We start from the raw sequence: 57,047 nt of genomic DNA on the forward strand, positions 1-57,047 counted from the left end.
GGGCCCGGCCACCGGGGAATCGACCTGACGGTGCTGGGCGAGGAGGTCGTGCGCGCCCCTGCCGAGGGCGTCGTCGCGTTCTCGGGACAGGTCGCCGGGCGCGGCATCCTGACCATCGATCACGGCGGCGGGCTCGTCTCGACCCTCGAGCCGGTGAACTCCCCCCTTGCCGCCGGCACGCCGATCGCCGCCGGCGGCGAGGTGGGGACCATCTCCACCGGCGGCCACACCTCCACGGGTGCCGTGCATTTCGGCGTGCGCCTGGACGGCGACTACATCAATCCACTCGTGCTTCTAAGTGGCGTCCCGCGAGCGGTGCTGCTGCCCTGCTGCTGACCGCCGGCTCAGGCGCGGGGATGCGCGAGGCGGTAGGACGCGGCCAGGCGCTCGCTCGAGACATGGGTGTAGATCTGGGTCGTGCCGAGGCTGGCATGGCCGAGGATCTCCTGGACCGCGCGAAGGTCTGCCCCGCCGTCGAGCAGGTGCGTCGCGGCCGAGTGGCGCAGCGCGTGCGGCCCGACGTGCGCTCCGAGCTCGGGACCGAGCTCGCGTGAGACGAGGTCGTACACCGCCCGCGGTCCGACGCGCCCGCCGCGGGCGCCGAGGAAGAGCGCCGATGCGACAGGGTCGCCGGCCCGCCGGGCGAGGAGTGCCGATCGGCCGCGCACCAGATAGGCGTCGACGGCGCGCAGCGCCGGGACTCCGAACGGGACGACCCGCTCCTTCGAACCCTTTCCCAGCACACGGGCCGTGCGACGGTCACGATCGAGGTCGTCGACGTCCAGCCCGCACAGCTCCGACACGCGCAGCGCGGCGCCGTACAGCAGCTCGAGCATCGCGTGGTCGCGCAGGGCGAGCGGGTCGCCCTCGGCGGCCGCCGCCTCGAGCCGCTCGAGCACGCCGTCCAGGGCTTCGGCGGTGGCGACCTTCGGCAGCGTCCGGCCCCGCTTGGGGGCGACGAGCCGCAGGCTGGGGTCCGTCGGCACGACGCCGGTCTCGGTCGCCCACGCGAAGAAGCCGCGCACAGCGGCGGTGCGGCGCGCGATGGTGGCGCGGCTGTCACCGCGCTGGACCGCCTGCCACAGCCACTCGCGAAGGTTGTCGAGGTCGACGACCGCGAGATCGATGTCTCCGCAGGCGAGGGCGAGGCCGGCGAGATCGGCGCGATACGCCCGCACCGTGGCCGGCGAAAGCCGGCGCACCTCGCTCAGGTGGCGGAGGTACGCCTCTGCTCCCTCGATGATCTCCACGGCCCCAGCTTGCTCCCGGATGCGCGGTGAACGGCGCTGCGACCCGCCCCGGCACGCACCCCGCCTCAGCCGCCCGCCCGCCGCGCCAGCCTCCAGCCCTCGGTACCCGCCTCGACGGACCCGTCGAGGCGCAGCAGCCCGAGAAGGCCCTCGACGGTGTCCGCCGCCATTCCTGCGCGCCGCGCGATGTCGCCGGACTCGCGCCACCCGCGTGTGCTCAGCGCGTCCATCACGCGCGTCGACTCGCCGGTGTAGGCGGCTTGCACGCCGGCTCGCGCATCGCTCCCGGATCCCAGCCCCAGCAGCTCGCGCACGTCGTCGGCGCCGGTGATGCACTGCGCGCCGTACTCGCGGATGAGGCGATGGGTGCCCGCGGAGGTCGCGGAGGTGATCGGACCTGGGACGGCGCCGAGCGGCCGGGACAGCGCGGCCGCATGGCCTGCAGTGTTGAGCGAGCCGCTCCGCCACCCGGCCTCGACGACCACCGTCGCGGCGGAGAGCGCGGCGATCAGCCGGTTGCGCTGCAGGAAGCGCCACTTCGTCGGAGCGGAGCCGCACGCCACCTCGCTCACGACGACACCCCGCTCTGCGATGTCGTCGATCAGCTGCGTGTGACCGACCGGGTAGGACCGGTCCGCGCCTCCCGCGAGCAGCGCCACCGTGAGCCCACCCGAGGAGAGCGCCGCACGATGCGCGGCGCCGTCGATGCCGTATGCGCCGCCCGACACCACGGCGACGCCGCCACCGGCCAGATCGGAGGCGAGTTCCATCGCCACATGGTCGCCATAGCGCGACGCGGCCCGCGCCCCGACGATCGCGACGGAAGCCTCGAGCCGGCGCAGTGCGGTGACATCGCCGCGCACCCACAGGCACACCGGTGCGTGTGCATCCAGGTCATCCACTTGGCTCGGCCACTGCGGATCGCTCCGTGTCACCAGCGTGACGCTGCGCGCCGCGGCCATCGAGAGGGAGTCGGCGACCGCGCGTGCCGACAGTCGCGGCAGCCAGCGCTTGCGCCCCTCCGCCAGCTCTCGCGGGGTGACGTCGGGCAGCGTCCCCGCGCGCAGGACTGCTTCGAGCGCAGGCGCGGCGCCATGAGCGGCGATGAGGCGACCCGCCACCGAGTCCCCCGGCTCGATCAGCTGGCACCACACCGCTGTCGCATATCGTTCGCGGGCGTCGTCGTCGTCGTATGCACCTGTCGGCGCCAGGGCCCGCCGCGCGGCGCCGGCGCTGAGATCGAAGGAGGTCACAGGGCGATTCCCTTCTTCAGGTAGAGGGCGCGGCCGATGTGCTCGGCGCTGAGCTGCGCGCGTCCCTCGATGTCGGCGATGGACCAGGCGACACGCAGCACGCGGTCATAGCCGCGCAGCGTGAGCGCGCCGCGGTGCAGGGCGGCATCCAGCGGACGTCGAACCGCCGGTGCCGGCGCACCGGGTCCTTCACGCAGCCACGAGCCGGGCACGTCGGCGTTCACCCGCCAGGGCGTGTCGGCCAACCGGTGCCGGGCGCGGGCACGAGCGTCGGCGACGCGGTCGCGCGCGGCGGCGGTCGAGATGGACGGCCCCTTGTCGCGCTGGGCCACGGATACCCGGGTCAGGGTGAGCTCGATGTCCATGCGGTCCAGCAGCGGCCCTGACAGGCGGCCGAGGTAGCGGCGGATCGCGGCGGGCGGACAGGTGCAGGTGCCGCCCCGGATGCCGTAGTCCCCGCAGGGACACGGGTTCGTCGCGAGCACCAGCTGGAAACGCGCCGGGTACTGCGCCTGCGCACCCGCCCGGTGGATCGTGATGGAGCCCGACTCCAGCGGCTGCCGCAGGGCATCGAGGGCGCTGGACGCGAACTCGCCGGCTTCGTCGAGGAACAGCACGCCTTCGCTCGCCCGGGCGATCGCCCCCGGGCGGATGAAGCGCGTGCCGCCGCCCACCAGCGCAGCCACGCTCGCGCTGTGGTGCGGCGCCTCGAACGGCGGGGTGCGCGACAGCTCGACCACGCGGGATCCGGCGAGGCTGCGAATCGATGCGCTCGCGAGCGCGGCGCCGTCGTCGAGTGCCGGCAGGATGCCGGGGAGCCGACGCGCGAGCATGGTCTTCCCCGCGCCGGGCGGCCCGCACATCAGCAGGTGATGGCCGCCCGCCGCGGCCACGATCAGCGCCTCGACCGCGTCGCGCTGACCGATAACCTCCGCGAGATCCACACGGGACGCGGGTTCGTGCTCGTCGTCCGGAAGGGCGACGGGCTCCTCGTCTGCCACCTCGACGTCGCCGCCGTGCCACGACACCACCTGAGCGAGGTTCACCGCGGCGAGCACCTCCATCCCGCCGACGAGCGCGGCCTCGGCACCGTTGGCGTGCGGGACCACCACACGGCGATGCCCCGCGCGTCGGGCGGCAGCAACGGCCGGGAGGACGCCGGGCACCGGACGCAGCCGGCCGTCGAGGCCGAGCTCGCCGATGTGCACCGCCGACGCGACCGACGCTCCGTCCATCGACGATTCCGTCGCGAGCGAGGCCACCGCGATCGCGACGTCGAAGCCGGAGCCCTGCTTCGGCAGGCTGGCCGGAGAAAGGTTCACGGTCAGCCGCCGGCGCGGCAGCGGTGTGCCGCTGTTGGCGCACGCGTTGTGCACTCGCTGCACGGCCTCGCCGAGCGCCTTGTCGGGCAGCCCGATGATCTTGAACTCCGGCGTCTGCTGCGACAGGTCGGCCTCGACCTCGACGCATTCGCCCTCGGCCCCGACGAGTGCGACCGCCCACGTGCGCGCGACGCTCACGGCACCTCCACGTCGACGAGGTGCTCGAGCCGTGCTGTCGCCGGCTCCGTGCCGGTCAGCCCGATCGCGTCGATGCGCAGCCGGCGTCCCTGCGCGAGGTCGCGGTGCGCGCCCACCCAGGCGATCGCGAGGCGCCAGAGACGCACACGCTTGCGAGCATCGATGGCTTCGAACGGATGCCCGAACCCCTCGCCCCTGCGCGTCTTGACCTCGACCACGACCACCGCGGCGCGGTCGGCCACGACCAGATCCAGCTCCCCCTCGCGGCACCGCCAGTTGCGATCGAGGACGGTGAACCCCTGCTGCTCGAAGTACCGCGCGGCTCGGTCTTCGCCCGCGCGGCCGAGCACGTCTTTGTCTGCCATTCCGGCATCGTCGCGCGCCAGGATACGCGCGCGGACGCGCGGCCGCGGCATCCGTTCAGAACTCGAGACGAGTCACTGAATCGCGGTGCTTGGGGAGGAGCCGGTGGCTCAGGTGTCGAGCGACAGCTCTTCCGGAAGGTGGAAGTCGCGGCGCGACAGCTCCTCGACGTTGACGTCCTTGAAGGTGAGCACCCGCACCGCCTTCACGAAGCGGTCGGCACGATAGATGTCCCACACCCAGACGTCCGTCATGGAGATCTCGAAGTAGAAGTCGTGCTCGGTGTCGCGGCGCACGACGTTCACCTCGTTCGCGAGGTAGAAGCGCCGTTCCGTCTCGATCACGTACTGGAACTGCGAGACGACATCGCGGTACTCGCGGTACAGCGCGAGCTCGAGTTCGCGGTCGTAGTCTTCGAAGACCTCGTCATCCATGGTGGTTCCATCCTATGGGCGCGGACAGGCGCGGCGATCCGGGTCCGCGTGTGGCGAACGCTAGAAGAGCGTCGGTGCGTCGGCGATCGACCACGACGCGCGGTGGTGCCGGCTGATGCCGTGCATGCGGATGGCCTCGCGATGATCGGGGCTCGCGTACCCCTTGTTGCGCGCCCACTCGTACGCCGGCAACTCGTCGTGCAGTTCGGTCATGAGCCGGTCGCGCGCGACCTTGGCGATGACGGATGCCGCAGCCGCCGATGCGCAGTCGCGGTCGGCCTTGATGACCGGTTGCACGGTCAGCCCCCACGCGCCGGCGGGGCGGATGTAGTCGTAGTTGCCGTCGAGGATCACGATCGCTTCCTCGGGCACGATCCCGTGGGCGCGGAGATCGGCGATCGCGCGGATCGCCGCCAGACCGAGGGCGCGCATGATGCCGATCTCGTCGATCTCCTCGGAGCTCGCCCAGCCCACGGCGCTCGCTGCGACCCACGAGGCCGCCCGGGCGGCGACGTCTGCGCGTTTCGGCTCGGGCACGAGCTTCGAATCGCGCAGTCCCTGAGGGATGCGCTTGCGCGAGCGCGGAGCGTCCACCACGGCGGCGCCCACGGCGACCGGCCCGGCCAATGCACCCCGGCCGACCTCGTCGCACGCGATCACGAGCGTGTGCTCCCGCAGGAGACGGCGCTCGAGGGTGAGCCGAGGCTCGGCGACGGTCACTGCTCGCCGCCCTCCGGCTCAGGATCGGGGACAGCGGCGAACACGTCGTGATGGAAGTCGAGCAGCCCGAACCGATCGAACGGCCACGTCACGAGGAACGCGCGCCCGACGAGGTTGTCGAGGGGGACGAAGCCCTTGCCGGGCTGGTCGGTGTTGTACCGCGAGTCCTTCGAGCGGTAGCGGTTGTCGCCGAGCACCCAGAGACTGCCGTCGGGTACCACGACGTCGAACGCATCGCCGGACGCCGCGGACTCCCCGGGCGGGAGTTTGATGTAGGCGGTCTCGTCGATCGGCACATCGTTCACGGTGATCTGGCCGAGGGCGTTGCAGCAGACGACGTGGTCGCCGGGGAGCCCGACGATCCGCTTGACGAGGTGATCGTCGCTGTCGGGCGCGGCGAGCCCGACGAGGGACAGCACCCATTCGACGCCCTCGACGATCGGCGGCCGCGCGGGCTCGCTGCTCGGCGGCAGCCACCCGCCGGGATCCTGGAAGACCACGATGTCGCCGCGGTCGTATCCGCCGAAGCGGGGGGTGATCTCGTCGACGAGGATCCGGTCCTTGATGTGGAGGGTGTCCTCCATCGAACCGGAGGGGATGTAGAACGACCGGACGAGGAAGGTCTTCACCACGAGCGAGACGAGCACGGCGATCAGGATGATCACGATCACGTCGCGCAGGAACACGAGCCAGCCCCGACGACGCGGCTGAATGGTCGCCTCAGGCTGGGGCCCGGGCGCCGGCTCGGCGGGAGCCGACTTCTCGGTCGTCATGGAGTTCCTTCGCGGATGCCGGCGGTCGCGGCGACCCGTCTTCAAGGGTCGCACATTCCGGCCCGCACGGAGAACGGACGAAGCCCCGGACGCCAGAGCGTCCGGAGCTTCGAGAAAGCGCTGAGGGCAGCGGGCGTCAGCCGCGCTTCTCCTTGATCTTGGCCTTCTTGCCACGGAGGTTGCGCAGGTAGTAGAGCTTCGCGCGACGCACGTCACCGCGGGTCACGACCTCGATGTGGTCGATGACCGGGGAGTGCACCGGGAAGGTGCGCTCGACGCCGACCTGGAAGCTGATCTTGCGGACCGTGAAGGTCTCGCGCACGCCGTCGCCCGAGCGGCCGATGACGACGCCCTGGAAGACCTGGATTCGCGAGCGGTTGCCCTCGGTGATGTTGACGTGCACCTTCACGGTGTCGCCGGCGTTGAAGTCGGGGATGTCGGAGCGGAGTGAAGCCGCATCGACGGCGTCGAGGATCTGCATGATCGTCTCTCTCTGCGGCCGCCACAGGTCGACCGCGGGAAGGGTTGTAGAAGGATGTGAAGTGCCGCAGGCCTCCGGCGTGACGCCGTACAGCTGATTCCCCTGAGGCAGAACCGGTCAGGGCACAAACATCCATTCTGCCATGGATGCCGCACCCGGCCAAAACACGTCAGCTCGACGGCGGCGTCTGCTTCTCGGTGATGACGATGACCTCGCGCTCCGCGGCCTCCGGAGCCTCCGCCTGCGCGGGGATGTAGGCCAGCCCGTCCGACGTGCGCAGCACGATCCTCGAGGGCCGCGCCTCACTCCACAGCTGCCAGAGCTCGAGCCAGAACAGCCCGACTCCGGCGAGGATCGTCACGACCATCACGGGCGCCCACCAGGCCTCGGCGAAGAAGCCGAGGGAGATGACCAGACCGTGCCACACGGTGAACCCGAGGACGTCCCACCACGAGACCGCGCGGTGCGCGCGAACAGTGCCGCGCGCCCGCACCAGCAGCGTGAGGATCAGCTGCCAGACGAACACGCCGGGGATCGCGAGGAACAGCACCCAGAGGAACGCCCACCCGCCGGCATTGAAGACGGCCCATCCGACGAAGAGCCAGAGCGGCAGCAGGAAGGCCGCCGGGATGAGCCAGCCGAAGAACGCGCGACGCAGCCACATGCCTCCGATGGTACGCCGCGGAGACGGGTGGTGGCACGCATGTGCGGGCCACGGGGCATCCTCCCAGCCCCGAGCCGCCGCGTCCGACAGAATGGACGGGGAACGAGAGGAAACTCCACATGATCGAGTTGCGCACACCTGCCGAGATCGAGGCGATGAAGCCCGCCGGGCGATTCGTCGCCGAGACGCTCGCGACGCTGCGCGACGAGACCAAGGTCGGCACCAACCTCCTGGCGATCGATCGTCGCGCACACGAGCTGATCCGCCGGGCGGGCGCGGAGTCCTGCTATATCGACTATCACCCGTCGTTCGGCGCCAGCCCGTTCGGCAAGGTGATCTGCACCTCGGTGAACGACGCCGTGCTGCACGGCCTCCCCTTCGACTACGCCCTCCGCGACGGAGATCTGGTGTCGCTCGACTTCGCCGTGTCGATCGACGGCTGGGTCGCCGACTCCGCCGTCTCGTTCGTGGTGGGCACACCGCGCGACGAGGACCTCGCGCTGATCGACACGACCGAGCGGGCGCTGGATGCCGCGATCGCGGCCGCCACGGTGGGCAACCGCATCGGCGACATCTCCGCCGCGATCGCCGCCGTCGCCCATGGCGACGGCTACTCGATCAACACGGACTTCGGCGGACACGGCGTGGGCCGGGAGATGCACGGCGACCCGCACGTCGCCAACGACGGGAAGCCCGGGCGCGGCTATCCGCTGCGGGCAGGGCTCGTGCTCGCACTCGAGCCCTGGTTCCTTCAGACCACCGACCAGCTCGTGACCGACCCCGACGGCTGGACGCTCCGTTCGGCCGACGGGTCACGCGGCGCCCACTCCGAGCACACCGTCGCGATCACCGAGGACGGCCCGATCATCCTCTCGGACCGCTCGTTCCTCGGCGTCCGCTGAGCTCAGTCCGCGGAGGACGCGACGACCACCGCTGAGCGCGGCGGCAGCGCCACGAAGCCGTCGTCCGAAGACGCGGCCGCATCGGTCGACAGCAGCACCCGCCGCGAGCCGTCCACCGGCAGGCGCGCGGGCTCGGCCGAGAAGTTCACGAGGATCTCGATGCTTCCGCGCTGCAGCCGGAACCATCGCCCGACGTCGTCGGCAGTCGCGGTGAGCGCGTGGAAGTCGGGGTCGGTGAGTTCGGGGTGTTCGCGCCGCAGCGCGAGAAGATCGCGGTAGAGCGCCAGGATGCGGGCGTGGATGCCGGCATCCTTCTCGTCCCATCGCAGCTTCGATCGCTGGAACGTCTCGGGATCCTGCGGGTCGGGCACGAGCGACTCGTCCCAGCCCATGCGTGCGAACTCGGCCTTGCGCCCGCGTGCCGTCGCTGCGCCCAGCTCCGCTTCGGGGTGCGACGTGAAGAACTGCCACGGCGTCGACGCCGCCCATTCCTCGCCCATGAACAGCATCGGCGTGAACGGCGCCAGCACCGTCAGCACGGCCGCGATCGCCATTCCGCCCTCGTCGAGAGTCTGCGAGAGACGGTCGCCCGCGGCCCGGTTGCCGATCTGATCGTGGTCCTGCGAGAAGGTCACGAGCCGCCAGGCGGGGATGCGCGGATCGATGGGGTGCCCGTGAGCCCGACCGCGGAACGACGACCACGTCCCGTCGTGGAAGAAGCCGCGCGTGGAAGCCTTCACCAGCGAGGCCAGCGAGGCGAAGTCCGCGTAGTACCCGGTGGTCTCCCCCGTCAGCGCGACGTGCAGAGCGTGGTGATAGTCGTCGTTCCACTGCGCGGTGAGCCCGTAGCCGGCGGCCTCGCGCGCCGAGATGAGCCGCGCGTCGTTGAGATCCGACTCCGCGATGAGGGTGAGCGGCCGGCCCAGGTGCGCGCTGAGCGCATCGACGGATTCCGCCAGCTCCTGCAGGATGTGCACCGGCCCGCTGTCCTTCAGCGCATGGACGGCATCGAGCCGCAGCCCGTCGACGTGGTAGTCGCGCAGCCACATCTGCGCGTTCTCGACGATGAAGCGCCGCACTTCGGACTCGTCGAGGTCCACCGAGGAGCCCCAGGTGTTCGATTCGGCGTCACGGAGGTACGGCCCGAACTCGGGCAGGTAGTTCCCGCTCGGGCCGAGGTGGTTGTAGACGACGTCCTGGATCACGCCGAGCCCCACCGCGTGACAGGCGTCGACGAAGCGCTGATACGCGGCCGGGCCGCCGTACGGCTCGTGCACGGCGTACCAGAGCACGCCGTCGTAGCCCCAGTTGTGGACGCCGTTGAAGGCGTTGACCGGCAGCAGCTCGACGAAGTCGATGCCGAGGTCGACCAGGTGCCCGAGGCGCCGGGCGGCGGCATCCAATGTTCCCTCGGTGGTGAAGGTGCCGATGTGGAGCTCGTAGACGACCCCGCCGGCGAGCTGTCGCCCCGTCCATGAGGAGTCGGCCCACTCGTGGGCCGCGGGGTCGAAGACGGCGCTGAGTTCGTGCACCCCCTGCTGCTGGCGCCGGGACCGCGGGTCGGGTCGCGCGACGACGGCGTCGTCGATGACGAAGCCGTACTCCTCACCGTCGGCCAGCTCCACCTGGCCGCGCCACCAGCCGCCCTCCTCGCGGGCCATCGGAGTGTCTTCGCCGCGGGCAGGTGCGCGCAGCGCGACCGTCGTCGCCCGAGGCGCCCAGACCTCCGGGATCACGTCGCCTCTCCCGCGACGAGCAGCGCGACCGGATAGACGTCGAGCAGCTCCGCCAGCGGGATGTGGCCGGTGAAGTCCCGCCCGGTGAGGACGTCGATGGTCGGCCCCGCGTGGCGCAGCAGGGTCGTGTCGCCCCACGGCGATCCGGTGCGCTCACCTCGCCGTGCCAGCGCGACGGGGAGGCGGGTCGCCACGGCCACGGCGCCGCCGCGATCGACGGCGATGGCGTGCTCGGCCGCCGCGCCGACCACCGTCATCGGCGTGTAGCGCGTGAACAGCTCGGGGCGATCGCGACGCAGTCGCAGCGCGCGCGACGTCACGAGCAGCTTCGCTGCGCCGGTCCGATCGACGATCGGCTGCTCGCCGGCGTCGATGCGCTCGAGGAGACGCCGCCGCTCGTCGAAGTCGACGGGACGGCGATTGTCGGGATCGACCAGGCTCTGCTCCCACAGCTCGCTCCCCTGGTACACGTCGGGCACGCCCGGCCCGGTCAGCTGCAGCAGCTTCGCCGTCAGGGCGTTCGACCATCCGGCGCCCTCGATCTCGGCGACGAACGACTCGAGCCGCGCCGCCACCGCGGGATCGTCGAAGGCCGCGTCCACCGTCGCATGCAGGCGACGCTCGAACTCGGCATCCGGCTCGAGCCAGGTCGTGGCTTCGCCCGCCTCGCGGGCGGCTTTCTCGGCATACGCGTGCAGGCGCTCGCGCGATGCGGGCCACGCACCCACGATCGCCTGCCAGAGGAGGGCGTCGAAGGGTCCGTGGCCGGTGGAGGCGGCATCCGTCAATTCGTGCAGCACCTCGCCCCACCGCTCGGGGATCTCGGAGAGCACGGCCAGCCGGGCCCGCACGTCTTCGCCCCGCTTCGTGTCGTGAGTCGACAGGGTCGTCATCGCGTGCGGCCATGCCGCGTGCCGAGCAGCCTGCGCGGCGTGGAACCCGTCGGCCGAGAGCGCGAACACCGACGGGTCCGCACCGACCTCGGTGAGCGTGCCGAGCCGCGTCGCCCGGTAGAAGGCGGTGTCCTCCACGCCCTTCGCCATCACCATGCCGCTCGTCTGCTGGAACCGGAGGGCGGCGGGATGCCCCGGCTCGGCGAGAGCGGCCAGCACAGTGTCGAGCACTCCCGCGAGGTCGGGACGGTGGGCGCGCACCTCGGCCGCGGCGTGGTCGAGGTGCTCGCGTCCGGCCGGCAGATAGGAGCGGTACACCGGGAAGCGCGCGAGAAGCTCGACGACCGCGTCCTCCGTCGCAGCGTGGTCGGGCGCGCCGAGGTCACGGGTGAGCCGGCGCACCTCCGAGCGCAGGATCCCTTCGCCGATCGCACGCTTGGTGCCGGCGATGACCTCGGGCCACGCCAGCGTCGCGGGGAGGCCGGAGCGGACGCGCAACCGGGCGTCGAGCGCATCGAGCTCGGCCTCGCCGGCGGGATCGATCAGGACGCGGTCGATGGTGGCCAGAACCTCGTACCCGGTCGTGCCGTCGGCCGCGAAGAACTGCGGCAGGCTCTCACCGTGCTCGAGGATCTTCTCGACCACGGTGTACGCGCCTCCGGTCAGCGCATCCAGGCGCTCCAGATACTCCACCGGGGCCTGCAGTCCGTCGGGGTGATCCACCCGCAGGCCGTCGACGATGCCGTCGGCGAACCAGCGGCCGATCTCGCCGTGGCTCGCCTCGAAGACCGCCGGGTCTTCCACGCGGACCGCCGCGAGGCTCGAGACGCCGAAGAACCGGCGGTAGTTCAGGTCGTAGGCCTCCCGCCGCCACGACATCAGCTCGTAATGCTGGCGGGCATGCACGGCGAGGACGTCCTCGTGTTCGGACGGCGCGCTCCCGGGCGCGAGCGGGAAGCGGTGCTCGTAGTACCGGAGCTCACCCCCGTCGATGCGCAATGCGCCGGTCGCCGCCGCCTGCGCGATGTCCTCGCCGAGGACCGGCAGCCGCACCTTGCCGCCGCCGAAGTCCCAGTCGATGTCGAAGGCACGAGCCCACCGCGAACCCCGCCCATGAGCCAGCAGATCCCACCACCACGGGTTCTCGTCGGCGCGCGCTACGCCGAGGTGGTTCGGCACGATATCGACCAGGATGCCGAGCCCCTCCTCGTGGAAGCCGCGGGAGGCGCGCTCGAGCGCCGCCCTGCCGCCACGAGCCGGGTCCACGGTGGTCGGATCCACGACGTCGTAGCCGTGGTCGGAGCCCGTGGCCGCGGTCAGCAGGGGCGAGAGATACACCCAGTCGACGCCGAGCGAGCGCAGGTAGCCGCGGAGCGCAACGGCGTCGTCGAGCGTGAAGGAGGGGCGGATCTGCAGACGGTACGTGGAGACGGGACTCGTGCCGGGCATGGCTCTTCCTCCCTCAGTGGCGCAGCTCTGCGGGCGGCGCGGCTCCGGGCACATCGTCGATTCCGACGGGGACCGCGGCCGCGAGCGACGCGGCGACCGAGTGGTCGACCGGCCCTTCGGGAAGTTCGTGCTCGCGCAGCACCATCAGAGACCGGCCGGGCACCGACAGCGTGGAACCGGGCTCGATCGGGTCGCTGTCGGCATGTACCCCCGCGGTGTCGACGATGACGTCCCACTCCGGGCTGAACTCCACGGCGGGGATGAGGAAGTCCACCGCGCCGTCTCCGGCGTTGAACAGCACGATGAAATGGGCATCCGTGATCGGCTCGCCCCGGCGGTCGCGCTCGCGGATGCCGTCGCCGTTGAGGAACACGGCGACGGCGCGCCCGAATCCGGAGTCCCAGTCCTCGGGCTGCATCTGCGATCCGTCCGGACGCGCCCACGCGATGTCGGGGATCGGTGCGCCCTCTTCGCGGCGCACCGGGCGGCCGTCGAAGAAGCGCCGACGGCGGAATGTCGGGTGCTCGCGGCGCAGCCGGGCCAGTGCTGCGGTGAACTCCAGAAGCGGCTGATCCGGTGCCGACCAGTCGACCCAGGTGACCTCGTTGTCCTGTGCGTAGCCGTTGTTGTTCCCGCCCTGGGTGCGGCCGAGCTCGTCGCCGTGCAGCAGCATCGGAACGCCCTGCGACAGCAGCAGCGTGGCGATGAAGTTGCGCTGCTGGCGGGCGCGCAGCGCCAGCACGTCCGGATCGTCCGTCGGTCCCTCGACGCCGCAGTTCCAGGAGCGGTTGTCGTCGGCCCCGTCCCGGTTGTCTTCGCCGTTGGCCTCGTTGTGCTTCTCGTTGTACGACACGAGATCGCGCAGCGTGAAGCCGTCGTGAGCGGTGACGAAATTGATGGATGCCACGGGCCGGCGCCCCGAGTGCTCGTAGAGGTCCGCCGAACCGGTGAGCCGCGACGCGAACTCGCCGAGGGTCGCCGGCTCGCCCCGCCAGAAGTCGCGCACCGTGTCGCGGTACTGGCCGTTCCACTCCGTCCACTGCGGCGGGAAGTTGCCGACCTGATAGCCTCCCGGCCCCACATCCCAGGGCTCCGCGATCAGCTTCACCTGCGAGACCACCGGGTCCTGCTGCACCAGTTCGAAGAAGGCGGCAAGGCGGTCCACCTCGTAGAACTCCCGCGCGAGCGTCGAGGCCAGATCGAAGCGGAAGCCGTCCACGTGCATCTCGAGCACCCAGTACCGGAGCGAATCCATGATGAGCTGCAGCGTGTGCGGGTTGCCGACGTTCAGGCTGTTGCCGGTACCGGTGTAGTCGGTGTAGTAGCGCTTGTCGTCATCCTCGAGCCGGTAGTACGCCTCGTTGTCGATGCCGCGCATCGACAGGGTCGGACCGAGATGGCTGCCCTCAGCGGTGTGGTTGTAGACCACATCGAGGATCACCTCGATGCCGGCCGCGTGCAGGGTCTTGACCATCGCCTTGAACTCCTGCACCTGCTGGCCGCGCTGCCCGCTCGAGGAGTAGGTGTTCTGCGGGGCGAAGAAGGCGATGGTGTTGTAGCCCCAGTAGTTCGCGAGGCCCTTCTCCTCGAGACCCGAGTCGTTGACGAACTGGTGCACCGGCATGAGCTCGATCGCCGTCACGCCCAGCTTCTCGAGATGCTCGATGATCGCGGGATGGGCGATCGCGCTGTAGGTGCCGCGGATCTCATCGGGGATGGCGGGATGGAGCTTCGTCAGTCCCCGCACGTGGGCCTCGTAGATGAAGGATTCCGCGTACGGGGTCTTGGGCAGGCGGTCGCCACTCCAGTCGAAGTACGGGTTCACGACGACACCCAGCATCTGGTGGGACGCGGAATCCTCATCGTTGCGCGAGTCGGGCTCCCCGAAGTCGTAGCCGAACACCGGCTGCCCCCACTGCACCTGTCCCTCGACGGCCTTCGCGTACGGGTCGAGCACCAGCTTGCTGGCGTTGAACCGCTTGCCGCGGGCGGGGTCGTATTCGCCGTGGACCCGATATCCGTAGCGCTGCCCCGGCTGGATCGTGGGCAGGTAGCCGTGGTGGACGAACGCGTCGACATCGACGAGATCGACGCGCGTCTCGGTGCCGTCGTCGTCGAAGAGGCAGAGCTCCACGCGTTCGGCGCCCTCGCTGAACAGGGCGAAGTTCGTGCCGCTGCCGTCGAACGTCGCCCCCAATGGGTACGGGGAACCTGGCCAGACCTGCATGCGACCTCCATTCGACGGGTCCTTCACCCTAGCGAACGAGGGCGAACGGCGACGCGGGGTGGCGCGCGGGGCACCGGAACGATATGCCCACGGTCTGACCGGTTCTCACACCGCGGCGCGGGGGGCTGTGAGAGAAAAGTTCGCTCGGGGTAACGGCGGATGGTCGGGGGGTGAAACACCACGCTCGTAGCGTCGCCGTCACCGAGACCTTCCCCCCTGAGGAGGAGCCATGGCCCACCGGGACCGCGTCGACAGCCGGAAACATGACGCTGACGCTGCCGCAACATCACCCGCGTACGGTGACGACATGAGCGAGATGCCCGCCCTCGGCACCCATGTGGTGGTCGTCGGCGCGGGCATGGTCGCGCATCGTTTCGTCGAGAGCCTGCTGAGCCGGGCCGGCGAGCAGTGGCGCATCACGCTGATCGGCGAGGAGGAGCGTCACCCCTATGACCGGGTGGGGCTGACCGGATTCTTCGCCGGCGCATCCGCCGAGGATCTCGAGCTCGAGCGCGCGGTGCTCGACGACAGCCGCGTGCGATTCGTGCCAGGCGACGCCGTCACCCGCATCGACCGCTCGGCGCGCCGCGTGACGATGCGCAGCGGCACGAGCGTCGCCTACGACCGGCTCGTCCTCGCGACCGGCTCCTACGCCGCCCGCCTGGCCGTGGACGGCTTCGGCCTCGAGGGCTGCTTCGTCTACCGCACCCTCGACGATGTCGAGAAGCTCGAGGAGTTCGTGCAGCGGCGTTCGGCCGAGCTGGGCCGTCCGCTCGTCGGCACGGTGATCGGCGGCGGCCTGCTCGGCCTCGAGGCGGCGGGCGCCCTTCAGGGTCTCGACGTCGCCTGCACGGTGGTGCAGTCCTCCGACCGACTGATGTCGGCGCAGCTGGATCTTCCGGCGGGCAACGCCCTGCGGCGGCTCATCGAGTCGCGCGGCATCGCTGTGAAGACCGAGACCGTCACCACCCGCCTGGACCCCGACCGGTCGGGGCAGGTGACCGGCCTCGAGTTCCGCGACGGCTCCTATGCACGCACCGACGTGGTGGTGTTCACGGTGGGCGTGCGGCCACGCGACGAGCTCGCCCGCGCGGCGGGCCTGGATGTGCACGATCGCGGCGGCGTGCTGATCGACGACGGCTGCCAGACGTCCGACCCGCGGGTGCTCGCGATCGGCGAGGTCGCCAACTTCGACGGGATGTGCGTGGGCCTGGTGGCCCCCGGCTACGCGATGGCCGAGGTCGCCGCGACGCGTCTGCTCGGGGGTGAGGCATCCTTCCCGGGCTACGATCTCTCGACCAAGCTCAAGCTCTCCGGTGTCGACGTGGCGAGCTTCGGCGACGCCTTCGCCGAGACCCCGGGCGCGCTCGACGTCACGTACGCCGATCCCGTGGCGGGCGTCTACAAGAAGCTCGTGCTCTCGGACGACGCGCAGACGCTCCTCGGCGGCATCCTGGTCGGCGACGCCTCGGCCTATGGATCGCTGCGCCCGCTCGTGGGTGGGGCGCTCGGCGGCGACCCGGCGGCCTACCTCATGCCGGAGGGCGGAGTCGCGGCCCCGGCCGGGGATCTCCCCGACGAGGCGCTCGTGTGCTCGTGCAACAGCGTCACCGCAGGCCGTATCCGCGGTGCCGTCCACGACGAGGGCTGCACCGACGTCGCGGGCGTCAAGGCGTGCACCAAGGCGGGAGCCGCCTGCGGCTCGTGCGTGATGATGATCAAGAAGATCGTCGGCACAGAGCTCGCCAAGACGGGTGCGGCGCTCAGCAACGCGATCTGCGAGCACTTCGACATGTCGCGCCGGCAGCTGTTCGACGCGGTCCGCGTGTCGGGACTGACCACCTTCAGCGCCGTGATCGAGCGGTTCGGCACCGGCCGCGGCTGCGACATCTGCAAGCCGGCGCTGGCGAGCATCCTCTCGACGCTGGTGCGCGGACATGTCCTCGACGGCGAGAACGCGACGCTGCAGGACACCAACGATCACGTGATGGCCAACCTGCAGAAGGACGGCAGCTACTCGGTGGTCCCCCGCATCCCGGGCGGGGAGATCACGCCCGAGGGACTCGTCGTGATCGGCAAGGTCGCCCAGGACTTCGGGCTCTACACGAAGATCACCGGCGGGCAGCGCATCGACATGTTCGGCGCCCGCCTCGAGCAGCTGCCCGACATCTGGCAGCGCCTCGTCGAGGCCGGCTTCGAGTCGGGCCATGCCTACGGCAAGTCGCTGCGCACCGTGAAGTCGTGCGTCGGATCCACCTGGTGCCGGTATGGCGTGCAGGACTCCGTCGGCATGGCGGTGCAGCTCGAGCTGCGCTACCGCGGCCTGCGCTCGCCGCACAAGATCAAGCTCGGCGTCTCGGGCTGCGCTCGCGAGTGCGCCGAGGCGCGCGGCAAGGACGTCGGGGTCATCGCGACCGAGGCGGGCTGGAACATGTACGTCGGCGGCAACGGCGGCTTCACGCCCCGCCATGCGGTGCTGCTGGCCGAAGGGCTCAGCGACGAAGAGCTCCTCACCGCGATCGACCGGTTCCTGATGTACTACATCTTCACCGCCGATCGGCTGCAGCGGACGGCGCCGTGGTTCGAGGACCTGGACGGCGGCATCGAGGGGCTCCGTGCGGTGATCTTCGACGACAGCCTGGGCATCTGCGCCGACCTCGACGCCGCCATGGCCGCGCACGTGGACTCCTACGAGGACGAGTGGAAGGCCACACTCGAGGACCCCGAGAAGCTGCGTCGCTTCGCGTCATTCGTGAACGCGCCCACGACTCCCGACCCCTCGCTCGCGTACACCGCCGAGCGCGGACAGCCACGACCTGCGACCGAGGACGAGCGCGCCGATTCGCGCGTGCTCATCGCCGGAACGACCCTGGAGGTGCGCCGATGACCCTCGTCGACCCGCAGACGGCCGAGTACACCGCTCCCGACGGCTGGGTACGCGTGTGCGCCCTCGACGACCTCGAGGTGGAGCGCGGCCGCGCCGCTCTCCTGGGGGGCACCCAGATCGCGCTGTTCCTGCTCCACGGACCGGACGGGTCGGGCGGCCGCGTCCACGCGGTGTCGAACCTCGACCCGTACAGTCATGCGCACGTCATCTCGCGCGGCATCGTCGGAACACGGCAGGACGTCCCCACCGTGGCATCCCCCATGTACAAGCAGGTCTTCGACCTGCGGACGGGTGTCTGTCTCGACACCCAGGGCAAGGAGCCCCTCAGCCTGCACGTGTGGCCTGTCGCCGTGGACGACGGGCACGTCCTCGTCCGCTGGGAGGGAGAGCGATGACCGGCCGGGTGGAGAACACGGTCGGCCGCGTCGACCTGATCGGCGGCGGTCCGGGTCCGATCGACCTGCTGACCTTGCGCGCGTGGCGTCTGCTGCAGCGCGCGGACGTCGTCGTGATGGACCGGCTGGGTCCGACCGACATCCGTGACCACGTCGGGCCCGACGTCGAGGTCATCGACGTCGGCAAGCACCCGGGACACCATCCCGTGCCGCAGGAGGCGATCAACGACCTCCTGGTCGCCCGCGCACAGGACGGCAAGCGCGTGGTGCGCCTCAAGGGCGGCGATCCGTTCGTCTTCGGCCGCGGCGGCGAAGAGGTCGCCGCCTGCCTGGCTGCCGGCATCCCGGTCGACGTGGTGCCCGGCATCTCGAGCGCCATCGCGGTGCCGCAGGCAGCCGGCATCCCGGTCACCCATCGCGGTGTCGCCGGCGCCGTCCACATCGTCAACGGCCCGTCGGAGGTCACCGACGCGACGCTCGCCGCTCTCCGCGACGACAGCGTGACGACCGTGATCCTGATGGGCGTCGGCGCGCTGCCCCGCATCGTCTCCGACGCGCTGCACGCCGGTGTGCCGGCCGACCGCCCGGTCGCGATCGTCGAGCGCGGCCATCACCGCGATCAGCGCACGACGCGCAGTACGCTGGCCACGGTGGTGGTGGATGCCGGCCGTGCCGGTGTGCGAAACCCCGCCGTCATCGTCGTGGGCGACGTGGCCCGTGCCGGGCTGCTGCAGCCCGAACACCAGCTGGCAGGTGACACCGTCCGTTGAGCTCCACCACTCGCCCCACCCTGTCGGCCGCGCTCGAGGGCTGCACGATCGTGATCGCCGTCGACCGTCGGTCGTCGGAGCTCACCGCTGCCCTCGAACGTCACGGCGCACAGGTCCGCCACGCGCCGGCGCTCACGATCGTGCCGCACATCGACGACGACGCCCTGATCGCGGCGACGCGCGAGCTCATCGCGCGTCAGCCCGATGTGGTGGTCGCGACGACCGGCGTGGGCTTCCGGGGGTGGATGGAGGCGGCCGACGAAGCGGGGCTCCTCGACGACCTCCACGCGGCGCTCAGCCGCGCGCAGATCGTCGCGCGCGGCCCCAAGGCGCGCGGCGCGATCCAGCAGGCGGGACTCACGGCCGACTGGGTCGCCGAGTCCGAGACATCCGTCGAGCTGGGCGAGTTCCTCCTCGCCGAGGGAGTCGCCGGCAGGCGCGTCGCCGTGCAGCACCACGGCTCGGGCGCCGACGGCCTCGACGAGCTGTTCACGCGCGCGGGCGCCGACGTCGTGAGCCTCACGGTCTACCGCTGGGGCCCGCCGCCGGATCCCGCGGCCGTCGCGCGCTCGGTCGTCGCGGCCGCGGCGGGCGAGGTCGACGCCGTGCTGTTCACCTCCGCTCCGGGCGCCGCGGAGTGGGTCACGGCCGCACGCCAGGAGGGCGTGCTCGAGGCGATCGTCGAGCGCGAGGCGGAGCGCCGGGTGCTGATGGCCGCGGTGGGCCCCATCACGGCGGGCCCGCTGCGCGAGGCCGGTCTCGATCCCCTGATCGCCGAGCGCGGACGCCTCGGCTCACTCGTGCGTGCCGTCGTGACGCATTTCGGCGGCGGTGGCGCGGCGTCGCTTCCCACGTCGGCCGGCCGGCTCGAACTGCGCAGCACCGGCATCGTGCTGGAGGGCCGTCACATCCCGCTCTCGCGCAGCGCCACCGACATCGTCGCCACGCTGTTCGACGCCCAGGGCGGCGTCGTCTCCCGACCCCGTCTGCAGGCGGCGCTCCCCCGGTCGGGCGAGAACACCCACGCGGTCGAGATGGCCGTCGCGCGTCTGCGCGAAGCGCTGGGGGTTCCCGACCTCGTGAAGACGGTCGTCAAGCGGGGCTACCGGCTCAACGTCGTCGACCCCGCCTGAGCCGCGTCAGGGCGCCGGCTCGGTTTCGGTCTGCCGCAGCAGATCGGGGCGGTGCGCCCGGGTCCGCTCCAGGCTCTGCTCGCGCCGCCATGCGGCGATCGCCCCGTGGTTGCCGCTCAGCAGCACCGGCGGCACCTCCATGCCGCGCCATTCGGCGGGCTTGGTGTAGCTCGGGTACTCGAGCAGACCGAGCTCGTGGGACTCCTCGACCAGGCTCTCCGGGTTTCCCACGACCCCGGGGATGAGGCGTGATACAGCCTCGATGACGGCCATCGCCGCGACCTCGCCGCCGTTGAGCACGTAGTCGCCGAGGCTCACGAGCCGCACGCGCCTGCGCGCGGCGTAGTGATCGACGACCCGCTGGTCGATGCCCTCGTAGCGCCCGCACGCGAAGACGAGGTGCTTCTCCTCGGCCAGCTCCCGCGCCATCGGCTGCGAGAACAGCTCGCCCGCCGGCGAAGGAACGAGCAGCACGGCGTCGTCGCTCAGCAGCTCGTCGAGCGCCTCGCCCCACGGCTCCGGCTTCATCACCATGCCCGCACCGCCACCGTAGGGGGTGTCGTCGACGGTGCGGTGGCGGTCATGCGTCCAGTCGCGGAGGTCGTGGACGTGCATGTCGAGGATGCCGCGGTCACGGGCCTTCCCGATCAGCGAGACGCCGAGCACGTCGAAGAACGTCGGGAAGATCGTGACGATGTCGACGCGCATGACTTCGAGTCTAGGAGCCGCCCGTGTTTCCGATGTGTGTCGGCACACCCACCACGGCGGCCGAGGGTCGGTGACGCAGAAGTGATCGAGAAGTAACCGCGCGGGCTGCCGGGCCGAAACACCGTGTTCCTAGCGTGGAGACACACTCACTCACGTGTCTGCTCACCTCAGGGAGGCGCCATGACCACGACCGATTCGCCGTCGTTGACGGAGACCGCTGCTTCGCCCCGCACCACCGCACCGGCCGACGCGCCGGTCGTCCTCACCCACCGCTCCGGCCGCTGGATCGACGGGTGGAACGCCGAGAACGCGACGTTCTGGCTCGGGGAGGGTCGTGCGATCGCGCGGCGCAACCTCGGCTGGTCGATCTTCGCGGAGTTCCTCGGCTTCATCATCTGGCAGCTGTGGAGCATCGTCGTCGTGATGCTCCCGGCCGCCGGCTTCCAGCTCACCAGCTCCGAGTCGTTCTGGCTCATCTCGCTCCCGAGCCTCGTCGGCGCGACCCTGCGCTTCCCGTACACGTTCATGGTCGCGATCTTCGGCGGCCGCAACTGGACGATCGTCTCGGCGGGGCTCCTGCTCATCCCGGCGGTGCTGCTCGGCATCGTCGTCTCGAACCCGGAGACCCCGTTCGGCGTGCTGCTGCTCGTCGCGGCCCTCGGTGGCGTCGGCGGCGGAAACTTCGCCAGCTCCATGGCGAACATCACCTACTTCTTCCCGCAGAAGGAGAAGGGCTGGGCGCTCGGCCTCAATGCCGCCGGTGGCAACCTCGGCACGTCGGTCGCGCAGTTCGCCGTCCCGATCGCCGTGACGATCGGCGCCGGTGCCACGCTCAACATCGCGCTCGCCGGATGGATGTGGATCCCGCTGATCCTGCTCGCGATGTACGGCGCATGGCGCTACATGGACAACCTGTCGTCCGCCAAAGCCGACTTCGGCAGCTCTGCCGCGGCCCTGCGTGAACCGCACCTGTGGATCATGGCCGTCCTCTACATCGGCACCTTCGGCTCGTTCATCGGCTTCGCGAGCGTGTTCCCGAAGCTCATCGCCGACCAGTTCCCGGAGTTCTCGACGATCCAGGTCGGGCAGGCGGCCGTCTCGCTGGCGTTCCTCGGGGCTCTCGTCGGCTCGCTCGCCCGCCCGTACGGCGGCCGTCTGGCCGACCGCTTCGGGGGCGCGCGGGTCACCGTGGGCGCCTTCGCGGTGATGGCGCTCGGCGCGCTCGCCTTGGTCTGGACTCTGCCGCTGCGCAACTTCGCGGTCTTCCTCGGCTGCTTCCTGGTGCTCTTCGCCGCGACCGGAATGGGCAACGGCTCCACCTACCGCATGATCCCCAGCATCTTCGCCGGTCGCGCGCTGGCCCGGGGATTCGCGCCGGGGACGCCCGACGCCGCCAGGATGCAGCGCAAGTCGGCCGCGGCCCTCGGCCTCATCTCGGCGATCGGCGCGTACGGCGGCTTCCTGGTGCCGCAGGTGCTGAACGCGTCCCAGCTGGCGACCGGCGGATACTCGGCGGCGTTCGTGGGCTTCGTGGCCGCCTACGTCGGGCTGCTCCTCCTGACGTTCTTCGTCTACGTCCTCCCGCGGCCGTCGCTGGCGAAGCAGCGCATCTGACCGCACGTCTTCACCGGAAGAGCGGATGCCTCGACTCGAGGCATCCGCTCTTCCGTCTGTGCGGGCGTATCGGGCAGCAGTTCCCCGCAGGATCGCGGGATGGCTTGAGCGTGTCCCACTTTCTCTTGCCAGGAGCACCTCATGCGACCGATTTCGGGACACGCACGCCGAAAAGCGGGACATGCAGGGCAGCGCGACGAAAAGCGGGACATGCAGGGCGGCGCGACGAACCTGGGGTCAGTACACGTCGCGGACGTAGCGCTCCTCGGCGGCGAGGGCGCGCGTGTACTCCGCCGCGGCCTCCTCGGAGAGCTTGCCGTGCTGCTGCGCGATGGCGATGAGGGTCGCGTCGACGTCCTTGGCCATGCGGGTCGCGTCGCCGCACACGTAGACGTGGGCACCCTCCTCGAGCCACCGCCACAGGCGGGCGCCGTGCTCGATCATGCGGTCCTGCACGTAGATCTTCTGCCGCTGGTCACGCGAGAAGGCGAGGTCGAGGCGCGTCAGGAAGCCGTCGTCCCGCATCTCCTCGAGCTCCTCGCGGTAGTAGAAGTCGGTCGCCGCGTGCTGCTCGCCGAAGAAGAGCCAGTTGCGGCCGGTGTGGCCGTCTGCCCGGCGGTCGTGCAGGAACCCGCGGAACGGCGCGATGCCGGTGCCCGGGCCGATCATGATCATCGGAGCGTCGCCGGCCGCAGGCGGCCGGAAGGCGGGCGATCGCTGCAGATAGACCGGCGCCGAGGCCGCAGCGCCGTCGGCGAGGAAGGTCGAGCACACGCCACCGCGCGCACGCCCCGATTCCGTCTCGAAGCGCACCACCGAAACGGTCAGCTCGACGGTGTCGGGGTCGCTCTTCGGGCTCGACGAGATCGAATACTGCCGGGGTTGCAGGCGCTTGAGCACGCCGACCCAGTCCTCGGCGGTCGCCGTCACCGGGAAGTCGCGCACGAGGTCGACGGCCTGCTGGCTCCACAGGAACTGCTCGAGGCGCCCCTTGTTCTCGCGTCGGAGCAGCGCCGACAGTGTGCCGTCGCCGCTGCGCTCTGCGATGAACCGCACGAGATCGAGCGGGGTCTTGGTGATGTCGAGTCGCGTGCGGAGGGCGTCCACGAAGGTGCGCTCCTGGCCATCGAGCTCGACGATCGTGTGCGGCGCGATTCCGGTGGCGTCGAGCCACTCCGCGACCACGCCGGGCGAATTGGCGCACACGACGCCGAGCGAGTCGCCGGCCTCGTACTGCGCGCCGGTGTCGGAGAGGTCGAAGGCGATTCGCCGCACTTCCTTCTCGGAGCCCGGCCCGCTGAGCAGGTCGTTGCGCACGAGGGATGCGCCCACCGGGTTCGAGCGGCTGAAGAACCGGCGGGCGGGCGGTGCCGCCAAGCCGAGAGCTGCTCCCCCGCCGGCTGCGCCGAGGGCAGAGGTGCCCGGAGCCTCTGCCACCAGTGTGTCGAGGATCTGCGCCAGCCATGCCGCGCGGGGCTCCTCGGCGTCCGGCTCGAGGTCGACGCGCTCGAGGAGGGCCGTCGCGCCGAGCTCGCCGAGCCGCGCATCGAGCCGCCGACCGTGGCCGCAGAAGTCGTCGTAGCTCGAGTCGCCCAGCGCGAGCACCGCGTAGCGCAGCCCCGACAGTTCGGGCGCTCCGTCGGCCTTCAGCTCGTGCCACAGCGCCGCCGCGTTGTCGGGCGGGCCACCGTCGCCGAACGTCGACGTGACGACCAGCAGACGGCGCACGGTGGTCAGATCAGACGCGCGCAGCTCCGCCATGCTCCGGGCACGCGCCGGGATGCCTCGGGCGCCGAGGGCCCCCGCCGCTGCTGCGGCGAACTCCTCGGCATTGCCGGTCTGCGAGCCCCACAGCACCACGACCTCGTCCTGGGCCGCGGCCGACGGCATCCCGAACCCGACCGTGGTGCGCGAGAAGGCCCCGGCGAGCACGCCGTCGAACCAGGCGCGCGCACGTGCGCCGAGCGGCGCTTCGGCCGGCAGCACCGGCACCTCGCCCGGCGCGAGCACCGCCGAGCGCACCGTCGAGAGGAAGCCCGCGAGGTATGCGCCCTCGAGGTCGCTCAACGCCGGCGGAGCGAGGTCCACTCCGGTGGCGGCCAGCGCCTCGTCGGCTGCACCCGTCGCCCCGCCGCCCGGCGGGGGGCCCACGCGTCGCAGCGTCACGGCCGCGAATTTGAACTCCGGCTGGGCCGACAGCGGGTCCACGGCGTCGTTGGTCACCGCGTTGACGGTCACGTACTCGCCGTGCTCGTCGTTCCAGTGGAACGGCGCGAACAGCCCGCCGGGCTGCACACGGTCGGTCAGCACGGCCGGCACGACGAACCGACCGCGGCGCGAGGCGACCTCGACGAGGTCGCCCTCGGCGATCCCCTGGCGCTCCGCATCCACGGGGTGCACCTCGACGAACGGGCCAGGGTGCAGCTTCGCGAGCTTCGCGACCCGGCCGGTCTTCGTCAGCGTGTGCCAGTGGTGCGGCAGGCGACCGGTGTTGAGCACCCAGGGGTAGTCGTCGTCGGGCAGCTCCGCCGGCGGCAGGTGCGGGCGCGCGAGGAACTGCGCCCGTCGCGACGGCGTCGCGAACGCGAGTCGCGGCACCGTCCCGTCGTCCTCCGCGTGCAGCGACTGGCTCACCCCGTCGTTGAGGTAGCGGATCGGATGCCGCGTCGCGGCGTCGTCCGGCGGCGCGGGCCACTGCACCGGGGTCTCGCGCAGCCGGTCGTAGGTGACGCCGCGCAGGTCCCATCCGGTCTGCGGGTTCCAGAAGCGGCGGATCTCGTCGAACACCTCGTCGCTCGAGGCGAAGTCGAATCCGGAGAAGCCCATCGCTCGCGCCACCTGGCAGATGATCAGCCAGTCGGGCTGGGCCTCGCCCGGGGCGGGAAGCACATCGCGGACGAGGGTGAGCGTGCGGTCGCTGTTCACGGTCACGCCGTCCGCCTCCACCCACAGCGTGGCGGGCAGCAGGATGTCGGCGTACGCGGTGGTGGCGGTCTCGGTGTAGACGTCCTGCGCGATGACGAGATCGGCGCTCTCGAGCGCCTCGATCACCGTCTTGCGGTTCGCGACCGAGGCCACCGGGTTGCTGCAGATGATCCACACCGCTTTGATCTCGCCGTCGGCGGCGCGGCGGAACATGTCGATGGTCCCGGCGCCGGACTCGGCACGGATCGACCCCGGCTCGAGTCCCCAGAGCTCCTCGACAAAGGCGCGGTCCGGCGCGCTGAACACCGCGCGCTGCCCCGGCAGACCCGGCCCCATGTAGCCCATCTCGCGCCCGCCCATCGCGTTCGGCTGGCCGGTGAGCGAGAACGGCCCGCTTCCCGGCCGGCAGATGGCGCCCGTGGCGAGATGGAGGTTGCAGATCGCGTTCGTCGACCATGTGCCGTGCGTGGACTGGTTCAGTCCCATCGTCCAGAGCGTCATCCACTCGTCGGCCTCGCCGATCCAGCGCGCGGCGGTGCGGATGTCGTCCTCGGCGAGTCCGGTCAGCTCCGCGACGCGCGCGGGCGGGTACTCGGCGAGGACCTCCGCCATATGCTCCCAGCCCTCGGTATGGGCGGCGATGAACTCCTGGTCGATGTCACCGGCCTCGACGAGCAGGTGGAGCAGGCCGTTCAAGAGCGCGAGGTCTGTGCCCGGCGAGATCTGCAGGAACAAATCGGCGCGGTCGGCCGTCGTCGTCCGGCGCGGATCGACGACGATGAGCCGCGCGCCCTGCTTCAGGCGATCCGCCATCCGCAGGAACAGGATCGGGTGGCAGTCCGCCGTGTTCGAGCCGATCACGAAGAACAGGTCGGCGTGGTCGAAGTCCTCATACGAGCCGGGAGGGCCGTCGGCGCCGAGCGACTGCTTGTAGCCCGTCCCCGCGGATGCCATGCACAGACGCGAGTTCGACTCGATGTGGATGCCCCGCAGATACCCCTTGACGAGCTTGTTCGAGAGGTACTGCGCCTCCATGCTCATCTGGCCCGACACGTACATCGCGATGGCGTCGGGCCCGTGCTCGTCGAGGATCGCGCGCAGGCGGGTGGCGGCCTCCGTCACGGCGTCAGCCAACGGCACCGGCTCGGCGGGCTCGCCTCGCGCGGGGCGCACGTGTGCGGAGGTCATGCGGCCCGGAGCGTGCATCAGCTCGGCGTGGGTCGCGCCCTTGGTGCACAGGCGCCCGGCGTTCGTGGGGTGTGCGCGGTCGCCCGCGACCTTCGCGATGGTGAGCGGATGCCCCGCCCCGGCGTCCGAGGTCGTCACCGAGATACCGCAGCCGACGCCGCAGTAGGAGCACACGGTGCGAACTTCGCCCATGCTCCGATGATCCGGGATGGAGGTTCCGGGACGTTTCCCGCAGTGTTACCCGCAGATCACATCTGGCGCACGGGCGCGGGCGGCGCCACGTGAGGACGGGTCAGTCGACCGTGCCGGCGTCGTCCGCGGAAGGATCCGCGGGCGCCTCGTCGCCGTCGTCGGGCAGCTCTTCGAACAGGCCTGCCGGCGGTGTCACGATGACCCGTCCGGCGGCGATGTCGACCTCCGGCACGATCGCCTTGACGAACGGCACCAGCACCTCGTCGTCGCGCACCTTGACGATGAGCAGGTCTTGCGCGGGGAAGTGATCGACCCGCGCGACCTTGCCGACGACCTGGCCGTCGCGCACCACGTCGAGTCCGACGAGCTGGTGGTCGAACCACGCGTCGTCCTCGGCGGGCGAGGCCTGCAGATCCTCGTCGACCCACAGGATCGCGCGGAGCAGCCCCTCGGCGGCATCACGGTCATCCACCCCGTCGAAGAACGCGACCGGGTGGCTGTTCATCCAGCGGAACTCGCGCACCGTGAGCGGCTTGCCGTGCCACGGCGAGGATTCCGGAACCTGGAGCGTGAAGGTCGCTCCGGGGACGAAGCGTCCTTCGGGATCGTCGGTGTAGAGCTCGAGCTTGATGGCGCCCTTGAGTCCGTGCGCCTTGACGAGTCGGCCGACCCGCAGCTGCGTCTTGCCTGCGGGAGGAACGGCGTTCACGGGCTTGCGGGCCTCTGCGCCCGATCCCGTGGTGTCTTCGCCTGCCACCTCAGTCGTCCGCGACGTCGACGCGCACACGGCGTCCGTCGGCGAGGGCACTGATGAGGGTGCGCAGGGCTTTGGCCGTGCGGCCGCCGCGCCCGATCACGCGACCCCGGTCTTCGGGGTGGACGTGCACTTCGAGCACGTCGCCGCGAGGCGACGTGGACGAGTCGATGCGGACGTCATCGGGGTGATCGACGATCCCCTTGATGACGTGTTCGAGCGCGGCGGCGAGCAACGGATTACTCTGCGGACTCGGCGGCGGCCTCGTCGGCGGGAGCCTCGGCGGGCTCCGCCTTCTTCTCGGCCTTCGGCTTGACGACCGACTTCTTGGCGGAGTCGATCTCGAACGCGGGCTTCTCCTCGCGGGTCTTCACGGTCGAGACCGCGTCCTTGTCGCCCTTGAACTTGCCCCAGTCGCCCGTGAGCTTGAGGAGCGCCGCGACCTGCTCGGTCGGCTGCGCGCCGACGCTCAGCCAGTACTGCGCACGCTCCGAGTCGACCTCGATGAACGAGGGCTCCTCGGTCGGGTGGTACTTGCCGATCTCTTCGATGACACGGCCGTCGCGCTTGGTGCGCGAGTCGGCCACGACGATGCGGTAGTAGGGCGCACGGATCTTGCCGAGGCGCTTGAGACGGATCTTGACAGCCACGATTCTCCTGAATGTGTGGAAAGTGAACGAACTGGTCGCCTGGGGAGTGGGGTGCACACCCGGCGGAAGCTCAGAAGGAGGACCGCCACGCCGGATAGAGGGTCGAGCGTGTGGTCCAGCCCTCTATTCTGCCAGATGACGCAGCACCTCGCGAACCGGCCGGGTGGCGGCATCCCCATGCCAGACTGTGCCCATGACGGTGCCCTTCGCGACATCCGCCCGCTCGTCCGTCGGCATGGAGTGGGAGGTGATGCTCGCCGACACCGCGACGGGAGACCTGATCCCCCGCGCTCCCGACCTGCTCGCCGCTCTCGAGGAGCGTTCCAGCCTCGAGCGGTACACGGTCACCGGCGAGCTGCTGACGAACACCGTCGAGGTGACGAGCGGCATCGGCGACACGGTCGCGGCCGCCGTCGACGACATCGCCGACGCGATCGCCGAAGTGCGCACCTACACCGACCCGCACGGCATCGACCTGCTCTGCGCCGGAAGCCACCCGTTCGCGCAGTGGTACGACCAGAGCGTCACCGACAAGACCCGCTACCACAAGCTGATCGAGCGCACCCAGTGGTGGGGGCGCAACATGATGATCTGGGGCATCCACATCCACGTGGGCGTCGACGACGTCAACAAGGTGTTCCCGATCATCAACGCCCTCGCGGTGTACCTGCCGCACCTGCAGGCGCTGTCGGCATCGAGCCCCTTCTGGGCCGGCGAGCGCACCGGCTACGCCTCGAACCGCGCCCTCGTCTTCCAGCAGCTGCCCACGGCCGGGCTGCCCTGGCCGCTCCAGAACTGGAGCGAGTTCGAGGGCTACCTCGACGACATGGTCACCACCGGTGTGATGGAGGATGCCACCGAGGTGCGATGGGACATCCGCCCGGCGCCTCGCTGGGGCACCATCGAGGTACGCGCGTGCGACGGGATGTCGACGCTTCCCGAGCTCGCCGCGCTGGCGGCCCTCGTGCAGGTGCTCGTGGAGCACTTCTCGCGCCGGCTCGACGAAGGGCTGCCGCTCGAGACGATCCAGCCGTGGTTCATCCGCGAGAACAAGTGGCGGGCGGCCCGCTATGGACTCGACGCCCGTGTGATCGTCGACCACGTCGGCACCCAGCGCCTGGTCACGGACCATCTGCGCGAGACGCTGGCCGAGATCGGCGGCATCGCCGACGACCTCAAGTGCGCCCGCGAACTGGCGGGGATCGAGGCCATCCTCACCGATGGTGCGAGCTACTCGCGCCAGCTCGCCGTCGCGGACGCGTCCGACGGCGACCTCCGAGCGGTCGTGCGGCACCTGGTCGGCGAGTTCCGCTCCGGTCCCACCCTGCGCGAGCACCTGGCCACGCTCGGCCACTGACCCGCCGCAAGACCGACGGGACGGATGCCGCAGCCCGCGGCATCCGACGAGACGGAAGTCAGCCGCGGCCGAGCATCTTCTGCAGCTCGGCGAGGTCCGCCTCGGTGGGGGCGCCCTTCGCACCGCCGGCGCCGAGCCCGAAGCCCGAACCCGTCGGAGTCTCGCTCGCCTGAGCGGCGATGCCGGCGTTCTCGGCTGCGCGCTTGGCCGGGTTGCCCGACCGCGAGCCCTTGGACTTCTGCTGCTTTCCGCGCTTGGACGAGGCACCGGGACGGCCGGCACCGGGGATCGGCCCCATGCCCGGGATGTTGGGGACGCCGCCGCGGGCGACGGTCTTCATCATCTTGGCGGCCTGCTCGAATCGCTGCACGAGCTGGTTGACGTCGGTCACGGTCATGCCCGAGCCGCGCGCGATGCGCAGGCGCCGGGAGCCGTTGAGGAGCTTGGTGTTGCGGCGCTCCGCGGGGGTCATCGAGCGGATGATCGCCTCGGTGCGGTCGATCTCGCGCTCGTCGAAGTTCTCGAGCTGATCCTTCATGGATCCCATGCCCGGGAGCATCCCGAGCATCTTCTTCATCGAGCCCATCTTGCGCATCTGCTGCATCTGGGCGAGGAAGTCCTCGAGGGTGAACTGCTCGGTCGCGAGCTTCTCCGCGACCTTGAGCGCCTCCTCCTCGTCGAACGCCTGCTGGGCCTGCTCGATGAGGGTGAGGATGTCGCCGAGGTCGAGGATGCGCGATGCCATGCGGTCGGGATGGAATGCCTCGAGGTCGTCGAGCCCCTCTCCCGTGGACGCGAAGATGATGGGGCGGCCGGTGACCGACGCCACGGAGAGCGCGGCACCACCGCGGGCGTCGCCGTCGAGCTTCGAGAGCACGACGCCGGTGAAGTCGACGCCGTCCTGGAACGCCTTCGCCGTGTTGACGGCATCCTGTCCGATCATCGCGTCGATGACGAACAGCACCTCGTCGGGGTCCGTCGCCTTGCGGATGTCGGCCGCCTGCTTCATGAGCTCTGCGTCGACGCCGAGGCGGCCGGCGGTGTCGATGATCACGACGTCGTGCTGCTGGCGCCGCGCGACCTCGACGCCGTCCCGCGCGACGCGCACCGGATCGCCGACGCCGTTGCCGGGCTCCGGCGCGTAGATCGCGGCACCGGCGCGCTCAGCCACGACCTGGAGCTGGTTGACGGCGTTCGGACGCTGGAGGTCGGCGGCGATGAGGAGCGGCGTGTGGCCGTCCTTCTCGAGCATCTTGGCGAGCTTGCCCGCGAAGGTCGTCTTGCCCGATCCCTGGAGGCCCGCGAGCATGATGACGGTCGGCGGGTTCTTCGCGAACTGCAGGCGGCGCTGCTGGCCGCCGAGGATCGCGACGAGCTCCTCGTTGACGATCTGCACGACCTGCTGTGCAGGGTTCAGCGCCTTGCTCACCTCGTCGCCGAGTGCGCGCTCGCGCACCTTGGCGGTGAAGTCCTTGACGACGGGCAGCGCCACGTCGGCGTCGAGCAGGGCGCGCCGGATCTCGCGGACGGTGCCGTCGACGTCCGCGGGCGTGAGCTGCCCCTTCTTGCGGAGGTTGCGGAAGGTCTCGGTGAGCCGGTCGGAGAGGGTGCCGAAAGTCGCCATGATCCCCCGATTCTACGCGAGCGGATGCCGCCTCCCGGCGCCCGCCCACAACCCCTCGGACGAGAGTCGCTCCTGCGGACGTGCCGGCTGAGCCCATCCCCCGCGCGCTCAGCGATCGGCGGGTGCGTCCCCGAGCTCCTGGAAGAGCGTCAGCTGCAGGCCGGCAGGTCCGCGCAGGCGGGCGTTGCGCGAGTTCCACGGCGTCACCCGAGCGGATGCCTCGATCTCGGCGCCGCCCTCATCGAGCCGTGCGACTGCGGCGTCGGTGTCGGCGACCTCGAGGGCCAGGCGAATGCGGTCGCTCGGGGCGTCGCCGTCGGTCTCGACCCGGTCGATGAACTCGACCTGCGCGGGATTGGCGATCTCGAGGGTCGCGCGGCCCGCGTCGAGGATCGCGACCCGCGCGCCGCCCTCGGCCTCGTAGGCCTCCGCCTGCGGCATGCCGACGACGTCGCGATAGAACGCCAGCGTCTGCTCGAAGGCCGCGGCCTGCACCACCACGCGCAACTGGGCCACCTCTCCCACCGGGGCCGAGTCTGACATCGGCGCCGCCGCATCGGCCGCGAGCGACAGGAAGCGCGACAGCGACGTGCGTCCGGCGCCGTCATGCGCCCAGGCTTCGATCGCGGCGAGCACGGCGCCGCCCCATGCCGCGCCGGCGACCTCGGCACGCAGGCGATCGGCGCCGCCCCGCACCAGCCGTGTCGACGCGGCTCGCGCCACCCGGGCTCGCCGGAGGGCGGAGTCGCGCTCGTACTCCGCCTCGAGCCCCATCGCCGCGAGGTTGACGATCCCCAGCGCAAGGCTGTCGGGCACGAACGACTCGGCGATCGCAAGGGTCTCTGCGCGGACGGCGGACGCGGCGGATGCCGCCTCGTCCGCGGCGAGCCGCTGTTCGAACACCGCGATCCGCTCGTCGAGCCCGGCCCAGAGGACGTCGGACTTGGACGAGAAGTAATTGAAGAAGCTCGAGCGGCTCACGCCGGCACGGCTCGTGATGTCGATGATCGAGGTCTGCTCGTAACCCTGCTCGAGGAAGAGCTCGCACGCCGCCTCGGCGATGGTCTCGCGCGACGATGCTTTGGGCCGTCCTGCGCGCGGCTCGGTGGACATGAAGCCACTTTATGGCCGACGGTGCGCCGCCACACGGATGGCTCGACGCCCGGGCGGGTCGGCGCCGAACGGTGTACGGGAATGTATTGTTGGACGCAGTTCATCAATCGCCACGAGCGAACGAGCGAAGGAGTGCGATGCTCGACATCCAGACCGTCGGCCTGTCCCCCGACTATGTGCCGTACCTCGACGGGTGGGCGCTCCAGCGCAGCATCCACGCCGAGGTCGTGGAGCAAGCGCGGCCCGACACGCTGCTGCTGCTCGAGCACGAGGCCGTCTACACCGCGGGCGCGCGCACGGCGCGGCACGAGCGTCCGACGGACGGCACGCCCGTCGTCGATGTCGATCGCGGCGGCAAGATCACGTGGCACGGACCTGGGCAGCTCGTCGGGTACCCGATCGTGCGGCTCGCCGAGCCGGTGGACGTCGTCGCGCACGTGCGGCGCCTCGAGCACCTCCTCATCGAGGCGCTGCGCGAGTTCGACGTCGAGGGCTATCGGGTGGAGGGTCGCAGCGGTGTCTGGGTGCGCCGCCCCCTTGGTGAGGACAAGGTCGCCGCGATCGGCGTCCGCGTACAGCGTGGCGTGACGATGCACGGCTTCGCCCTCAACTGCGACAACTCCCTCGCCGGCTTCCGCGGCATCATCCCGTGCGGCATCTCGGATGCCGGGGTCACCACGATCAGCGAGGTCGCCGGCGTCGAGATCAGCCCGAGCGACGTGATCGACACGGTGAGCCGCGTGTTCGCGGCCGACTTCGCGGGGGTGCCGGCATGAGCGCCTGCGGCACTGCCCCCGGAGCGGCGGATGCTGCTGCCACCGGTCCGGAGGGACGAAAGCTCCTGCGTCTCGAGGTGCGCAACGCGCAGACGCCCATCGAGCGCAAACCCGAATGGATCAAGACCAAGGCGAAGATGGGCCCCGAGTACCAGGCGCTGCACTCGCTCGTGAAGAGCGAAGAGCTGCACACGGTCTGCCAGGAGGCCGGCTGCCCCAACATCTACGAGTGCTGGGAGGACCGCGAGGCGACCTTCCTCATCGGCGGCTCGCAGTGCACGCGCCGGTGCGACTTCTGCCAGATCGACACCGGCAAGCCGGCAGACTACGACATCGACGAGCCCCGCCGCGTCGCGGAGAGCGTGGTGCGCATGAACCTCCGCTACGCCACCGTGACGGGAGTCGCGCGCGACGACCTGCGGGACGGCGGTGCCTGGCTCCACGCCGAGACGGTGCGGCAGATCCACGCCATGAACCCGAACACGGGCGTCGAGATCCTTGCGACGGACTTCAACGGCGACCCCGCGCTCCTGCGCGAGGTGTTCGAGAGCCGCCCCGAGGTCTTCGCGCACAACGTCGAGACGGTGCCGCGCATCTTCAAGCGGATCCGGCCGGCCTTCCGCTACGAGCGCTCGCTCGACGTCTTGACCCAGGCTCGCGACGCCGGCCTCATCACCAAGTCGAACCTCATCCTGGGCATGGGTGAAGAGCCCGAAGAGGTCGTGCAGGCACTCCAGGACCTGCACGCTGCCGGCACCGACATCATCACGATCACGCAGTACCTTCGGCCGTCGCCCCGGCACCTTCCCGTGGCCCGGTGGGTCAAGCCGCAGGAGTTCGTCGAGTTCAAAGACGAGGCCGAGCGCATCGGATTCCTCGGCGTGCTCGCGGGACCGCTGGTGCGCTCGTCGTATCGGGCGGGGCGCCTGTGGGCGCAGTCGATGCTGTCGAAGGGCCGGGAGATCCCGTCGCATCTCGCGCACATCGCCGAGGACGTGCACGTCGAACGCGGATTCGCGCAGGCCGTCTGAGGCGGCGGGCCGGACCACCGGCATCCATCCCCTCGTTCACCGAGAGAGGCGTGGCGACACCGGACTCGTCACCCGAGCAGCGGTGTCGGGCGGAGTCAGTCCGCGCTCGTGACCGACAGCACCGCGCCGGCGGAATCCAGGTTGACCAGCAGCACGTCGTCGGTGGCGTCGGGGTCCAGCGCGTACTCCAGCACGGCGAACGGGTCGGAGCCGCCGTGCTCGTCGGCGAGGATCGTCATGCTCATGAGCTGCAGCGAGCGGATCACATCGATCTGGATGTCACCGGAGATGTCCACGAGAGCGTCGTCGAGGGCCTCCCCCAGTGCCTCCTGCTGCTGCAGGATGTACTCCGTGACCTCGCTGGTGCGATCGTTCAGCTCGTTCACCATGGCGTTGCGGGCGCTGCCGTCGATGTCCTCGATCGACGAGATGAGCGCGGCGGCGACGTCGAGGGCCGCCTCCGACACATCGTCCTGATCGGGCGCGGTCAGATCGACCGTGACGGATTGGTCACCCAGGTCGACATTCTCCGACCAGAAGATCGATCCGTCAGGCCCCGATTCGAGGAGTCCGAAGTAGTCGTGCTCGATCGCCATGACCCCATGAAACCGCAAGGAGCGCGTCCGCGATAGCCCGGACACGGCATGGCGCCGATTCGGTCCGCCGAGTCGGCCGATTCAGTCGACGAGGGACGCCGCGAAGACGTGCGGCGTGAAGCCGGTGAGGTCGCCGATGCCCTCGCCCTGGCCCAGCAGCTTCACCGGAATCCCGGTGCGCTCCTGCACGGCGAGCACGAATCCGCCCTTCGCCGAGCCGTCCAGCTTCGTCAGCACGAGGCCGGTGACGCCGGCGTGCTCGAGGAACGCCTGCGCCTGCATGACGCCGTTCTGACCGGTCGTCGCATCGAGCACCAGCAGCACCTCGCTGATCGGCGCCTGCTTCTCGATGACTCGCCGGATCTTGCTGAGCTCGTCCATCAGCCCGCCCTTGGTGTGCAGGCGTCCGGCCGTGTCGACGAGCACGATCTCGGTGCCCGTGTTCTTCGCGTACTCGATGGTCTGGAAGGCGACGGATGCCGGATCCTGCCCCTCCTGCTGGGGCCGGACGATCGTCGCGCCGCCGCGCTCGGCCCAGGTCGCGAGCTGGTCGACGGCCGCCGCGCGGAAGGTGTCGGCCGCGCCGACCACCACGGACCGCCCGTAGCGCTGCAGGAACTTCGCGAACTTGCCGATCGTCGTGGTCTTGCCGACGCCGTTGACACCGACGACGAGCACGACCGCCGGCCGCTCGGTGAGGCGGAGGGTGGTGTCGAACTTCGCGAAGTGCTCCTCGAGCGTCTCCTTCAGCATCCGCTGCAGGTCGCGCGGGTCGGTCGTGCGGTACCGCTCGACCTTCTCGCGGAGCTCGTCGATGATGCGTTCGGTGATGTCGGGGCCGAAGTCCGCCGTCAGCAGCGCGGTCTCGAGGTCTTCCCAGGTGGTCTCGTCGATCGTGGGCTTGACGAACATGCCGCGCAGCGCACGGCCCAGCGACCAGGAGCTCTCTGCCATTCCTCCAGCCTAGGGCCGCCGCCGATCAGTCAGCGGCGGGCGCGATCGCGATCCCGACGTACTCGTTGAGGAGGGCCGTGACCTCGGTGCCGATGTCCTGCCCCGGCGGACACTCCACGTTGACGACGAGCGACGTGCCGAGCGTGCCGAACGTGCGTCCGAACTCGCTCCAGCCGGCATCGCTTCCGCCACCGCCGCCGCCGCCGCCGACCAGGCGGATCTCGACCGTGCCCTCCTGCGTCGTCTGCGCCACGTAGTCGTCCGATGCGTTCGCCGTCACATCCGCGGTCGTCACACCGGGGATCTGCGTGCTGAGCACCGCGGCGAGCATGCTGTCGGTGCTCTCGCGGTCGTCCGCCCCGAGTTCCAGATCGGTGATCGCGCCCTGGTAGAACGCGATCGTGCACTGCGTCTGCCCGTCGAGGTACGCCCAGCTGCCGTTGCCGTTGTCGGGTGAAGACACCGCGAAGCGCTCGTCGGCGGCCATCAGCCGGTCGTCCCACCCTGCCCGCCAGGATGCCGGGTCCAGCTCCGCGCCCGCCTCGAAGGTGATGTCGGTGGGAGGCATGGCGGCGGCGTCTTCCGCCTCGGGCGTGGGCGTCGCCTCGCCGGACGCCGATCCCGTGGGCTCGGGAGTCACACGCCGCGCGCCGGAGACGTCCGGCGTGCACGCGGTCAACAGGACTGCCGCCAGGACCAGGCCCGCCGCCGCGCGCGCTGAGGTGTGCATACGCGAACGCTACTCCCGCCGCGACCAGGGCGGGTGCCTCAGCCGGGGGGCAGTCCGTCAGGAGGCCACGCGCTCCACGATGCGCTGTCCGACGACAGCCGAGACGCCGTCCTGGCGCATCGACACGCCGTACAGCGCGTCGGCGATCTCCATGGTGCGCTTCTGGTGCGTGATGACGATGAGCTGGCTGGAGGCGCGCAGCTGCTCGAAGACGCCGAGCAGGCGGCCGAGGTTCGCGTCGTCGAGCGCCGCCTCCACCTCGTCGAGGATGTAGAAGGGGCTGGGCCGCGCCTTGAAGATGGCGGTGAGCAGCGCCACCGCCGCGAGCGAGCGCTCGCCACCCGAGAGCAGGGACAGCCGCTCGATCTTCTTGCCGACCGGGCGCACGGCGACCTCGATGCCTGTCGTGAGGGGCGAGTCGGGGTCGGTCAGAGCGATCGATCCGGTCCCGCCCGGGAACAGGATCGGGAACACCTCGCCGAACGCGACCTTCGTGTCTTCGAACGCGGAGAGGAAGATCGACTGCATCCGCTCGTCGAGCTCCTCGATTATCGTCAGCAGGTCCTTGCGGGTCTGGGTGAGGTCGGCCAGCTGCTCGGTCATGAACTTGTGACGCTGCTCGAGGGCTTCGAACTCCTCGAGTGCCAGCGGATTCACGCGTCCGAGCTGGGTGAGCTTGCGCTCCGCCTCCTGCAGCCGCCGGCGCTGCTGCGCACGGTCATAGGGAACGGTGGGCACCGGTTCGTCTCCGTCGCCGCCGGCGTCCGCTCCTTTGGCGTCCGACTGCGCGGGATCGGCGTCTGCCGGGACGGGAACCGGCTGATCGGGTCCATATTCCGAAATCAGAATGTCTTCATCGAGCCCGAGCTCGGATTGCACCCGCTCGAGCAGACCACCCACATGCAGGCGCTTCTCGTGGATCTGCAGCTCCAGGCTGTGGACGCTCTCGGTGAGACCCGCCAGCCGCTCCCGCAGCGTGCTCTCCTGGGCACGGAGCTGCGCGAGCTCGGTGGTCACCGCCGTGCGCTCGGACTCGGCCGCGGAGAGCTCCGCCCGCGCCTGGGCCAGTGAGCGGTCGACCGAGTCGATGACGGCGGGCAGCTGCCCTGCGACGCCGGCGGCGATCTCGCGCTGCGCCCGGCGGACGACGGCTCGTCGCGCCGCCTCGGCGGCGGCCTCGCGCTCGCGTTCGCGCTGCCGTTCGAGTGCGACGACGCGCGCCTCGCCGGCACGGATGCGCTCGCGCAGGGTCTCGACGTCCAGGCGCGCGCGCATCTCTGCGTCGCGCGCGGCCTCCAACTCGGCGAGCATGCCTTCGCGCGCCGACGCGTCGAGGATCGGCCGCGGGGCTTCGAGCGCCGCGGTCAGCTGGTCCTCGGCCGAGCGCGCCGAGCCCTCGGCCTCTTCGACCGCCGCGGCGGCCTGCGCGACGCCGGCGGCGAGCCGTTCGCACTCGGCGACGGCGGCCTCATGGCGGACGGTCGCGCGATTGACCTGCTCCGCGTGGGCGGCGAGGGCGGCATCGTGCTCTCGGAGGGTGGCGAGCGTCGTCTTGGTGCGCTGACGCGCGGACTCGAGCTCACGGGTCGCGTCGCCGAGAGCCTCCCGCAGCGATTCCGCCACCACGGTGATCTCGTCGCGGCGCTCGGCCGCGGCATCCCGTTCCGCGGCCAGCTCCAGCCGGGAGCGGGACGAGCCGGCGCCGGCGCGGAGCGAATACTCCGTGTAGACCTCTCCGCGACGGGTCACGAGGGTCAGCGGGCCGCCCAGTTCGGCGTTCGCCAGCGCGGGACCGGCTTCACGCGCGACCTCGAGGTCGTCGACGACCACCACGTACGACAGCAGGCCGAGCACGCCCTCGGGGGCGGTCACCACCTCGCGTGCGGGAACGACGCCGCGGAGCTCGGGGAACGCCGGCCGCATCATGCCCGCCTCGGCGATCACGATGTCGACCATGCCCGCTTCGGCATCGCGGGCCGCTTCTGCCACCGCGAACGCGCTCGCGCGGTCGTCCACGAGCACGCCTTCGGCGATCGGACCCAGCACGGCTGCGACGGCCGCCTCGAACCCTGACTTCACCTGCACCGCGTCGCCGACGAGGCCCCGCACGCCGTCGCGACCCTGCGCGATCAGCGCCGAGGCGCCGTTCTTCACATCCAGTGCCCGGCTCAGCGCGGCGGTCTGCGCCGTCAGCGCCTCACGCTCGCGCTCCGCCGCGTGCAGGCGCTCACGCAGTGCCGACACCGTCGCCTCCGCCTCGGCGGCGTCGCGCTGCGCGCGCTCATACGCGGCCGCGTGATCGGCCGTCGACGCGTCGGGCACGACATCGGGGTCGACCCCGGCGAGGATCTCCTCGGCCTCCGCGCGGCGTGCGAGCGCGGCATCCAGCGCCTTCTGCTGCCGTTCGACGGCGGTGCGGACGGCGGCGAGAGCGGATGCCGCGGCCTCGGCGGTCCCTCTCAGGGCCGTGATGCGCATGTCGTGCTCCGAGACGAGCGCGCTCTGCGCGGCGATGTCGACATCGAGGGCGTCGAGCTCGGCACGGGCACGGACGACATCGCGAGCGGCCGCCGCGGCAGCGTCCTGCGACGCGCCCAGACCGTCCGAGACGACGTCGATCTCGGCACGCGCCTCGTCGATCATCGCCTGCGACACGGTGGTGAGCTCGATGCGCTCCTCGTCCTCGGCGTCGCCGAGCAGCGCGAGTCGCTGGCCCGCGAGGGCGTACAGGCCGCGGAGTCGCTCCTGCACCCGCTCGAGCCCGAAGGCGACACGACGGGCGCGGTCCACGTTCTCGGAGCGCTGGTCGTTCTCGAGCTGCTCGATGCGCACCCGGGCGTTGTCGAGCCGGTCCTGCAGCACCATCCGCTCGGAGTGACGCTCCTGCTCGCTCTGCGCGTGCGATGCGAGCTCTGCCCGAAGCCCGGAGATCTCGTCGGCGAACAGCCGGGCCTTCGCGTCGCGCACCACGGCCGCGATGGTCGCGGCCTCCCGGGCGATCTGGGCCTGTCGGCCGAGCGGCTTCAACTGCCTGCGCAGCTCGCCGGCGAGATCGCTCAGGCGCGTGAGGTTGGCCTCCATCGCGTCGAGCTTGCGGAGTGTCTTCTCCTTGCGCCGCCGGTGCTTGAGGATGCCGGCGGCCTCTTCGATGAAGCCCCGGCGGTCCTCCGGAGTCGCCTGGAGCACGCTGTCCAGTCGCCCTTGACCGACGATCACGTGCATCTCGCGGCCGAGGCCGGAATCGCTCAGCAGCTCCTGGACGTCGAGCAGCCGACACGAGTCGCCGTTGATCGCGTACTCGCTCGTGCCGTTGCGGAAGAGCGTGCGGCTGATGGTGACTTCGGCGTATTCGATGGGCAGCGCGCCGTCGCTGTTGTCGATCGTGAGCTGCACCTCCGCACGGCCGAGCGGGCCGCGCGTCGCCGTGCCGGCGAAGATGACGTCCTCCATCTTGCCGCCGCGGAGGGTCTTGGCGCCCTGCTCGCCCATCACCCAGGCGAGGGCGTCGACGACGTTCGACTTGCCCGAGCCGTTCGGGCCGACGATGCAGGTCACTCCGGGCTCGAGCGCGAACGTCGTCGGTTGGGCGAACGACTTGAACCCTTTGAGCGTCAGGCTCTTCAGGTGCATGGATTCGCCCCCACCCCGGTCGATTACCCGCCTACGCTACCGGAGCGGAGCGCTCCCGCCCGGTAGACCGGCCGCAGGACGAGCGGTCTGCGAACCCGCGATCCGCGGCCTCCCTCGGTTCGACGCCGGCGTGCGCGGCGAGCCGCGACACGCGATGCGATCACCGAATCTGGGAGAAAGCTTGACGCCGGTATCCCGGAGGCGGTAGCGTCACTCTTCGCGTCTGAAGTCGAGAAAGGAGGTCCCCCGATGATGCTGATGAATCCCACTGGAATCGCCGCCCGTGATGGCGGAGCGATTCGTGCCGTCGCGTCGGGGACCTACTCCTTCGGCGCTGTGCTGAGCGGCCGTTTCCCCGCCGCCATCTGATCCCCGCAGGGGACGAGTCTGCCCGCTTCCGGGCGCTGCTCGTCTGCTGCGCCGGCTCCGCTTCGCGGTGCTGAGCGCGCGCCCCCTGCCATCGTCCCGTCGTGCTGCGGCATGACATCTCCGCCTCCGGCGCCCGCCGAGGCATCCCTTTCATAACCGGAAAGAGCAATCATGAATACTCTCCTTGCGCCGCAGCGCCCCTCGGGCCTCCCCGATACGCTGCGGCTCCCGAGCCGCGACACCCGGACCTCGCTCCTGGACCGCCTCGCCCTCCACCTGGGTCTGAGGCTGCTGCTGTGGAGCACCCGCACCCCGCGGCTCGCGGACGACCGCCGCCGGCACGCTCACACGTACCGGCAGCAGGAGGCCACCGCGCAGCGTGAACGCGCCTACCTCCGCGAGGCCACCCTCGCACCCCGGCCGTGACGGCCACCGGGTCCGCCGCCCGCACCGGGCGGCGGACCCCACCCCCCTCGCAACTCGCATCGACATCGCAAGGACGCATTGACATGACCACCATCACGGGGCTCGAATTCCGCCCCCTCGTCGTTCCCGCCTCGATCGACGCACCGGACGCCGCCGACTTCGTCGAGATGGTCCGGGTGCGCAACATCATCTACCGCGAGATCTCCGGTCACGACGACCACCGGATCACCGCGGATGAGCTCCTCCCCCACTACCGCCCCACCGAGTACGAGACCCGGCTGTCGTGGGTGATAGTGGACGACGGGAAGTGCATCGGCCGCGCCGGGATCGACATCCCTCACGAGGAGGGGTCGAAGGAGGCCTTCTGGCTCATCGAACTGCTGCGCGACACCTGGGGCCGCGGCATCGGCTCGGCCGCGTACGAGCTCGTCGAGCAGACGGCCCGTGCCCACGGCCGCACCGTGCTGCAGTCCTGGGCAGAGCATCCTGCCGCGACCGGCCCGCAGCTGGCGCCGCCGACCGGCTTCGGCCAGATCCCCGAGGACCACATCGCCCGGTTCTACCTCCGCCACGGCTACGCGCTGGAACAGGTCGAACGCAACAGCGCGTTCGACCTCACCGGCTCGTTCGCCGAGGTCGAGCGACTGCTGGCCGAGGCGCAAGCCGCCTCATCCGGCTACCGCGTGGTGCAGTGGTTCGCCCCCACGCCCGAGGAGTACGTGGCGGGGTACGCCTGGATGAAGTCCCGGATGTCGACCGACGCGCCCTCGGCGGCCCTCGAGTTCGCCGAAGAGGCGTGGGACGCCGCGCGCATCGCCGAGCACGACGCGCGCTACACCTCGTCCGGTCGCACGATCCAGGTGACCGCGGCGCAGCACATCGAGACCGGTGAGCTGTGCGCGTTCAACGAGCTCGTGATCGGCAAGGACCGCACCGAGCCGTCCCACCAGGAGGACACACTCGTGCTCAAGGAGCACCGGGGACACAAGCTCGGCACGCTCGTCAAGTGCGCGGGACTCCTGTCCTGGCGCGACGTGGCGCCCGCATCCGCGCGCGTCATCACCTACAACGCAGAGGAGAACCGGCCGATGCTGGACATCAATGAGGCGATCGGCTTCGCGCCGATCGCGTACGTGGGGGCATGGAAGAAGGTGCTCGATGACTGACCTGGCCGACACCGCGGTCGTGACCGTCCAGCGGATCGCCGTTCCCGCAGCGGTGGACGCACCGGACGCCCGTACGTTCCTCGAGATGGTGCGGATCGCCAACGCGGTCTGCCGCGAGGACGCGGGCCATGACTATCTGCACGAAGAGCCTGACGAGATGCTCGGGTTCTGGCAGGACCAGACCGACTGGACGCAGCTCGGTTTCGCTGCGCTGCGCGGCGACACGGTGCTGGGTGCCGTGAAGCTGATGATCTCGAACCAGGCCGATGCCAGCACCGTGGAGTTCGATCTCATGGTCGACCCGCCGCATCGCGGCCAGGGCATCGAGGAGCTGCTGCTCACCGAGGTCGAGCGCGAGGCCCGTGAGCGGGGACTCGCCACGATCCAGACGTGGACGCTGCACCGGCCGCAGGCGGAGGGCCCGCGTCTGGAGCCGCCGACCGGCTGGGGCTCCATTCCCGCCGACGATCCGCAGACGCGATTCCAGCAGGCGAGCGGCTTCACCCTCGAGCAGGTGGAGCGCAACAGCGTCTTCGATCTCACCGGCGACTTCGGCCCCGTCGAGCGCATGCTCGCCGAGGCGGAGGCGGCCGCGGGCGAGGACTACCGTTCGATCCAGTGGACGTCGCCGACGCCGCCCGAGTACCTCGACGGCTTCGCGTACGCGATCTCGCGCATGTCGACGGATGTGCCGGCCGGCGGGATGGTCATCGACGAGCAGCATTGGGATGCCGCGCGCGTCGAGCGTCGCGACGCCCGGCTGAAGGCGCAGGGGCTCACCGTCTCCGTCGCGGTGGTGCTCCACGTGCCCACCGGCCGGATCGCGGCGTACAACGAGCTCGCCATCGCGGAGGAGCGCACCGGCGCGACCCAGCAGTTCGGCACGCTGGTCGTGAAGGAGCACCGCGGACATCGTCTCGGGACCATCGTGAAGTGCGCCAACCTGCTGCGCTGGCGCGATCTGGTGCCCGAGTCGCCGCGGGTCTCGACCTTCAACGCCGAGGAGAACCGTCACATGCTCGACATCAACGAAGCCATCGGCTTCGTGCCGGCCTCGTACGCGGGCGCGTGGAAGAAGGTGCTCGTGCTTTGACGGCGCCGGGGCGCGCCTGACGCGTCAGACGCCGTCATCGGGTCCGGGCGCCGGGCGCGGCATCCGCTGGCAGTGCGCGCAGAAGTGGCTCGAGCGATTCGTGAACGACACGCGCACGATCGGACGGCCGCATCGGGGACACGGCTCCCCGGTGCGGCCGTACGCGTTGAGCGAGTGGGCGAAGTAGCCGGCCTGGCCGTTCACGTTGACGTATTGCGCGTCGAAGCTCGTGCCGCCCTCGGCGAGCGCCTTGTCGAGCACGTGCCGCACCTCGGCCAGCAGGCGGTTCACCGCACGCGTCGACAGTGCGCGTGCCGGGGTCTCCGGGTGGATGCGCGCCGCCCACAGCGACTCGTCGGCGTAGATGTTGCCGACACCGCTGACGACGGTCTGGTCGAGCAGCACGCGTTTGATCGCCGAGTCCTTGCGCCGGAGGATCAGCCGGACGGCGGCATCCGAGAACGCGGGATCCAGCGGATCCCGCGCGATATGGGCGACCTGCGCCGGGACGGATGCCTCGGCCCACCCCCACCCGCCGGGTGCGCCGTCGGCGGTCGGGATCAGATCGTCGATCGCCAGCGAGCCGAACGTCCGCTGATCGGCGAACCTGACGGACAGCTCCCCGTGCACCGGGTGCGCCAGGTCGATGCGCACGCGCTCGTGCCGCTCGGCGGCCGCCCCCGGAGCCCGCAGCAGCATCTGGCCGCTCATTCCCAGGTGGCCCACGACGGCATCGGCGGCCGTGCCGTCGCCCGCGTCGGGGTGCAGCGGCAGCCACAGGAACTTGCCGCGCCGGGCGGCGGAGAGCACGACCCGCCCGGTGAGACGGGCCTCGAAGTCCGTCGCGTCGCCGGCGTGCCGCGTCAGCGCTCGCTCGTCGACGACCGTGACGCCGAGCACCAGGGCGCCGCTGACCGCGGGCGCGAGGCCGGCGCGGACGACCTCGACCTCGGGAAGCTCAGGCACGCCCGCTGAGGTCGCGCCATGCGGTGAGCGCGGCGGCCATCTCGGCGTGCTTCTTGCTCGTCCCGGCACCCTCGGCGATGAGGTCGCCGACGGTCACAGCCGCCGTGAAGCGACGATCGTGGTCGGGGCCGGTCGAGGTCACCGCATACATCGGGGGCTGCAGCCCGCTGTGGGCGGCGAGCTCCTGCAGGGCGGTCTTGGGATCCATCGCTGCGCCGTAGCGCTCGGGATCTGCGAGCAGCGGCTCGACGAGCCGCAGCACCAGGCCGGTCGCGGCATCCGCTCCGGCTGACAGGTAGGCGGCGCCGAAGATCGCCTCCATCGTGTCGGCGAGGATCGAATCCTTGTCGCGACCGCCGGTGAGGATCTCGCCGCGGCCGAGCATGAGGTGCTCCCCCAGGCCGATGCCGCGGGCGATCTCGGCGAGGGCGACGGTGGAGACGACGCCGGCCCGTCGCTTCGCGAGTGCGCCCTCTTCGAGGTCGGGATGTCCGGTGAACAGTCGCACGGTCACGGCGAGACCCAGCACGGAGTCGCCGAGGAACTCGAGGCGCTCGTTGTTCGGCCCCTGCCCGTTCTCGTACGCCCACGACCGATGCGTGAGCGCCAGCGACAGAAGCTCGGGGTCGATGACGACTCCGAGCTTCTGTGTGAGGTCTGCGTGAGCGATGCTCTCGGCAGCGACGTCTGTCACGTCAGTGCGCGATGATCAGACGTCGGCGACCTTGCGGCCCTTGTACTCGAGGAACAGCTCGGTGCCCTGCGAGTCGGTGACGACCTTCGCCTGGTGAGGACGGCTGTAGACCTTCTTGCCGTTCTCGATCGTGGTGGTCAGCGTGATGGGCGCCGCCTTCCACTGGGCGCGACGCGAACGAGTGTTGGAGCGGGAGACCTTCCGCTTCGGGGGGTTACCTGCCATGGCTTGCTCTCTTCTGTGTTCTCGACGCCGGGAATCAACCGCGGGGGCGCGGTGCTTCGTCGTCGTGGTCTGTGGTGTAGTCCTGGAGCGCGGCCCAACGTGGATCGAGAGGCTCGCTCTGCTGCGATCCGGCGCTATCGGCCAGTCGCTCGCCCGTGACCGGATCGAGGCCGGGGCAATCCGGCTGGCACACCGGCTGAAACGGAAGCGACAGGACGACCGCTTCCCTGACCAGAGTTTCAAGATCCACGTGGTCGTCTTGAACCTCGAAGTCAGCTTCTTCCTCCCCAGGATACGCGAAAAGCTCCTGAAACTCGACTTGGAGCCCCTCGGTGATGTCGGTGAGGCAGCGACTGCAGACACCGGAGTACTGGGTGTCGATGTCGCCGGAGGCGAGAATGCCCTCGTGCACGGACTCGAGCCGCACCTCGACGACGACCGGCTCCCCCTCGGGGATGGACACCAGGCCCTCGCCCCACTTCGCGGGTGCCGGAACCTCGATGGTGTGCTCGCGCATCTCGCCCGAGCGGTGGATGATGTCGCGGATCGGAAGGACGAACGGACCCGTCACATGCTTTCTGGCCACGACTCCAGCCTAGCCGCGGTTCGTGGTCAGATGCCCCGCGCGCCGGTGTCGAGGAACCGCGCCACCGCCGACGGCACGTACGGCGAGACGTCGCCGCCCAGCGCGGCGACCTGACGCACCAGCGAGCTCGACACGAGCGCGTGCGCGGGGTCGGGCAGCAGGAACACCGTCTCGACGTGCGCGAGGTGACGGTTCACGATCGCCATGGGCGTCTCGTACGCCACGTCGACCTGCGAGCGGATGCCCTTCACCAGGACGCTCGCGCCGACATCCGTCGCATAGTCGACCAGCAGCCCCATGCTCCACGAGGCCACGACGACCTCGCCGTCGATGTCGCTCTCGGCGATGGACTGCTCCAGGAGCGCCTGGCGCTGCGCGATCGGCAGCATGGCCTCTTTGCCGGGGTTGTGCACGACGAGCACGTGGAGCTCGTCGTACAGCGACGCGGCACGGCGGATCACGTCGAGATGACCGAGGGTCGGCGGATCGAACGATCCCGGGACGACGGCGATCCGGCTGCTCATGCCGACCAGCCTACTGGGCGGCTGGAGGTCGACCCGCCGCGCGTCAGTTCTTCGCGAGGGCCGCGCGCTCGGCCATTCCGACGTTGCGTTCGAGCGCGGCGGACAGACCGGGATGCCGCTGCAGGGCGGGGTCGTCGGCCAGCACCTGCTCGGCCGCGACGCGCGCCTCGGCGATGATGTCGGCGTCCTTCACGACGCGCAGCAGGCGCAGCGACGACCGCGCGCCGGACTGCGCGTCACCCAGGACGTCACCCTCGCCCCGCAGCTCGAGATCCACCTCGGCGAGCGCGAAGCCGTCCAGGGTCGAGGCGACGGCTTCGACACGCTCGCGGGCCGGGGTGCCGCGGGGCGCCTCGGTGACCAGCAGGCAGAGTCCCGGTATGCCGCCTCGTCCGACGCGACCGCGCAGCTGATGCAGCTGCGACACGCCGAACCGGTCGGCCTCGAGGATCGCCATCGTCGACGCGTTCGGGACGTCCACCCCGACCTCGACCACCGTCGTCGCCACGAGCACGTCGATGTCACCGCGGGCGAACGCCTGCATCACGGCATCCTTCTCGTCCGAGGGCATCTTGCCGTGCAGCACCTCGACACGGATGTCGGAGAACGACGAATGCCGCGACAGCACGTCCGCGACCTGCACGACCCCCCAGCGGGTGCGGGGGGTCTCACCGCCCGTGTCTCCGGGCGGCTCGTCCGCGGTGTCGTCCTTGGTGAGCGCCTCGGCGTCGATGGCGGCGCAGACCACGAACGCCTGGCGTCCCTGGCCGACCTCCTCGGCGATCCGCTCCCAGACCCGCCCGAACCAGCCGGGATGCTCGGCCAGCGGCGCGACGAACGTCTCGATGCCTGCGCGGCCGGCCGGCATCGTGCGGATGGTCGAGACGTCCAGGTCGCCGAAGACCGTCATGGCCACGGTGCGCGGGATGGGCGTCGCGGTGAGCACCAGCGCATGCGGCGACGAGCCCTTGGCGCGCAGCGACTCGCGCTGCTCGACGCCGAAGCGGTGCTGCTCGTCGACCACCACCAGACCGAGGTCCGCGAACGTCGTGCTCTCGCTGAGGAGGGCATGGGTGCCGACGACGATGCGCGCCTGGCCGGATGCGGCACGCAGCGCGGCCTTGCGCCGCTCTGCCGCGGGCAGCTGCCCGGTGAGCAGGGTGGGCATCAGCTCGGGCGCGAGCTGCGGGCCGAGCATCCGGGCGATCGAGCGCACGTGCTGCCCCGCCAGCACCTCGGTCGGGGCGATGAGCGCCGACTGGCCGCCGGACTCGGCGACCTGGAGCATCGCGCGCAGGGCGACGAGCGTCTTGCCCGAGCCGACCTCGCCCTGCACCAGCCGGTTCATCGGCCAGTCGCCCTGGAGGTCTCGGGCCACGTCCTCGCCCACACTCACCTGGTCGGGCGTGCGCGGAAACGGCAGCGCGGCGTCGAACCGCTCCAGGAGCGCCCCGGGGGCCCGGCGCGTGGCGGACAGCGCCCGGACGAACTGGCGCTGCTGCAGCAGCGCGACCTGCAGCACGAAGGCCTCCTGCATGCGCAGTGTCGCCCGCGCCGGCTCGATCTCCTCCAGGGCCTTGGGCCGGTGGATGCGCTCGATCGCCGTGCGGGCGTCGAGCAGGCCGTGTCGCGCCCGCAACTCGTCGGTGAGCGGGTCAGGCACCTCACCGAGCCCATCGAGCACCAGGTCGACGATCTTCTGCAGCTGCCAGCTGGCGATCGTGCTGGTCGCCGGGTAGATCGGGATCGGCAGGTTGATGTTCGCCTCGGCCTGAAGGCGGGCCTGCTCCTCGTCGTCGAACAGCTCGTAGTCGGGGTGGGCGAGCTGCTTCGCGCCGCGGTACTCCCCCACCTTTCCGGCGAAGATGCCGCGCCGCCCGGGCTTGAGGTCCTTGACGCGCCAGGCCTGGTTGAAGAACGTCAGAGACAGCTCGCCGTTGCCGTCGCTGATCACCACCTCGAGCAGGGAGCCGTTGCGGTTCTTCATGCGCCGCTCGCTCGCCCGCCGGACCTCGGCCACGATCGTCACCGGCTCGCCCACCGGCAGCGAGGAGATCTGCGTCAGCTCGCCTCGACGCGCGTACCGGCGGGGATAGTGCGCCATCAGGTCGCCGACGATCGTCATGCCGAAGGCACGCTCGAGCGCCGCCGCCGTCTTGCCGCCGACCGCGCCGCCGAGGCTCGAGTCGAGGGTGAAGGACGCCATGAGACGAGTCTAGGATCCGCCGCCGACGACCGTCGGCGGACCTGCACGCCCCACACGTCGTATGACCGCCGCGGCCGCTGTCGGCCGAAGCACAGCGGGAAATCGTATGGTTGCCGGATGCTCCGACGACTCCTTTCCCGTGTCTACTGGGCCTGCAGTCGCTGGACGCTGTCCACCGAACCGGCCCCCGATCGCCCGGCCGTCCTGCTGGGCGCGCCGCACACCTCGAACTGGGACTTCGTGCTCATGCTCGGCATCGCGTGGCGGCTGCGCATGCCGGTGCGGTGGCTCGGCAAGGCCAGCCTGTTCCGCGGCTGGAAGGGGCCGATCATGCGCGGCATCGGCGGCATCCCCGTCGACCGTGCGGACCCCTCCCGCGTCGTCGGCGACGTGGTCGCCCGGATCCACGCGGGCGAGGTGTTCGGCCTCGTCGTCACGCCCGAGGGCACACGCGGCTCCGGCTCGTACTGGAAGTCCGGGTTCTATCGCATCGCCCGCGAAGCGGGGCTGCCGGTGACGCTGGGCTATGTCGACCGCACCACGATGACGACGGGTCTCGGCCCCACGATCGAGCTCACCGGCGACGTCCGCGCGGATATGGATGTCATCCGCGCGTTCTACGCCGACAAGTCCGGCCTCCGCCCGGAGCTGCGCACCGAACCGCGCCTGCGGGAAGAGGACGCCGCGGTCGCGTGAACGCCGCTCGGAGCGGACTCGCCTCGATATCGTGAAGCTGTGACACGCATCATCTCCGGGCGCGCCGGCTCGATCGTGCTCGACGTCCCCGACGCGGGCACACGGCCCACGAGCGACCGTGTCCGCGAATCGCTCTTCGGCGCGCTGGAATCCGCCGATGTGCTGCGCGGTGCGGCCGTGCTCGACCTCTACGCCGGCTCGGGTGCACTCGGGCTCGAGGCGGTCAGTCGGGGCGCGGCATCCGCGGATCTCGTCGAGAAGTCACCGCGGGCGGCGGCAGTCGCCCAGCGCAATGCCGGGCGCGTGGCCAAAGCCGTCGGCACCCAGGTCGCCCTCCGCGTGCACCGCAGCGCCGCCGATGGGTTCCTGCGGACCGCCCGTGGCCCGTTCGACATCGTGTTCCTGGATCCGCCCTACGACGTCGGCGAGCCCGAGCTCTCTGCGACTCTCGCTCTGCTCGTCCCGGTGCTCTCGGGCGACGCCGCGGTGATCGTCGAGCGCGCCTCGCGCTCGCCCGAGCCTGCGCTGCCGCCCGGGCTCGTCGCGACCCGTTCCAAGCGCTACGGCGACACGACGCTGTGGTGGGCGACCCGAGAGGCGGAAGCAGGCGCCGCCACCGACACCGTCACCGGGTCAGCCGACTGACGACGCCGCCTCGCCGGCGGCGGTCGTGGCGGGCTCCCCGCTCCAGACATCCGGTCCGTCGAATCCGACATCGCGGGTGATCGTCAGCCCACCGCTCGGCGATACGCGGATCCGGAACGTCACCGCGTCTTCGAGCACGCGCAGCAGCGCGATGAAATCGTCTCCCTGCCAGCCTCCGGATACCGCGACCCGGTCGCCGAACCATTCGCGTTCTCCGTCGAGTGCGAGTTCGCCGACGGCCCATTCGTGCGGCGCGCAGGCGAGCTCGATCCCGTTGATCACCAGACACTCCCGCCCGATCCGCAGTCGCGCGATCGGTCCTGCGGTGTAGGCGTACTCGAGCTCCGTGTCGCGCCGCGCGCCGCCCGCCGGCGGGATCACGAGGGGCGCCGGAAGGGGAGCCGCGGCTTCTACGGTGTCGAACGCGGGCAGCAGCTCGTTCCAGATCGCAGCGGCGGGCGGGCCCATGTCCGCCAGCCCTCCGGTGATCGCCACGACCGCATCCTGCTCGGGCAGCACGATGACGTACTGGCCGAACGCCCCGTCGCCGCGGTAGGCGCCGTCGGGACACCGCCAGAACTGGAAGCCGTACCCCTGCTGGTCCCAGGCACCGCTCGCCGGGTCGCCGTTGGCGATCTGCGAGCTCGTCGCGAGGTCGATCCACTCCGCCGGCACCAGCTGATCGCCGCGCCATTCACCGCGCTGCAGCAGCAGCTGCCCGAACGCGGCGAGCTCCTCGGCGCGGATCATCAGGCCGTAGCCGCCCGCGTCCACGCCGGTCGGGCTCTGCAGCCACCACGGCTCCTGGAAGCCGAGCGGCGCGAACAGGCGCGGCGCGAGATAGTCGCTCAGCCGCTCACCGCTGCGGCGCTGCACGATCTCGGACAGGACGTAGGTGGCCGCGGTGTTGTACAGCCAGTGGGCTCCGGGCGGGAACTCCAGTTCGGCGGCGAGCGCCTCGCGGGCCCACTCGTCCGAGGCCTGCCAGTCCGGCTCTGCGGCGTGCCCCGTCGACATCGTCAGCAGGTGGCGGACGCTCAGCGCGCCGAGATGCGGTGACGGCTCCTCGGGCACGAGGTCGGGCAGCAGCTCGACGACGAGGTCGTCGAGCGCGAAGAGTCGCTCGTCGATCGCGAGCCCCACGGCCATCGACGTGAAGCTCTTGCTCACCGAGTACATCGCGTGCGGAGCATCCCGTTCATAGGGCGCCCACGTCGCCTCGAGCACCACATGGCCGTGCCTGATCACGGTCACCGTGTGGACGTGTCCGATCGCGTCGAGGGCCGACACGAGGCGCGCGAGTGCTGCGGAGGGAACCCCCTGGTCTTCGGGCCGCGATCGCGGCAGCAGATCGGTCATCGTGCCCACAGTAGCGGCGAGCCCGACATCGGCTCCCGGCCGGGTGGCGCTCAGCCCGTGCGGGCGTCCCAGTCGTGATAGGGATCCCAGCCACCGCGGCCTTCGAACGGTCTGCCGTCGACGAGGACGGCGTGCTCGCCACGCGCCTGCACCGTGCCGACGCGCACGAAGCCCCGCGGCAGCGCCCGGCCGGCCGGGAAGGCCGCCAGCAGCGCGTGGTCCTCGCCACCTCCGAGCGCCGATGCGGGATCCGCGCCGACGAGCGACGATTCCAGCGCGAGCGTGACACCGGATGCCGCCGCCAGCCGGGAGGCGTCGAGCACGAGGCCGTCCGAGACATCCATCATCGCCGTGGCCCCCGCGTCCGCGGCATCGGGACCCAGCCAGACCGGAGGCGACGGCCGCAGCTGCGCGACGAGATCGGTGAGCTCCTCCGGCTCGAGCACGCGCTCGTCGACGGGGATCGGCGAGCCTGCGGCATCCGTGAAGCGCTCGAAGAGGATGCGCAGGCCCCGCGCCGCTCTGCCGAGCTCACCCGCGACCGCCACGACGTCACCCGCCCGCGCACCCGAGCGGAGCACGGGTGCGCGTCCCGCCAAGGCGCCGAGCGCCGTCACCGCGACGGTGAGGGTGTCGGATACGGTGAGGTCGCCGCCCTCGACCCGGCAGCCGGGCGCAAGATCGCGACAGGCGGCGCGGAGGCCGTCGGCGATGCCGGTGACGAACGACAGCCGCGTGGCGTCGGGCATCGCCAGCGCCACCAGCAGTGCGGTGGGCGTCGCACCCATCGCGGCGACGTCGGCGAGGTTGACGGCGGCCGCCTTGTAGCCGAGGTCGAAGGCGCTCGACCAGGCGAGCCGGAAGTCGGGGCCGTGGACGAGCGTGTCCACGGTGGCGACCACGCGGCCGTCGGCGGCCGCGATCACGGCGGCGTCGTCACCCGGACCGACGAGGGCGTTCGACTCGCCGAGCCGGTCCAGGATGCTGCGCAGAATGGTCCCCTCGCTCAGCTCTCCCACCGTCGGATCCCCGCGCTCGTCGTCCACCCCACCACGCTACCGCCGGCGGCGAAGCCGTCCGCCGCGCCGGGTTAGCCTGGAGCGGTGCGTGTTCCTCCCTCCCCGGTCGCGATCCGACTGGTCGCGATCGGATTGGCGGCCGTCGCCGCGATCGGCCTGACGGGGTGCACCTCGACCGTCGACCTCGATCCGGCCGAGTCGGCGAACGACCCGCTGTGCGCGGAGATCACGTCGAACCTGCCCGGGACGGTCAGCGGACAGCCCCGACGGTGGACGGACGCCCAGGCCACCGGCGCGTGGGGCGAACCCGCGAAGGTGCTGCTGACATGCGGCGTCGAGCCTCCAGGGCCGACGGTGCTGCGGTGCGAGAGCGTGGCGGGCGTCGACTGGATCATCGACGACTCCGACGCGCCGCGCTTCCGGTTGACGACGTTCGGCCGCACCCCCGCCGTCGAGATCTACCTCGACACCACCGCCGATGAGGCCGGCGAGGGGGCGTCCAGCCGCGACGTCCTGGATGCGCTGTCGCCGATCGTGAGCGTGCTGCCGGTCGACGGCGAGTGCCTCGAACGCGGCGCCACGCCCGCCCCCTGACACGCCGGCGCTCGGGACGGCGCAGACCACGCCGACGCACGGCTCGGCCGGACGCCGGCCAACGCGGGCCTCAGCGCGCGTTCGCGGTCGCCGTCACGCGCGTGGTGCGCTCGAGCGCCGTGTCGACGAGCTCGGTGATCAGCTGCGGGTACGACACACCCGAGGCGATCCAGCACTTCGGGAACATGGAGATCGGGGTGAATCCCGGCATGGTGTTCAGCTCGTTGACGTAGAGGCCGTCGTTCGTCAGGAAGAAGTCCACGCGGGCGAGTCCCTTGCCGTCCACCGCCTGGAACGCACGGATGCCGAGCTCCTGGATCGCCGAGATCTCGGCGTCCGTCAGGTCGGCCGGACAGACGACCTCGGCACCCTCGCCGCCGAGGTACTTGCCCTCGAAGTCGTAGAACTCCCGTGTCGTCAGCACGATCTCGCCGGGCAGCGATGCGCGGGCGATCGCGCCCCCGCGCCCCTCGAGGATCGCCACCTCGACCTCGCGGCCCACGATGGCCGACTCGATGAGCACCTTGTCGTCCTCGGCGAACGCCAGTTCCAGGGCTTCCGCGAGCTCGGAGGAATCATGCACCTTCGAGACGCCGACGCTCGACCCCGCGCGCGCAGGCTTGACGAACGTGGGCTCGCCGAGGGCTGCGGCATCGGCTCGCACACCCTCGGGGTCGCTCTCCCAGCGCGCACGGGTGACCGTCACCCAGGGCGACACCGGCACGCCGGCGGCGGCGAGCACGATCTTCATGAAGTGTTTGTCCATGCACAGCGCGGAGTCCAGGACACCGCCGCCTGCATACGGGATGCCGAGCGTGTCGAAGAAGCCCTGGACGGTGCCGTCCTCGCCGTGCAGGCCATGGAGGATCGGCAGCACCACGTCCAGGCGGCCGAGCTCGTCCACCGAGCCGTCGGCCCGGCGCACGCGCAGCGTCCGGTCGGCGCCGCCTTCGGGCCACACGACGCGCGTGCCGTTGTCGACGACTTCGGGCAGCCGGTCGGCATCGAGCGCGAACTTGTCGGGATCGTCGTCCTCGAGCACGAACACGCCGTCGCGGGTGATCCCGATCGGGATCACCCGGTAACGGTCACGGTCGATCGCCCGGAGCACCCCGCCCGCCGTTGCGGAACTGATCGAGTGCTCGCTGGATCGACCGCCAAAGAGCACCGCCACCGCCGGCTTGTCCATTCGTCGTCCTCTCGCCCTGGGGGGTGTCGTCGTCTGTTGTGAGATGCGGCGCGATGTCGCGCGGATTCATGGTGCCGTCCAGCACCATCTTGACCTGCTCGACGATCGGCATCTGCACGCCCACTTCTCGTGCGAGCTGCAGGATGGGCGCGACCGAAGCGAGCCCCTCCGCCGTCTGGTTCATCTGCTTGACCACGTCGTCGAAACGATATCCCTGGCCGAGCAGGCGTCCCGCCGTGTTGTTGCGGCTGAGCGGCGACTGGCACGTCGCGATGAGGTCGCCGAGGCCCGCGAGGCCCTGGAGGGTCTCGGGCTGGGCGCCGAAGGCGACCGCGAAGTCCGTCATCTCGACGAGACCGCGCGTGATGATCGACGCCTTCGTGTTCTCGCCGTAGCCCACGCCGTCCACGATGCCGATGGCGACCGCGATCAGGTTCTTGAGCACGCCGCCGAACTCGGTGCCGATCACGTCGGTGTTCACGAACGTGCGGAAGTACTGGTTGCGCGCGCGGCGGGCGACCGCCTCCGCGGTCTCCTGGCTGGTCGACGAGATGACGGCGGCGGTCGGCTGCTCGCGCGCGATCTCGAGGGCGAGGTTGGGTCCCGAGGCGACCGCGATGCGCGCGGGATCGCAGTGCAGCTCCTGCTCGATCACCTGGCTCATGCGCAGGCCGGTGCGCCGCTCGACGCCCTTCATCAGCGAGACGATGGGCGCGTCGCTCTGCGCGATGAGCGGCCGCACCGCCTTGAGGTTCTGGCGCACCGCCTGGCTCGGAATCGACAGGTAAACCTGCTCCGCGCCCTCGAGCGCCTCCGAGAGGTGGTGGGTGGCGTGCATGTCGCGCGGCAGGTTGATGCCCGGAAGGTACTCGCTGTTGCGCTTGCCCTCCTGGATCTCGCTCGCCAGCTCCGGGCGACGCGCCCACATGGTCACGTGCGCACCGCCGTCGGCGAGGATCTTGCCGAACGTCGTTCCCCAGCTGCCCGCGCCGACCACGGCGACGCGCGGGCGCGCGGCATCCTGCCTACGGCTCAAGGCGCCCCGTCTCCTTCTGGCCGTGATCGGCCGGGTTCCAGCGCTCGGGCGGTGCCGGCTCTCCGCGCAGCTGCGAGAGCAGGCCCGCGATGTCGGCCATCACCACGTCGGTCGCCTCGACGAGCGCCGACTGCGAAGACGCCCGTCCGACGTAGGCCGACAGGTCGACGGGGTCGCCGATGACCACGCGCACACGGCGGCGCAGCGGCCAGAGCTTGAGCTTGCCGTAGCGCGGCAGCACCTGCTGGGCGCCCCAGTGAGCCATCGGGATGACAGGGATGCCGCCGGCCAGCGCGAGACGGACGGCGCCGGTCTTGCCACGCATGGGCCACAGCTCGGGCTCGCGGGTGAGCGAGCCCTCGGGGTAGACGATCACGCCGCGACCGTGCTCTACCAGGGTCTCGGACGCCTCGAGCGTCGCGCGGGCCGAGGCGGCGGAGGCGGCGCGCGCGACCGGCACCATGCCCGTCGCCCTCAGCGCCCATCCCAGCACGGGCACGCGGAACAGGCTCTCCTTCGCCATGAACCGGGGCGCCCGGCCACTGCGCCACACCGCGAGTGCGACCACGAGGGGGTCGACTTCACTGAGGTGGTTCGGTGCGAGGACGTAGGCCCCGTCGCGAGGCAGCTTCTCCTGGCCGTCGATCTCGAGCTTGAACAGCAGGCTCAGCAGGGGCACCACGATGGCCGCAAGCGGCCAGAAGGCGCTCGGACGCGTCTTCTCGGGGGATGCGCGCCGGCGTTTCGTCGCCACCGGGCTATCCGATGACGTCGAAGTCGGCGCCGAGCATGTCGAGCTTGGCGAGGAACTTCTCGTACCCGCGCCGGATGATGCCGACGTTGCGCACGATCGACTCGCCCTCTGCCGCGAGTGCCGCGATCACGTAGCTGTACCCGCCTCGCAGGTCGGGGACGACGACGTCGGCGCCATGGAGCGCGGTCGGCCCGTTGATCACGGCGGCCTGCTCGAGAGCGCGCCGGGGAACGCGGCGTCCGACCGTGTCGAGACCCTGGGGATGCACCACGATGTCGGCGCCCATCAGGTTGAGCGCGTCGGTGAAGCCCAGACGGTTCTCGTACACCGTCTCGTGGACGGTCGAGGTGCCTTCGGCCTGCGTGAGCGCCACGATCAGGGGCTGCTGCCAGTCGGTCATGAAGCCGGGGTGCACGTCGGTCTCGACCACGACGGGCTTGAGCGCGCCGCCGCGGCGGAACTGGATGCCGTCCTCCCGGACGTCGAACCAGCCTCCGGCCTTGCGGAACACGTTGAGGAAGGTCAGCATCTCCTGCTGCTTCGCCCCGCCGACGAAGATGTCGCCGTCGGTGGCGAGAGCGGCGCAGGCCCAGGACGCGGCCTCGTTGCGATCGAAGATCGCGCGGTGGTCGTAGCCCTGCAGCGTGTCGACACCCTCGATGAGGATCACGCGGTTGGGCTCGTACGAGATGATCGCGCCCATCTTCTGAAGGACCGCGATGAGATCCATGATCTCGGGCTCGATGGCGGCGTTGCGCAGCTCCGTCGTGCCCTTGGCCTTGACCGCCGTGAGCAGCACCTGCTCCGTCGCGCCGACACTCGGGTAGGGCAGCTCGATGTTCGCACCGTGCAGCCCCTGGGGCGCCGTGATCCGGATGCCCTCGTAGCTCTTGTCGACGACCGCCCCGAACGCGCGCAGCGCGTCCATGTGGAAGTTGATCGGCCGGTCGCCGATGCGGCAGCCGCCGAGGTCGGGGATGAGCGCCTCGCCGAGCAGATGCAGCAGCGGTCCGCAGAACAGGATCGGGATGCGCGACGCTCCGGCGTGGGCGTCGATCTCTTCGAAGTGGGCCGACACCGCGCCGCTGGGGTCGAAGTGGAACGTGCCCTCTTCTTCACCCTCGTCGACCCGAACGCCGTGGACCTCGAGCAGCGAGCGGACCACATGCACGTCGCTGATGTCGGGGACATCGCGCAGGGTGCTCGCGGTCTCGCCGAGAAGGGCCGCGACCATCGCCTTGGTGACGAGGTTCTTCGCGCCCTTGACCTCGACCCGGCCGGTGAGCGGCCGCCCGCCCCTGATCGCCAGGACTTCTCCGGTCACTTCCTGTTCCTCCGCTTCGGCGGCTGTGCTCTCGCCGGCGGCGACATTCAGAAGTGGCTTCATCCGGGTGGTCCTCACTTGGTGTGCACGAGGGGGCTTTGAGAGGGTCGCGCGCCCGGGTTGTGGGCGCACGGCCCGGCTTACGGGACGGGGAGTGTCCGCGGCCGCCACGCCTCTCGGCGAGCCTCGAACTGCGCGATCTTGTCTTCGTCGCGCAGCGTGAGCCCGATGTCGTCGAGCCCTTCGAGAAGCCGCCACCTAGTGTAATCATCGATCTCGAAAGCGAATTCCAGGCGCTCCGCGGAACTCGCTGCCGGGTCGCCGATCGTCGCCGTGCGCGCCGAGAGGTCCACCGTCATGGTGACACCGGGGTTCGCGTCGATCGCCGCCCAGGCGGCCTCGAGGTCCGCCTCGGAGATCACGCCCGCCACGAGCCCCTGCTTGCCGGCGTTGCCGCGGAAGATGTCGGCGAACCGCGGGCTCA

At 70.8% G+C, this 57,047-nt stretch carries 52 protein-coding genes (2 of these 52 running past the window's edge); 16 read left to right on the top strand and 36 right to left on the bottom strand.

Annotated features, from left to right (window positions below; translation table 11 throughout):
• Positions 1–336 carry the 3' portion of a M23 family metallopeptidase gene (locus tag ABG085_RS10670; protein WP_347975724.1) on the top strand. Its footprint begins 231 nt before the window's first position, so the window shows 336 of its 567 coding nt (coding positions 232–567); the start codon falls outside the window, past its left edge; it ends in the stop codon at positions 334–336.
• Positions 337–344: 8 nt separating this feature from the next.
• Here the strand turns inward: ABG085_RS10670 and ABG085_RS10675 are convergent, their stop codons facing one another.
• The 9 genes from ABG085_RS10675 to ABG085_RS10715 all read right to left on the bottom strand — a co-directional run bounded on the left by ABG085_RS10675 (position 345) and on the right by ABG085_RS10715 (position 7,458).
• Positions 345–1,250 (bottom strand): tyrosine recombinase XerC, encoded by a 906-nt coding sequence (locus ABG085_RS10675; RefSeq protein WP_347975725.1) that lies wholly within the window; start codon positions 1,248–1,250, stop codon positions 345–347.
• Positions 1,251–1,315: 65 nt separating this feature from the next.
• The gene (gene dprA, locus ABG085_RS10680) at positions 1,316–2,503 is read right to left on the bottom strand and encodes a DNA-processing protein DprA (protein WP_347975726.1); all 1,188 of its coding nucleotides are present in this window, start codon (positions 2,501–2,503) and stop codon (positions 1,316–1,318) included.
• On the bottom strand, positions 2,500–4,023 hold the full coding sequence (locus ABG085_RS10685; protein ID WP_347975727.1) for a YifB family Mg chelatase-like AAA ATPase: 1,524 nt from the start codon (positions 4,021–4,023) through the stop codon (positions 2,500–2,502). The genes dprA and ABG085_RS10685 overlap by 4 nt, the downstream gene beginning before the upstream one ends.
• On the bottom strand, positions 4,020–4,388 hold the full coding sequence (locus tag ABG085_RS10690) for a YraN family protein (protein ID WP_347975728.1): 369 nt from the start codon (positions 4,386–4,388) through the stop codon (positions 4,020–4,022). The genes ABG085_RS10685 and ABG085_RS10690 overlap by 4 nt, the downstream gene beginning before the upstream one ends.
• Before the next feature lie 108 nt (positions 4,389–4,496).
• A complete protein-coding gene (locus tag ABG085_RS10695) occupies positions 4,497–4,820 on the bottom strand; it encodes a DUF2469 family protein (RefSeq protein ID WP_163617337.1) in 324 nt (107 codons plus the stop codon).
• Positions 4,821–4,880: 60 nt separating this feature from the next.
• Positions 4,881–5,540, bottom strand: a complete 660-nt coding sequence (locus tag ABG085_RS10700; protein ID WP_347975729.1) for a ribonuclease HII — start codon at positions 5,538–5,540, stop codon at positions 4,881–4,883.
• The gene (gene lepB, locus ABG085_RS10705) at positions 5,537–6,313 is read right to left on the bottom strand and encodes a signal peptidase I (RefSeq protein WP_347975730.1); all 777 of its coding nucleotides are present in this window, start codon (positions 6,311–6,313) and stop codon (positions 5,537–5,539) included. Before lepB ends, ABG085_RS10700 begins: the two co-directional genes overlap by 4 nt.
• 136 nt (positions 6,314–6,449) lie before the next feature.
• Entirely contained in the window at positions 6,450–6,794 is a 345-nt protein-coding gene (gene rplS, locus ABG085_RS10710; RefSeq protein WP_163617534.1) for a 50S ribosomal protein L19, read from the bottom strand.
• Positions 6,795–6,963: 169 nt separating this feature from the next.
• Positions 6,964–7,458, bottom strand: a complete 495-nt coding sequence (locus tag ABG085_RS10715) for an MFS transporter permease (RefSeq protein ID WP_347975731.1) — start codon at positions 7,456–7,458, stop codon at positions 6,964–6,966.
• A gap of 119 nt (positions 7,459–7,577) precedes the next feature.
• Between ABG085_RS10715 and map the strand changes: the two genes are divergently transcribed.
• Complete coding sequence (map, locus tag ABG085_RS10720) at positions 7,578–8,360, top strand: type I methionyl aminopeptidase (protein ID WP_347975732.1); 783 nt, start codon at positions 7,578–7,580, stop codon at positions 8,358–8,360.
• Positions 8,361–8,362: 2 nt separating this feature from the next.
• Here map and treZ read toward each other — a convergent pair whose 3' ends face one another.
• From treZ to glgX, 3 genes are read right to left on the bottom strand one after another with little or no spacing between them, the layout of a single operon-like run.
• On the bottom strand, positions 8,363–10,096 hold the full coding sequence (gene treZ / locus ABG085_RS10725) for a malto-oligosyltrehalose trehalohydrolase (protein ID WP_347975733.1): 1,734 nt from the start codon (positions 10,094–10,096) through the stop codon (positions 8,363–8,365).
• A complete protein-coding gene (treY, locus tag ABG085_RS10730) occupies positions 10,093–12,438 on the bottom strand; it encodes a malto-oligosyltrehalose synthase (RefSeq protein ID WP_347975734.1) in 2,346 nt (781 codons plus the stop codon). The genes treZ and treY overlap by 4 nt, the downstream gene beginning before the upstream one ends.
• 13 nt (positions 12,439–12,451) lie before the next feature.
• On the bottom strand, positions 12,452–14,665 hold the full coding sequence (gene glgX, locus ABG085_RS10735; protein ID WP_347975735.1) for a glycogen debranching protein GlgX: 2,214 nt from the start codon (positions 14,663–14,665) through the stop codon (positions 12,452–12,454).
• A 307-nt stretch (positions 14,666–14,972) separates the two neighbouring features.
• Here glgX and nirB point away from each other — a divergent pair, with 307 nt between their 5' ends.
• Genes nirB through ABG085_RS10755 form a run of 4 tightly spaced genes read left to right on the top strand, consistent with a single transcriptional unit; the run spans position 14,973 to position 19,850 of the window.
• Positions 14,973–17,552: a nitrite reductase large subunit NirB gene (nirB, locus tag ABG085_RS10740; RefSeq protein ID WP_347975736.1), complete on the top strand. Its 2,580-nt coding sequence runs from the start codon at positions 14,973–14,975 to the stop codon at positions 17,550–17,552.
• Positions 17,549–17,947, top strand: coding sequence for a nitrite reductase small subunit NirD (gene nirD / locus ABG085_RS10745; protein ID WP_347975737.1), 399 nt, complete (start codon positions 17,549–17,551; stop codon positions 17,945–17,947). Before nirB ends, nirD begins: the two co-directional genes overlap by 4 nt.
• The gene (gene cobA, locus ABG085_RS10750; protein WP_347975738.1) at positions 17,944–18,717 is read left to right on the top strand and encodes a uroporphyrinogen-III C-methyltransferase; all 774 of its coding nucleotides are present in this window, start codon (positions 17,944–17,946) and stop codon (positions 18,715–18,717) included. Before nirD ends, cobA begins: the two co-directional genes overlap by 4 nt.
• Positions 18,714–19,850, top strand: coding sequence for a uroporphyrinogen-III synthase (locus ABG085_RS10755; RefSeq protein ID WP_347975739.1), 1,137 nt, complete (start codon positions 18,714–18,716; stop codon positions 19,848–19,850). The genes cobA and ABG085_RS10755 overlap by 4 nt, the downstream gene beginning before the upstream one ends.
• Positions 19,851–19,856: 6 nt before the next feature.
• Here the strand turns inward: ABG085_RS10755 and trmD are convergent, their stop codons facing one another.
• A complete protein-coding gene (trmD, locus tag ABG085_RS10760) occupies positions 19,857–20,558 on the bottom strand; it encodes a tRNA (guanosine(37)-N1)-methyltransferase TrmD (protein WP_347975740.1) in 702 nt (233 codons plus the stop codon).
• 180 nt (positions 20,559–20,738) lie between these two features.
• Between trmD and ABG085_RS10765 the strand changes: the two genes are divergently transcribed.
• Entirely contained in the window at positions 20,739–22,172 is a 1,434-nt protein-coding gene (locus ABG085_RS10765; RefSeq protein ID WP_347975741.1) for an MFS transporter, read from the top strand.
• A gap of 237 nt (positions 22,173–22,409) precedes the next feature.
• On the opposite strand, the gene ABG085_RS10770 is transcribed toward ABG085_RS10765, so the two are convergent.
• The 4 genes from ABG085_RS10770 to rpsP all read right to left on the bottom strand — a co-directional run bounded on the left by ABG085_RS10770 (position 22,410) and on the right by rpsP (position 27,881).
• On the bottom strand, positions 22,410–26,477 hold the full coding sequence (locus ABG085_RS10770) for a bifunctional nitrate reductase/sulfite reductase flavoprotein subunit alpha (RefSeq protein WP_347975742.1): 4,068 nt from the start codon (positions 26,475–26,477) through the stop codon (positions 22,410–22,412).
• A 100-nt stretch (positions 26,478–26,577) separates the two neighbouring features.
• Positions 26,578–27,186 (bottom strand): ribosome maturation factor RimM, encoded by a 609-nt coding sequence (gene rimM, locus ABG085_RS10775; protein ID WP_347979171.1) that lies wholly within the window; start codon positions 27,184–27,186, stop codon positions 26,578–26,580.
• Positions 27,187–27,235: 49 nt separating this feature from the next.
• Entirely contained in the window at positions 27,236–27,466 is a 231-nt protein-coding gene (locus ABG085_RS10780) for an RNA-binding protein (protein ID WP_347975743.1), read from the bottom strand.
• Positions 27,467–27,470: 4 nt separating this feature from the next.
• Complete coding sequence (rpsP, locus tag ABG085_RS10785) at positions 27,471–27,881, bottom strand: 30S ribosomal protein S16 (protein WP_163617351.1); 411 nt, start codon at positions 27,879–27,881, stop codon at positions 27,471–27,473.
• 193 nt (positions 27,882–28,074) lie between these two features.
• Here rpsP and ABG085_RS10790 point away from each other — a divergent pair, with 193 nt between their 5' ends.
• Complete coding sequence (locus ABG085_RS10790; protein WP_347975744.1) at positions 28,075–29,238, top strand: glutamate--cysteine ligase; 1,164 nt, start codon at positions 28,075–28,077, stop codon at positions 29,236–29,238.
• A 58-nt stretch (positions 29,239–29,296) separates the two neighbouring features.
• Here the strand turns inward: ABG085_RS10790 and ffh are convergent, their stop codons facing one another.
• Together ffh and ABG085_RS10800 are read right to left on the bottom strand one after the other, a co-directional pair.
• Positions 29,297–30,862 carry a signal recognition particle protein gene (ffh, locus tag ABG085_RS10795; RefSeq protein WP_347975746.1) on the bottom strand — a complete coding sequence of 522 codons (1,566 nt, stop codon included), beginning with the start codon at positions 30,860–30,862 and terminating at the stop codon, positions 29,297–29,299.
• A 108-nt stretch (positions 30,863–30,970) separates the two neighbouring features.
• Positions 30,971–31,975 (bottom strand): TetR family transcriptional regulator, encoded by a 1,005-nt coding sequence (locus ABG085_RS10800; protein WP_347975748.1) that lies wholly within the window; start codon positions 31,973–31,975, stop codon positions 30,971–30,973.
• Between the two features lie 137 nt (positions 31,976–32,112).
• Between ABG085_RS10800 and lipB the strand changes: the two genes are divergently transcribed.
• A complete protein-coding gene (gene lipB / locus ABG085_RS10805; RefSeq protein WP_347975749.1) occupies positions 32,113–32,751 on the top strand; it encodes a lipoyl(octanoyl) transferase LipB in 639 nt (212 codons plus the stop codon).
• Entirely contained in the window at positions 32,748–33,782 is a 1,035-nt protein-coding gene (gene lipA / locus ABG085_RS10810; RefSeq protein ID WP_347975750.1) for a lipoyl synthase, read from the top strand. The genes lipB and lipA overlap by 4 nt, the downstream gene beginning before the upstream one ends.
• A 95-nt stretch (positions 33,783–33,877) precedes the next feature.
• On the opposite strand, the gene ABG085_RS10815 is transcribed toward lipA, so the two are convergent.
• From ABG085_RS10815 to smc, 4 genes are all read right to left on the bottom strand, one after another.
• The gene (locus ABG085_RS10815; protein WP_347975751.1) at positions 33,878–34,378 is read right to left on the bottom strand and encodes a DUF2004 domain-containing protein; all 501 of its coding nucleotides are present in this window, start codon (positions 34,376–34,378) and stop codon (positions 33,878–33,880) included.
• A gap of 81 nt (positions 34,379–34,459) precedes the next feature.
• Positions 34,460–35,332, bottom strand: a complete 873-nt coding sequence (ftsY, locus tag ABG085_RS10820; protein WP_347975752.1) for a signal recognition particle-docking protein FtsY — start codon at positions 35,330–35,332, stop codon at positions 34,460–34,462.
• Positions 35,333–35,357: 25 nt separating this feature from the next.
• Positions 35,358–36,062 (bottom strand): hypothetical protein, encoded by a 705-nt coding sequence (locus ABG085_RS10825; RefSeq protein WP_347975753.1) that lies wholly within the window; start codon positions 36,060–36,062, stop codon positions 35,358–35,360.
• A 57-nt stretch (positions 36,063–36,119) separates the two neighbouring features.
• Complete coding sequence (gene smc, locus ABG085_RS10830) at positions 36,120–39,692, bottom strand: chromosome segregation protein SMC (protein WP_347975754.1); 3,573 nt, start codon at positions 39,690–39,692, stop codon at positions 36,120–36,122.
• Positions 39,693–40,232: 540 nt separating this feature from the next.
• Here smc and ABG085_RS10835 point away from each other — a divergent pair.
• The 3 genes from ABG085_RS10835 to ABG085_RS10845 all read left to right on the top strand — a co-directional run bounded on the left by ABG085_RS10835 (position 40,233) and on the right by ABG085_RS10845 (position 42,746).
• Entirely contained in the window at positions 40,233–40,487 is a 255-nt protein-coding gene (locus ABG085_RS10835; protein ID WP_347975755.1) for a hypothetical protein, read from the top strand.
• Positions 40,488–40,570: 83 nt separating this feature from the next.
• Complete coding sequence (locus ABG085_RS10840) at positions 40,571–41,653, top strand: GNAT family N-acetyltransferase (protein WP_347975756.1); 1,083 nt, start codon at positions 40,571–40,573, stop codon at positions 41,651–41,653.
• Positions 41,646–42,746, top strand: coding sequence for a GNAT family N-acetyltransferase (locus ABG085_RS10845; protein WP_347975757.1), 1,101 nt, complete (start codon positions 41,646–41,648; stop codon positions 42,744–42,746). Before ABG085_RS10840 ends, ABG085_RS10845 begins: the two co-directional genes overlap by 8 nt.
• 24 nt (positions 42,747–42,770) lie before the next feature.
• Here the strand turns inward: ABG085_RS10845 and mutM are convergent, their stop codons facing one another.
• From mutM to ABG085_RS10875, 6 genes are read right to left on the bottom strand one after another with little or no spacing between them, the layout of a single operon-like run.
• Entirely contained in the window at positions 42,771–43,712 is a 942-nt protein-coding gene (gene mutM / locus ABG085_RS10850) for a bifunctional DNA-formamidopyrimidine glycosylase/DNA-(apurinic or apyrimidinic site) lyase (protein ID WP_347975758.1), read from the bottom strand.
• On the bottom strand, positions 43,705–44,406 hold the full coding sequence (gene rnc / locus ABG085_RS10855; RefSeq protein WP_347975759.1) for a ribonuclease III: 702 nt from the start codon (positions 44,404–44,406) through the stop codon (positions 43,705–43,707). The genes mutM and rnc overlap by 8 nt, the downstream gene beginning before the upstream one ends.
• Positions 44,407–44,421: 15 nt before the next feature.
• Positions 44,422–44,631: a 50S ribosomal protein L32 gene (rpmF, locus tag ABG085_RS10860; RefSeq protein WP_163617368.1), complete on the bottom strand. Its 210-nt coding sequence runs from the start codon at positions 44,629–44,631 to the stop codon at positions 44,422–44,424.
• A 34-nt stretch (positions 44,632–44,665) separates the two neighbouring features.
• A complete protein-coding gene (locus ABG085_RS10865) occupies positions 44,666–45,202 on the bottom strand; it encodes a YceD family protein (protein ID WP_347979172.1) in 537 nt (178 codons plus the stop codon).
• 41 nt (positions 45,203–45,243) lie between these two features.
• Complete coding sequence (gene coaD, locus ABG085_RS10870) at positions 45,244–45,741, bottom strand: pantetheine-phosphate adenylyltransferase (protein ID WP_347975760.1); 498 nt, start codon at positions 45,739–45,741, stop codon at positions 45,244–45,246.
• Positions 45,742–45,784: 43 nt separating this feature from the next.
• A complete protein-coding gene (locus ABG085_RS10875; RefSeq protein WP_347975761.1) occupies positions 45,785–47,947 on the bottom strand; it encodes an ATP-dependent DNA helicase RecG in 2,163 nt (720 codons plus the stop codon).
• 117 nt (positions 47,948–48,064) lie between these two features.
• Between ABG085_RS10875 and ABG085_RS10880 the strand changes: the two genes are divergently transcribed.
• Together ABG085_RS10880 and rsmD are read left to right on the top strand one after the other, a co-directional pair.
• The gene (locus ABG085_RS10880) at positions 48,065–48,643 is read left to right on the top strand and encodes a 1-acyl-sn-glycerol-3-phosphate acyltransferase (RefSeq protein ID WP_347975762.1); all 579 of its coding nucleotides are present in this window, start codon (positions 48,065–48,067) and stop codon (positions 48,641–48,643) included.
• Positions 48,644–48,682: 39 nt separating this feature from the next.
• Entirely contained in the window at positions 48,683–49,288 is a 606-nt protein-coding gene (gene rsmD / locus ABG085_RS10885) for a 16S rRNA (guanine(966)-N(2))-methyltransferase RsmD (RefSeq protein WP_347975763.1), read from the top strand.
• Here the strand turns inward: rsmD and ABG085_RS10890 are convergent.
• Both ABG085_RS10890 and thiL read right to left on the bottom strand, forming a co-directional pair.
• Positions 49,277–50,647, bottom strand: a complete 1,371-nt coding sequence (locus tag ABG085_RS10890) for a serine hydrolase (RefSeq protein WP_347975764.1) — start codon at positions 50,645–50,647, stop codon at positions 49,277–49,279. The genes rsmD and ABG085_RS10890 overlap by 12 nt on opposite strands.
• A gap of 50 nt (positions 50,648–50,697) precedes the next feature.
• Positions 50,698–51,693, bottom strand: coding sequence for a thiamine-phosphate kinase (gene thiL / locus ABG085_RS10895; RefSeq protein ID WP_347975766.1), 996 nt, complete (start codon positions 51,691–51,693; stop codon positions 50,698–50,700).
• A gap of 57 nt (positions 51,694–51,750) precedes the next feature.
• Here thiL and ABG085_RS10900 point away from each other — a divergent pair, with 57 nt between their 5' ends.
• Positions 51,751–52,260: a DUF3515 family protein gene (locus ABG085_RS10900; protein WP_347975767.1), complete on the top strand. Its 510-nt coding sequence runs from the start codon at positions 51,751–51,753 to the stop codon at positions 52,258–52,260.
• A gap of 70 nt (positions 52,261–52,330) precedes the next feature.
• Here the strand turns inward: ABG085_RS10900 and ABG085_RS10905 are convergent, their stop codons facing one another.
• From ABG085_RS10905 to leuD, 5 genes are all read right to left on the bottom strand, one after another.
• A complete protein-coding gene (locus ABG085_RS10905; protein ID WP_347975768.1) occupies positions 52,331–53,449 on the bottom strand; it encodes a D-alanine--D-alanine ligase family protein in 1,119 nt (372 codons plus the stop codon).
• A complete protein-coding gene (locus ABG085_RS10910) occupies positions 53,349–54,485 on the bottom strand; it encodes an NAD(P)H-dependent glycerol-3-phosphate dehydrogenase (RefSeq protein WP_163617376.1) in 1,137 nt (378 codons plus the stop codon). The genes ABG085_RS10905 and ABG085_RS10910 overlap by 101 nt, the downstream gene beginning before the upstream one ends.
• Positions 54,475–55,239, bottom strand: a complete 765-nt coding sequence (locus ABG085_RS10915; protein WP_347975769.1) for a lysophospholipid acyltransferase family protein — start codon at positions 55,237–55,239, stop codon at positions 54,475–54,477. Before ABG085_RS10915 ends, ABG085_RS10910 begins: the two co-directional genes overlap by 11 nt.
• A 4-nt stretch (positions 55,240–55,243) precedes the next feature.
• On the bottom strand, positions 55,244–56,626 hold the full coding sequence (gene murA / locus ABG085_RS10920) for a UDP-N-acetylglucosamine 1-carboxyvinyltransferase (RefSeq protein WP_347975770.1): 1,383 nt from the start codon (positions 56,624–56,626) through the stop codon (positions 55,244–55,246).
• 77 nt (positions 56,627–56,703) lie between these two features.
• Positions 56,704–57,047, bottom strand: partial view of a 3-isopropylmalate dehydratase small subunit gene (gene leuD, locus ABG085_RS10925; protein ID WP_347975771.1) — the 3' portion only. The gene runs 277 nt beyond the window's last position; the window shows 344 of its 621 coding nt (coding positions 278–621); its start codon lies beyond the right edge, outside the window — the gene reads right to left on this strand; its stop codon occupies positions 56,704–56,706.

Origin of the sequence: Microbacterium sp. ProA8 (assembly GCF_039905635.1) — a bacterium.
GTDB lineage: Bacteria > Actinomycetota > Actinomycetes > Actinomycetales > Microbacteriaceae > Microbacterium > Microbacterium chionoecetis.

Excerpts from the sequence above, each read along its gene's own strand:
- ABG085_RS10690 (WP_347975728.1), bottom strand. The coding sequence starts at position 4,388 with ATGGCAGACAAAGACGTGCTCGGCCGCGCGGGCGAAGACCGAGCCGCG.
- ABG085_RS10695 (WP_163617337.1), bottom strand. The coding sequence starts at position 4,820 with ATGGATGACGAGGTCTTCGAAGACTACGACCGCGAACTCGAGCTCGCG.
- lepB (WP_347975730.1), bottom strand. The coding sequence starts at position 6,313 with ATGACGACCGAGAAGTCGGCTCCCGCCGAGCCGGCGCCCGGGCCCCAG.
- rplS (WP_163617534.1), bottom strand. The coding sequence starts at position 6,794 with ATGCAGATCCTCGACGCCGTCGATGCGGCTTCACTCCGCTCCGACATC.
- ABG085_RS10715 (WP_347975731.1), bottom strand. The coding sequence starts at position 7,458 with ATGTGGCTGCGTCGCGCGTTCTTCGGCTGGCTCATCCCGGCGGCCTTC.
- map (WP_347975732.1), top strand. The coding sequence starts at position 7,578 with ATGATCGAGTTGCGCACACCTGCCGAGATCGAGGCGATGAAGCCCGCC.
- treY (WP_347975734.1), bottom strand. The coding sequence starts at position 12,438 with ATGCCCGGCACGAGTCCCGTCTCCACGTACCGTCTGCAGATCCGCCCC.
- glgX (WP_347975735.1), bottom strand. The coding sequence starts at position 14,665 with ATGCAGGTCTGGCCAGGTTCCCCGTACCCATTGGGGGCGACGTTCGAC.
- nirB (WP_347975736.1), top strand. The coding sequence starts at position 14,973 with ATGAGCGAGATGCCCGCCCTCGGCACCCATGTGGTGGTCGTCGGCGCG.
- nirD (WP_347975737.1), top strand. The coding sequence starts at position 17,549 with ATGACCCTCGTCGACCCGCAGACGGCCGAGTACACCGCTCCCGACGGC.
- cobA (WP_347975738.1), top strand. The coding sequence starts at position 17,944 with ATGACCGGCCGGGTGGAGAACACGGTCGGCCGCGTCGACCTGATCGGC.
- trmD (WP_347975740.1), bottom strand. The coding sequence starts at position 20,558 with ATGCGCGTCGACATCGTCACGATCTTCCCGACGTTCTTCGACGTGCTC.
- ABG085_RS10765 (WP_347975741.1), top strand. The coding sequence starts at position 20,739 with ATGACCACGACCGATTCGCCGTCGTTGACGGAGACCGCTGCTTCGCCC.
- ABG085_RS10770 (WP_347975742.1), bottom strand. The coding sequence starts at position 26,477 with ATGGGCGAAGTTCGCACCGTGTGCTCCTACTGCGGCGTCGGCTGCGGT.
- ABG085_RS10790 (WP_347975744.1), top strand. The coding sequence starts at position 28,075 with ATGACGGTGCCCTTCGCGACATCCGCCCGCTCGTCCGTCGGCATGGAG.
- ffh (WP_347975746.1), bottom strand. The coding sequence starts at position 30,862 with ATGGCGACTTTCGGCACCCTCTCCGACCGGCTCACCGAGACCTTCCGC.
- ABG085_RS10800 (WP_347975748.1), bottom strand. The coding sequence starts at position 31,975 with ATGTCCACCGAGCCGCGCGCAGGACGGCCCAAAGCATCGTCGCGCGAG.
- lipB (WP_347975749.1), top strand. The coding sequence starts at position 32,113 with ATGCTCGACATCCAGACCGTCGGCCTGTCCCCCGACTATGTGCCGTAC.
- lipA (WP_347975750.1), top strand. The coding sequence starts at position 32,748 with ATGAGCGCCTGCGGCACTGCCCCCGGAGCGGCGGATGCTGCTGCCACC.
- ABG085_RS10815 (WP_347975751.1), bottom strand. The coding sequence starts at position 34,378 with ATGGCGATCGAGCACGACTACTTCGGACTCCTCGAATCGGGGCCTGAC.
- ftsY (WP_347975752.1), bottom strand. The coding sequence starts at position 35,332 with ATGGCAGAGAGCTCCTGGTCGCTGGGCCGTGCGCTGCGCGGCATGTTC.
- ABG085_RS10825 (WP_347975753.1), bottom strand. The coding sequence starts at position 36,062 with ATGCACACCTCAGCGCGCGCGGCGGCGGGCCTGGTCCTGGCGGCAGTC.
- smc (WP_347975754.1), bottom strand. The coding sequence starts at position 39,692 with ATGCACCTGAAGAGCCTGACGCTCAAAGGGTTCAAGTCGTTCGCCCAA.
- ABG085_RS10835 (WP_347975755.1), top strand. The coding sequence starts at position 40,233 with ATGAATACTCTCCTTGCGCCGCAGCGCCCCTCGGGCCTCCCCGATACG.
- ABG085_RS10840 (WP_347975756.1), top strand. The coding sequence starts at position 40,571 with ATGACCACCATCACGGGGCTCGAATTCCGCCCCCTCGTCGTTCCCGCC.
- ABG085_RS10845 (WP_347975757.1), top strand. The coding sequence starts at position 41,646 with ATGACTGACCTGGCCGACACCGCGGTCGTGACCGTCCAGCGGATCGCC.
- rpmF (WP_163617368.1), bottom strand. The coding sequence starts at position 44,631 with ATGGCAGGTAACCCCCCGAAGCGGAAGGTCTCCCGCTCCAACACTCGT.
- coaD (WP_347975760.1), bottom strand. The coding sequence starts at position 45,741 with ATGAGCAGCCGGATCGCCGTCGTCCCGGGATCGTTCGATCCGCCGACC.
- ABG085_RS10875 (WP_347975761.1), bottom strand. The coding sequence starts at position 47,947 with ATGGCGTCCTTCACCCTCGACTCGAGCCTCGGCGGCGCGGTCGGCGGC.
- ABG085_RS10880 (WP_347975762.1), top strand. The coding sequence starts at position 48,065 with ATGCTCCGACGACTCCTTTCCCGTGTCTACTGGGCCTGCAGTCGCTGG.
- ABG085_RS10890 (WP_347975764.1), bottom strand. The coding sequence starts at position 50,647 with ATGACCGATCTGCTGCCGCGATCGCGGCCCGAAGACCAGGGGGTTCCC.
- ABG085_RS10905 (WP_347975768.1), bottom strand. The coding sequence starts at position 53,449 with ATGGACAAGCCGGCGGTGGCGGTGCTCTTTGGCGGTCGATCCAGCGAG.
- murA (WP_347975770.1), bottom strand. The coding sequence starts at position 56,626 with ATGAAGCCACTTCTGAATGTCGCCGCCGGCGAGAGCACAGCCGCCGAA.